Source organism: Pseudomonas sp. S30 (assembly GCF_016518545.1).
Lineage (GTDB): Bacteria > Pseudomonadota > Gammaproteobacteria > Pseudomonadales > Pseudomonadaceae > Aquipseudomonas.
The window spans coordinates 1-57,671 of sequence record NZ_JACVTO010000010.1 but is presented as its reverse complement, the minus strand read 5'-3'; the positions used below and the strand labels follow the sequence as shown (position 1 = coordinate 57,671).

General features: G+C 63.4%; 40 protein-coding genes and 1 pseudogene. 20 read left to right on the top strand and 21 right to left on the bottom strand.

Annotated features, from left to right (window positions below; genetic code table 11):
* The first annotated feature begins 140 nt into the window (after positions 1-140).
* The 13 genes from IAE34_RS13040 to IAE34_RS12980 all read left to right on the top strand — a co-directional run bounded on the left by IAE34_RS13040 (position 141) and on the right by IAE34_RS12980 (position 16,612).
* The gene (locus IAE34_RS13040) at positions 141-1,031 is read left to right on the top strand and encodes a LysR family transcriptional regulator (RefSeq protein ID WP_200139375.1); all 891 of its coding nucleotides are present in this window, start codon (positions 141-143) and stop codon (positions 1,029-1,031) included.
* Positions 1,032-1,200: 169 nt separating this feature from the next.
* Positions 1,201-2,334: an acyl-CoA dehydrogenase family protein gene (locus IAE34_RS13035; protein WP_200139374.1), complete on the top strand. Its 1,134-nt coding sequence runs from the start codon at positions 1,201-1,203 to the stop codon at positions 2,332-2,334.
* A complete protein-coding gene (locus IAE34_RS13030; RefSeq protein ID WP_200139373.1) occupies positions 2,331-3,275 on the top strand; it encodes a D-isomer specific 2-hydroxyacid dehydrogenase family protein in 945 nt (314 codons plus the stop codon). Before IAE34_RS13035 ends, IAE34_RS13030 begins: the two co-directional genes overlap by 4 nt.
* Positions 3,276-3,292: 17 nt before the next feature.
* Entirely contained in the window at positions 3,293-4,087 is a 795-nt protein-coding gene (locus IAE34_RS13025; RefSeq protein ID WP_200139372.1) for a class II aldolase/adducin family protein, read from the top strand.
* A 68-nt stretch (positions 4,088-4,155) separates the two neighbouring features.
* Complete coding sequence (locus IAE34_RS13020) at positions 4,156-5,775, top strand: ABC transporter substrate-binding protein (protein WP_200139371.1); 1,620 nt, start codon at positions 4,156-4,158, stop codon at positions 5,773-5,775.
* A complete protein-coding gene (locus tag IAE34_RS13015; protein ID WP_200139370.1) occupies positions 5,772-6,722 on the top strand; it encodes an ABC transporter permease in 951 nt (316 codons plus the stop codon). Before IAE34_RS13020 ends, IAE34_RS13015 begins: the two co-directional genes overlap by 4 nt.
* 1 nt (position 6,723) lies before the next feature.
* Positions 6,724-7,638 carry an ABC transporter permease gene (locus tag IAE34_RS13010; protein WP_200139369.1) on the top strand — a complete coding sequence of 305 codons (915 nt, stop codon included), beginning with the start codon at positions 6,724-6,726 and terminating at the stop codon, positions 7,636-7,638.
* Positions 7,635-9,254 carry a dipeptide ABC transporter ATP-binding protein gene (locus IAE34_RS13005; RefSeq protein WP_200139368.1) on the top strand — a complete coding sequence of 540 codons (1,620 nt, stop codon included), beginning with the start codon at positions 7,635-7,637 and terminating at the stop codon, positions 9,252-9,254. Before IAE34_RS13010 ends, IAE34_RS13005 begins: the two co-directional genes overlap by 4 nt.
* Positions 9,255-9,326: 72 nt before the next feature.
* Positions 9,327-10,661, top strand: a complete 1,335-nt coding sequence (locus tag IAE34_RS13000; RefSeq protein WP_200139367.1) for an LLM class flavin-dependent oxidoreductase — start codon at positions 9,327-9,329, stop codon at positions 10,659-10,661.
* Between the two features lie 30 nt (positions 10,662-10,691).
* Positions 10,692-11,792 (top strand): LLM class flavin-dependent oxidoreductase, encoded by a 1,101-nt coding sequence (locus tag IAE34_RS12995; protein WP_200139366.1) that lies wholly within the window; start codon positions 10,692-10,694, stop codon positions 11,790-11,792.
* A 296-nt stretch (positions 11,793-12,088) separates the two neighbouring features.
* Positions 12,089-13,651, top strand: a complete 1,563-nt coding sequence (locus tag IAE34_RS12990; RefSeq protein ID WP_200139365.1) for a flavin monoamine oxidase family protein — start codon at positions 12,089-12,091, stop codon at positions 13,649-13,651.
* An 18-nt stretch (positions 13,652-13,669) separates the two neighbouring features.
* Positions 13,670-14,164 (top strand): RidA family protein, encoded by a 495-nt coding sequence (locus IAE34_RS12985; protein WP_200139364.1) that lies wholly within the window; start codon positions 13,670-13,672, stop codon positions 14,162-14,164.
* Between the two features lie 36 nt (positions 14,165-14,200).
* The gene (locus IAE34_RS12980) at positions 14,201-16,612 is read left to right on the top strand and encodes a TonB-dependent receptor plug domain-containing protein (RefSeq protein WP_200139363.1); all 2,412 of its coding nucleotides are present in this window, start codon (positions 14,201-14,203) and stop codon (positions 16,610-16,612) included.
* 5 nt (positions 16,613-16,617) lie between these two features.
* Here IAE34_RS12980 and IAE34_RS12975 read toward each other — a convergent pair whose 3' ends face one another.
* Positions 16,618-17,964, bottom strand: coding sequence for an LLM class flavin-dependent oxidoreductase (locus tag IAE34_RS12975; protein ID WP_200139362.1), 1,347 nt, complete (start codon positions 17,962-17,964; stop codon positions 16,618-16,620).
* Positions 17,965-17,975: 11 nt separating this feature from the next.
* On the bottom strand, positions 17,976-18,929 hold the full coding sequence (locus IAE34_RS12970; protein WP_200139361.1) for an ABC transporter substrate-binding protein: 954 nt from the start codon (positions 18,927-18,929) through the stop codon (positions 17,976-17,978).
* Between the two features lie 296 nt (positions 18,930-19,225).
* Between IAE34_RS12970 and IAE34_RS12965 the strand changes: the two genes are divergently transcribed.
* Both IAE34_RS12965 and IAE34_RS12960 read left to right on the top strand, forming a co-directional pair.
* Positions 19,226-19,834, top strand: coding sequence for a cysteine dioxygenase (locus tag IAE34_RS12965; protein WP_200139360.1), 609 nt, complete (start codon positions 19,226-19,228; stop codon positions 19,832-19,834).
* Positions 19,831-21,420: a rhodanese-related sulfurtransferase gene (locus IAE34_RS12960; RefSeq protein WP_200139359.1), complete on the top strand. Its 1,590-nt coding sequence runs from the start codon at positions 19,831-19,833 to the stop codon at positions 21,418-21,420. Before IAE34_RS12965 ends, IAE34_RS12960 begins: the two co-directional genes overlap by 4 nt.
* A 280-nt stretch (positions 21,421-21,700) precedes the next feature.
* Here IAE34_RS12960 and IAE34_RS12955 read toward each other — a convergent pair whose 3' ends face one another.
* Entirely contained in the window at positions 21,701-22,198 is a 498-nt protein-coding gene (locus tag IAE34_RS12955; RefSeq protein WP_200139358.1) for a hypothetical protein, read from the bottom strand.
* A gap of 256 nt (positions 22,199-22,454) precedes the next feature.
* On the opposite strand from IAE34_RS12955, the gene IAE34_RS12950 reads away from it, so the two are divergent.
* On the top strand, positions 22,455-24,080 hold the full coding sequence (locus tag IAE34_RS12950; protein ID WP_200139357.1) for a methyl-accepting chemotaxis protein: 1,626 nt from the start codon (positions 22,455-22,457) through the stop codon (positions 24,078-24,080).
* 98 nt (positions 24,081-24,178) lie between these two features.
* Here IAE34_RS12950 and IAE34_RS12945 read toward each other — a convergent pair whose 3' ends face one another.
* From IAE34_RS12945 to IAE34_RS12920, 6 genes are all read right to left on the bottom strand, one after another.
* A complete protein-coding gene (locus IAE34_RS12945; RefSeq protein ID WP_200139356.1) occupies positions 24,179-25,567 on the bottom strand; it encodes an amino acid permease in 1,389 nt (462 codons plus the stop codon).
* 185 nt (positions 25,568-25,752) lie between these two features.
* Entirely contained in the window at positions 25,753-26,469 is a 717-nt protein-coding gene (locus IAE34_RS12940) for an ABC transporter ATP-binding protein (protein WP_200139355.1), read from the bottom strand.
* The gene (locus tag IAE34_RS12935; protein ID WP_200139354.1) at positions 26,466-27,239 is read right to left on the bottom strand and encodes an ABC transporter ATP-binding protein; all 774 of its coding nucleotides are present in this window, start codon (positions 27,237-27,239) and stop codon (positions 26,466-26,468) included. The genes IAE34_RS12940 and IAE34_RS12935 overlap by 4 nt, the downstream gene beginning before the upstream one ends.
* A complete protein-coding gene (locus IAE34_RS12930) occupies positions 27,236-28,483 on the bottom strand; it encodes an ABC transporter permease subunit (RefSeq protein ID WP_233631132.1) in 1,248 nt (415 codons plus the stop codon). The genes IAE34_RS12935 and IAE34_RS12930 overlap by 4 nt, the downstream gene beginning before the upstream one ends.
* 10 nt (positions 28,484-28,493) lie before the next feature.
* A complete protein-coding gene (locus IAE34_RS12925) occupies positions 28,494-29,432 on the bottom strand; it encodes a branched-chain amino acid ABC transporter permease (RefSeq protein ID WP_200139353.1) in 939 nt (312 codons plus the stop codon).
* A gap of 129 nt (positions 29,433-29,561) precedes the next feature.
* Positions 29,562-30,710: a branched-chain amino acid ABC transporter substrate-binding protein gene (locus tag IAE34_RS12920; RefSeq protein WP_233631130.1), complete on the bottom strand. Its 1,149-nt coding sequence runs from the start codon at positions 30,708-30,710 to the stop codon at positions 29,562-29,564.
* A 323-nt stretch (positions 30,711-31,033) separates the two neighbouring features.
* Between IAE34_RS12920 and IAE34_RS12915 the strand changes: the two genes are divergently transcribed.
* Positions 31,034-31,759 carry a FadR/GntR family transcriptional regulator gene (locus IAE34_RS12915; RefSeq protein ID WP_200139352.1) on the top strand — a complete coding sequence of 242 codons (726 nt, stop codon included), beginning with the start codon at positions 31,034-31,036 and terminating at the stop codon, positions 31,757-31,759.
* A 64-nt stretch (positions 31,760-31,823) separates the two neighbouring features.
* On the opposite strand, the gene IAE34_RS12910 is transcribed toward IAE34_RS12915, so the two are convergent.
* The 9 genes from IAE34_RS12910 to IAE34_RS12870 form a co-directional block, all read right to left on the bottom strand.
* The gene (locus IAE34_RS12910) at positions 31,824-33,272 is read right to left on the bottom strand and encodes an NAD-dependent succinate-semialdehyde dehydrogenase (protein ID WP_200139351.1); all 1,449 of its coding nucleotides are present in this window, start codon (positions 33,270-33,272) and stop codon (positions 31,824-31,826) included.
* 63 nt (positions 33,273-33,335) lie between these two features.
* Positions 33,336-35,021, bottom strand: a complete 1,686-nt coding sequence (locus IAE34_RS12905) for a thiamine pyrophosphate-binding protein (protein WP_200139350.1) — start codon at positions 35,019-35,021, stop codon at positions 33,336-33,338.
* A gap of 25 nt (positions 35,022-35,046) precedes the next feature.
* A complete protein-coding gene (locus IAE34_RS12900; RefSeq protein WP_200139349.1) occupies positions 35,047-36,243 on the bottom strand; it encodes an NAD(P)/FAD-dependent oxidoreductase in 1,197 nt (398 codons plus the stop codon).
* Between the two features lie 143 nt (positions 36,244-36,386).
* Positions 36,387-37,199: an NAD-dependent epimerase/dehydratase family protein gene (locus IAE34_RS12895; protein WP_200139348.1), complete on the bottom strand. Its 813-nt coding sequence runs from the start codon at positions 37,197-37,199 to the stop codon at positions 36,387-36,389.
* Positions 37,200-37,226: 27 nt separating this feature from the next.
* The gene (locus IAE34_RS12890) at positions 37,227-38,429 is read right to left on the bottom strand and encodes a pyridoxal phosphate-dependent aminotransferase (protein ID WP_200139347.1); all 1,203 of its coding nucleotides are present in this window, start codon (positions 38,427-38,429) and stop codon (positions 37,227-37,229) included.
* Positions 38,430-38,432: 3 nt separating this feature from the next.
* A complete protein-coding gene (locus IAE34_RS12885; RefSeq protein WP_200139346.1) occupies positions 38,433-40,097 on the bottom strand; it encodes a hydantoinase B/oxoprolinase family protein in 1,665 nt (554 codons plus the stop codon).
* 23 nt (positions 40,098-40,120) lie between these two features.
* Positions 40,121-42,196, bottom strand: coding sequence for a hydantoinase/oxoprolinase family protein (locus tag IAE34_RS12880; RefSeq protein ID WP_200139345.1), 2,076 nt, complete (start codon positions 42,194-42,196; stop codon positions 40,121-40,123).
* A gap of 172 nt (positions 42,197-42,368) precedes the next feature.
* Positions 42,369-43,124 carry an SDR family oxidoreductase gene (locus tag IAE34_RS12875; RefSeq protein ID WP_200139344.1) on the bottom strand — a complete coding sequence of 252 codons (756 nt, stop codon included), beginning with the start codon at positions 43,122-43,124 and terminating at the stop codon, positions 42,369-42,371.
* The gene (locus tag IAE34_RS12870) at positions 43,117-43,866 is read right to left on the bottom strand and encodes an SDR family NAD(P)-dependent oxidoreductase (RefSeq protein ID WP_200139343.1); all 750 of its coding nucleotides are present in this window, start codon (positions 43,864-43,866) and stop codon (positions 43,117-43,119) included. The genes IAE34_RS12875 and IAE34_RS12870 overlap by 8 nt, the downstream gene beginning before the upstream one ends.
* Positions 43,867-43,950: 84 nt before the next feature.
* On the opposite strand from IAE34_RS12870, the gene IAE34_RS12865 reads away from it, so the two are divergent.
* The 3 genes from IAE34_RS12865 to IAE34_RS12855 all read left to right on the top strand — a co-directional run bounded on the left by IAE34_RS12865 (position 43,951) and on the right by IAE34_RS12855 (position 51,863).
* Positions 43,951-44,544 (top strand): TetR/AcrR family transcriptional regulator, encoded by a 594-nt coding sequence (locus tag IAE34_RS12865; RefSeq protein ID WP_200139342.1) that lies wholly within the window; start codon positions 43,951-43,953, stop codon positions 44,542-44,544.
* Between the two features lie 349 nt (positions 44,545-44,893).
* Complete coding sequence (locus IAE34_RS12860) at positions 44,894-50,104, top strand: RecQ family ATP-dependent DNA helicase (RefSeq protein ID WP_200139341.1); 5,211 nt, start codon at positions 44,894-44,896, stop codon at positions 50,102-50,104.
* 448 nt (positions 50,105-50,552) lie between these two features.
* A complete protein-coding gene (locus IAE34_RS12855; protein WP_200139340.1) occupies positions 50,553-51,863 on the top strand; it encodes a tyrosine-type recombinase/integrase in 1,311 nt (436 codons plus the stop codon).
* Here IAE34_RS12855 and IAE34_RS12850 read toward each other — a convergent pair.
* The 3 genes and pseudogenes from IAE34_RS12850 to IAE34_RS12840 form a co-directional block, all read right to left on the bottom strand.
* Positions 51,860-52,717, bottom strand: a pseudogene (locus tag IAE34_RS12850) (IS5 family transposase). The gene IAE34_RS12855 and the pseudogene IAE34_RS12850 overlap by 4 nt on opposite strands.
* Positions 52,718-52,838: 121 nt before the next feature.
* Positions 52,839-57,260, bottom strand: coding sequence for an HAD-IIIC family phosphatase (locus IAE34_RS12845; protein ID WP_200139339.1), 4,422 nt, complete (start codon positions 57,258-57,260; stop codon positions 52,839-52,841).
* Positions 57,257-57,671: phosphopantetheine-binding protein (locus tag IAE34_RS12840; protein ID WP_200139338.1), on the bottom strand; the 415-nt coding region annotated here is incomplete at its 5' end. The genes IAE34_RS12840 and IAE34_RS12845, both read right to left, overlap by 4 nt.

Sequence of the window (57,671 nt, the reverse complement as noted above, 5' to 3'; positions counted from 1 at the left end):
GACTACTTCAAAATAAATTAAATTAGTTTTAGGAATAACCTAATATGCATTTTTATAAGATCATTCGGTACAGATGGCATTACTTGCCATTGCGATTATGCTGATACCTTATTTTTCGTTCGATCTCGTGAGCGCCGATTATGAAAATCGATGACATGGACGCCTTCGTCGCGGTCATTCGTTGCCAGTCCACCAACCTTGCCGCCGAGGCCCTGCAACTGACGCAGCCGGCCATTACCCGCCGTGTGCAGAACTTCGAGGAGGATCTGGGTGCCACCCTCCTCGACCGCAACACCAAGCCGCTGAAACCCACGCCGATGGGCCTGCGGGTCTACGAGCAGTGCAAGGCGATCCTGCGCGAGATCGACTCGCTGCGCGAACTGGTGGCCAACGATGGCGCCCCCTCGGGCACCCTGCGCCTCGGCATTCCCCAGACGCTGGGTGACGTGGTGCTGCTCGACGCGCTGGCGCAGATCCGCGAGGCCTACCCCCAGTTGCGCACCCAGGTCAGCAGTGGCTGGGGCAGCAGCTTGATCGCACGCATGGAAAACGGCGAACTGGACGCGGCCGCCGCCCTGTTCCCGCCCGGCAAGATCTTCCCCGAAGGGATCGCCAGCCAGTCCATCGCGCGCATGCCGCTCAAAGTGGTGGCGGCGAAGGGCAGCGCGAGCAAGCGCAACCTCAAGCTCAAGGACTGCTACACCCGGGGCTGGGTACTGAACCCGGACGGCTGCGGATTCCGTGCCGGGCTGCAACGTGCGCTGAGTGAGCAAGGGTTGAGCCTGTCGATCAATCTGGAGACCTTCGGCACCGAGCTGCAACTGGGGCTGGTCGCCAATGGGCAGGGCCTGGGCCTGGTGCTGGAGCCGCTGCTGCAAGCCAGCCGGCATCGCGATGCGCTGGACGTGCTCAATGTCAGCGACTTCAAGCCGCAGGTGGACCTGTGGCTGTTCCATCCGCGCTACCTGGGCAATTTGCAGGAGCCCGTGGAGCTCTTCGGCGAAGTGGCCGGGCGCAGGCTGCTGAGCTGAAACGGCTCCGAGCGACGTCGATCGGCGCCAATAAATGCAATTTTCGCATAACCATTAAAAGTATAAATTCTATAAACTGATAATTAGCATAGAACGAAAAAGACTTTTACAGCGCTCATCCATAAGAATACGGTCTTAGGCACTCACCGTCATTCAGGGATGAAACCCCATGAGTCACCCCTCCGACAGCGCCCTCGCCGAGCTGACGCAGGCCCTCGCCGCCAACGCCGAGCGCTATGATCGTAGTGGCCAGTTCCCCCGGGACAACTTCGACCTGCTGCACCGGCACGGCCTGCTCGCCTTCACCGTACCGCGCAGCCTCGGCGGCAGCGGCGCGGACCTGGCCAGCGCTCGCCGGGTGATTGGCGCGGTCGGCAAGGGCGACCCGGCCACGGCGCTGATCCTGGTGATGCAATACCTGCAGCATTTTCGCTTGCAGGACGAGGCGCGCTGGCCCGAGCACCTGCGTCATCGGGTCGCCCGCGATGCCGTGCGACAGGGCGCCCTGATCAACGCGCTGCGCGTCGAACCCGAACTGGGCACCCCCGCCCGCGGCGGCCTGCCCGCCACCCTCGCCCGGCGCACCGGCGAAGGCTGGCGCCTGAGCGGGCGCAAGATCTATTCCACCGGCAGCCACGGCCTGACCTGGTATCTGGTCTGGGGGCGCAGTGACGATGCCGACCCGCTGGTAGGCGGTTTCCTGGTGCACCGCGACACGCCCGGCATCACCATCGTCGACGACTGGGACCACTTGGGCATGCGTGCCACCTGCAGCCATGAAGTGCAATTCGACGACGTGCTGATCCCCCTCGACCACGCCGTCAGCGTCAGCCCCGCCAGTGCCCTGAAGGCTGAACTCGATGGCCAGGGCCTGCTGTGGATGGCCGTGCTGCTGCCGGCGGTCTATGACGGTGTGGCGCGTGCCGCCCGCGATTGGCTGGCAGGTTTCCTGACCCAGCGCACCCCCTCCAATCTGGGTGCCCCGCTGGCGACCCTGCCACGTTTCCAGGACGTGCTGGGCCGCATCGACACATTGCTGTTCGCCAACCAGAGCCTGCTCGACGGCGCTGTCGCCGGGCACACCGCGGCGCAGCATGCCGGCCAGCTCAAGCACCTGGTCAGCGCCAACGCCATCCAGGCCGTGGCGCTGGCCATCGAGGCCGCTGGCAATCCGGGGCTGTCGCGGCGCAACCCGCTGGAGCGGCACTATCGCGACGTGCTCTGCAGCCGTATTCATACGCCACAGGACGACGTGGTATTCGGCCAGGTCGGCCGCGCTGCGCTGGCAGAGGGTCGGCCATGAGCCATTCGATCATCGCCAGCCAGCTCGACGCCCAGGCCAACCAGCAATTGCGCGAGCGGTTGCCGGACCATGAAGTGATCGACATCGCCCACGGCCAGCTGGCCCTCGAGGCACCCGCCGACGTGTTCATCCTGCGTCCTGTGAACGTGCAAGGGCGACGCGTGGACAGCCCGCCTCCAGGTTGGCCCTGGGGTCTGAAATGGGTGCAGCTGGTCTCTTCGGGCATCGACTTCTACCCCGGGTGGGTCTTCGAGGGCGCGCCGGTGACCAGCGGCAAGGGCGCCAACGCCGAGCAGGTGGCCGAGTTCGCGCTGGCCCTGGTATTCGCCGCCGCCAAGCAACTGCCCACGCTGTGGGTCAAGGATGCCGACTGGCGTCTGACCCCCTTGGCCCCGCTGCGCGGCCGCACCCTCGGCATTCTGGGCTTCGGCAACATTGGCCAGAGCCTGGCCCGCAAGGCCGCGGCACTCGGCATGCGCGTGCTGGCGCTGAGCCGCCCCGGCCAGCCAATCGCCGAAATACCCGGCGTGAATCGTGTCGACGACCTGCGCCAGCTGTTCGCCAATAGCGACCATCTGGTGCTGGCCGCCCCGCTCACCCCCGCCACTCGCGGCCTGATCGACCGCCAGGTGCTGAGGGATGCCCGCCCTGGCTTGCACCTGATCAATATCGCCCGGGGAGGACTGCTCGACCAGCAGGCCCTGCTGGAGGCCCTGGACAGCGGAACGATCGGCCGTGCCAGCCTGGACGTCACCGACCCCGAGCCACTGCCGGCTGGCCATCCGCTGTATCGGCACCCCAGGGTGTTTCTGTCGCCACACACCTCGGCCATTTCCGAAGAGGGTTACCCCGCCTTCCTCGAAGCCTTCATCGCCAACTTCCACCGCTACCGCGAGCAGTTGCCCCTGGCCAATCTGGTCGACACCGCACGCGGCTACTGATTACCGGAGAGCACCCCATGAGTTCACTGTCTGCCGTCACCTCTCGTTCCGATACCGTGCGCGAGCGAGTCAGCGCCGAGGAGTGGGAGGTCCGCGTCAAGCTCGCTGCCGCCTACCGCCTGGCGGCCCTGTTCCGCTGGACCGACCATATCTATACGCACTTCTCCGCTCGCGTGCCGGGGCCGCAGGAGCACTTCCTGATCAACGCCTTCGGCTTGCTGTTCGATGAAATCAGCGCGTCCAACCTGGTCAAGGTGGACGTCGACGGCACGATCATCGACGACCCGCTGGGTCTGGGGATCAACCAGGCCGGCTATGTGATCCACAGCGCCATTCACCGCGCCAGGCCCGACCTCAAGGCCGTGCTGCACACCCACACCCGCGACGGTGCGGCGGTGTCGGCCCAGCGCGACGGCCTGTTGCCAATCTCCCAGCATGCGTTGGCCTACTACAGCCGGGTGGTTTACCACGACTACGAGGGCGTGGCCCTCGATCTTGACGAGCAGCAGCGCCTGGTGGCCAACCTGGGCGAGAGCAACATCCTCATCCTGCGCAACCACGGGCTGCTCACCGGCGGCATCAGCGTGGAACACGCGTTCCGCGAACTGCACGGGCTGGAGCGTGCCTGCAACATCCAGGTGGCGGCACAGGCCGGCGGCAATGACCAGCTGCTGCATGCGCCGCAAGCTGCGATTGCCAAGGTGCATGAGCAATCGAAGCGTTTTTCCGATGGCAAGGGCGAAGGCATCCAGCGCCATTGGGATGCCTTGATCCGACAACTGGACCGCGAGGGCCGCGATTACCAGGACTGACCGCCAGTCCCTGGCTGTGCCGGCCTCCTCGCGGGGCAGGCTGACCCACTCTCATGAAGGACCCCTCCATGCCCCCACTGCGCCGCCTGTTCGCCATCGGCTCCCTGGCACTGGCCCTGACCGCCTGCTCGCCGGCCGACGACCACGACACCCGCAACACCCTGAGCGTCGCCTTCTGGGGCGACAACACCACGCTGGTCAGCGTCGACCCCTTCCAGGTCTACTGGCTGGAACACCGCGTGCTGCTGCGCAACGTCGCCGAATCCCTCACCGACCAGGATCCGGACAGCGGGCGCATCATCCCGTGGCTGGCCCAGCGCTGGGAAATCAGTGCCGACGCCCTGACCTACACGTTCCACCTGCGCCAGGACGTCACCTTCAGCAATGGCGAGCGCTTCGATGCGCACGCCGTGAAAGCGGCCTTCGACAGCAACAAGGCCTTCGCCACCCAGCTGCCCGCCACCTTCGGCGCCACCTACCTGGCCGGCTACGACCATGCCGAGGTGATCGACGACTTCACCGTGCGCCTGGTGCTGTCACGGCCCAATGCAGGCTTCCTGCAGGCCACGTCCACCACCAATCTGGCGATCCTTGCGCCGGCCTCCTACCAGTTGAGCGCGCAAGAACGCTCGCTGGGCAAGATCATCGGCACCGGCCCGTTCATCCTCGACCACTACACACCCGAGGTAGGCGCGCGGCTGGTCAAGCGCGCCGACTACGCCTGGCCGTCGGCCAACATGCGCAACCAGGGGCCTGCCCATGTGGAAGCCGTGGACATCAGCTACATCCCCGAGGAAAGCGTGCGCAATGGGCTGTTCCTGCAGGGCAAGGCCGACATCCTGTGGCCACGCAACCCGTTCTCGGAAGTCGACCTCAAGCTGTTCCAGTCCAAGGGCGCGACCATCCAGAGCCGCTCGCTGCCAGGTCCGGCCCTGAACCTCTACCCCAACACCCGCAACGATCGCCTGCTGGCCGACCGCCAGGTGCGCCTGGCGCTGCAGAAGGCCATCGATCGCACCAGCTACGCCCATACCGTATACAACGCCGCCTTCCCGGTGGTGAGCAGCGTGTATGACGTCACCACGCCGTATTTCAAATCCCAGGCCGGCAAGCTGGCCTACGACCCGGCAGGTGCCGAGCGCCTGCTGGACGCTGCCGGCTGGCACAAGGGCGAAGACGGCTATCGGCACAGAAACGGCCAGCGCCTGACCCTGCGCTACAACATCACCCCGGCCGAAAGCGCCGGAGACGTGCTGGTCCAGGACCAACTGCGCAAGGTCGGCATCGATCTCAAGCTCAATGTGCTGACCCGTGCCGAATGGGTCGCAGGCAACGCCGCCGGCAGCTATGACCTGACGTCCACCTACATGACCCGCGCCGACCCGATCATCCTGCAGACCATCCTCGACCCCCGCTCGGCCAACAGCGCCACGCTGGCCACCAATACCTACGAGCCACAGACGCTGGCCAAGGCCCAGGCGTTGTTCGACGACGGCATCACCGCCACCGCCGAGCCACAACGGGCTCAAGCCTATGGCCAGCTACAGGACCTGCTGATCGACGAAGCCTCGGCGTTCCCGCTGTACGAGCGGGTCTGGCAGGCCGCCACCGCCCCGCGGGTCAAGGACTTCCGCTGGACCGCCGAAGGCATCGCGCTGTTCAGCGACATCCAGGTGAGCCAGCCATGAAGCGCTACCTGAGCGGCCGCATCGGCCAGGCGCTACTGGTGCTGTGGGGCGCCTACACCATCACCTACTTCATTCTCTACCTGCTACCCGGCGACACCCTGGCGATCATGCTAAGCGCCTCGGGCATGGAAGCCGACGGCCTGTCACCCGAGGACCTGGCCAAGGCCCGCGCCTACTACGGGCTGGACAAGGGACTGTTCGAACAGTACTTCGACCTGCTGTGGCGCGCGTTGCAGGGCGACCTGGGGCAGTCGCTGTCACTCGGGCGACCGGTCACCGCGCTGCTGGCCGAGCGCCTGCCGCAGACCCTGGCACTGGCTGGCAGCGCCATCGTGCTGTCGTTGCTGGCCGGCATCGGCCTGGCCTACCTGACGGCCTACCTGCAATGGCGACCGCTGAAAACGGCCCTCGCGCGCCTGCCCTCGCTGGGCTTTTCCGTGCCGGTGTTCTGGATGGGCCTGCTGCTGATCCAGGTGTTCGCCTTCGGCCTGGGCTGGTTCCCGGCGACCGGCAGCCAGGGCTTTGCCAGCCTGGTACTGCCGGCGATCACCTTGGCGATACCCAGCGCCGCCGTGTACGCCCAGGTACTGCAACGCGGTTTCCACGGCGTGTGGCAGGAACCCTACATCACCACCGCCTTCGCCAAGGGCCTGAGCAGGGCCCAGGTGCAGGCCCGTCACGGCCTGCGCAACGCCGCCCTGCCGCTGCTGACCCTGGTCGGCCTGCAGGTCGGCAACACGGTGTCCGGCGCCGTGCTGGTGGAGACCATCTTTTCGCGCAACGGCGTCGGTCGCCTGGCCCAGGAGGCCGTGTTGCGCCAGGACATTCCCGTGGTGCTGGCGATCGTCGCGGTCTCGGCCGCGGCGTTCGTGGTGGTCAACCTGATCGTCGACTTGCTCTACCCCTACCTCGACCCGCGTATCACCGATACGGCCAAGGTGAACTGAGATGACCCTCGATATCCCTCTGAACCGGAGCGACTCGGCCCAGGCCAGCGGCCAGGCGCGCCCGGCGGACGCCTGGAAGCGTCGCACCCGCTGGCAGCGCGCACAGCGAAGCCTGGCTCCCTTGCTGCGCCGGCCCGGCTTCAGCCTGGCGCTGCTGGTCGTGCTGTTCGCCTTGTTCGCCGCACTGGCACCCCAGCTGTTGACCAGCTACGACCCCTACGCCACCGCGCCCGCCGCAAAGCTCAGCGCCCCCGGCCTGGCGCACTGGTTCGGCACGGACGAGCTGGGCCGCGACCTGTATACCCGGGTGGTGTACGGCGCACGCCTGTCAGTGATGGCCGCCCTGCTGGCGGTGCTCATCGCCCTGTTCGGTGGCCTGGGCATAGGTGTGCTGGCGGGATTCGCCGGCGGTCGTGTCGACGCTGCGCTGATGCGCCTGATCGACGTGCTGCTGGCCCTGCCCGGCCTGCTGCTGGCGCTGGCCATCGTCACGGCCATCGGCTTCGGCACGGTGCCGGTGGCCGTCGCCGTGGGCGTCGGGATCATCCCGGGCTTCGCCCGCACCACCCGCGCCGAAGTGCTGCGGATCAAGACCCTGCCCTACGTCGAAGCCGCACGCCTGGGTGGCGCCAGTTGGGCACGCACGCTGCTGCGCCACGTGCTGCCCAATGCCTGGGGCCCGGTCGCGGTGCTCGCCACCCTCGACTTCGGCGCCGCCATCCTCGCCACGGCAGGGCTCAGCTTTCTGGGCTTCGGCGCGGCGCCGCCGGCGGCGGAATGGGGCACGCTGATCGCCAACGGCCGCCACTTCCTCATCACCGCGCCCTGGGTATCCCTGCTGCCGGGGCTGTTCGTGGTGGCCGTGGTGTTCAGCCTCAACCACCTGGCGCGCAGCGCCGAGGAGCATGCCCGATGAGCCAGTCGAACGTGCTCGAGGTCCGCGACCTGAGTGTCAGCTACGCCTTCGCCGGGACCCGCACCCAAGCCGTGAGCCAGCTCTCGTTCAGCCTGGCCCAGGGCGAAACCCTGGCCATCGTCGGCGAGTCCGGCTCGGGAAAATCGACCCTGGCCAACGCCTTGCTCGGGCTGCTGCCGAACAATGCCCGTATCGACCAGGGCCAACTGTGGGTCGACGGCATCGACGTGGCCCAGGCCGACGAACGTACCCAACGCCAATTGCGCGGGCGTACCGTCGGCCTAGTGCCGCAGGACCCGATAGTCAGCCTCAACCCGACCCTGCGCATCGGCCGGCAGATCGCCGAGGCTCTGGTGCTGGCGCGCGGCCGACGCTACCCCGAAGTGGACAGCGATGTCCTCGCTCTGTTGGCCCAGGTCGGGCTGGACGAGCCGCCGCTGCGGGCTCGCCAGTACCCCCATGAGTTGTCCGGGGGCATGCGCCAACGGGTGCTGATCGCCATTGCCCTGGCAGGCGAGCCGCGGTTGATCATCGCCGACGAGCCCACCAGCGCGCTGGATGTCACGGTACAGCGGCGCATCCTCGACCACCTGCAACAGCTGGTGGCCGAACGCGGCATTTCGCTGCTGATCATTACCCATGACCTGGGCATCGCCTGCGACCGCGCCGACCGCCTGCTGGTGATGAAGCAGGGCGAGCTCATCGAGCATGCTTCCCCCAGGCAGATACTCTGGGGCGCACAGCATCCCTACACGCGTGATCTGCTCAATGCGGCGCCAGCCTTCGTCGCGCGGCGCAGGCCCGGCCCAGTGACGGGCCAGGTGCCGCTGCTGCGCCTGAGCAACGTCGGCAAGCGCTTCGCGCTGCCAGGGCAGCACGCCCACTTCACGGCACTGCATGACCTGAGCCTGGACCTTTACGCCGGTCAGACCCTGGCCATCGTGGGCGAGTCCGGCTCGGGCAAGAGCACCGCGCTGCGGATCGCCCTGGGCCTGGAGAAGCCCAGCCAAGGGCATGTCGAGTTCGCAGGCCAGGAGGTCAGCGGGCTCACCTGGCGGCAGTTCCGCCCCCTGCGCCGGCGCCTCCAGCTGGTGCAACAGAACCCATTTGCCGCACTCGACCCACGGTTCACCGTGTTCGACAGCATCGTCGAGCCGCTGGTGTCGTTCGGCCTGTTCAAAGGCCAGGCTCTGGAGCGCAAGGCGCGGGAACTGATCGCCAGGGTGCACCTGCCGGTGCATTTCCTCGACCGCCTGCCGCGCGAGCTCTCCGGCGGCCAGCGCCAGCGGGTCGCCATTGCCCGGGCCCTGGCCCTGGAGCCGGACGTGCTGTTGCTCGACGAACCGGTCAGCGCACTGGACGTGTCGGTGCAGGCACAGATCCTCGCCCTGCTGGAGGAGCTGCAGCGTGACCTGGGCATGGCGTACGTACTGGTTTCCCACGACCTGGCGGTGGTCGCGAGCATGGCCGACCAGGTGCTGGTGCTGCGGCGCGGCGAGGTGGTGGAGCAAGGGCCGGCGGTGCAGGTCTTCGGCCAGCCCACCAGCGCGTATACCCGCGCGCTGATCGAGGCGATACCCGGACACTCGCGCAGCGTGCTGCCCGTAGCGGTTTGATCGTGGTGCCACGCGGCACGGGCGTGTCGCGCGGATCGGACAGTGAGGCCAATCCGGCCAGAGGTATTGAACGTGAGCAAACGACAGATTCATCTCGGCGCAATGATCCACGGTGTCGGCCATGGCTGGGGCGAATGGCGTCACCCCAAGGCGCTGGCCGACGCGAGCGTCAACTTCGGCTTTTACAAGCAGCAGGCGCAACTGGCGGAGTCCGCGAAGTTCGACTTCGCCTTCATCGCCGACAGCCTGCACATCCACGCCCGCTCCAGCCCTCATTACCTCAATCGCTTCGAGCCGCTGACCCTGCTCTCGGCGCTGGCCGCCGCCACGTCCCACATCGGCCTGGTGGCCACGGTCACGGTCAGCTACACCGAGCCCTTCCAGGTCGCCCGCCAGTTCGCCTCGCTGGACCTGATCAGCGGCGGTCGCGCCGGTTGGAACGTGGTCACCTCCTGGCTCTCGGGTACGGCGGACAACTTCGGCAAGGCTGAACACCCGCCCCATGCCGTGCGCTACCGCATCGCCCGGGAGCATGTCGAAGTGGTCAAGGGCCTCTGGGACTCGTGGGAAGACGATGCGTTCACCCGCGACAAGCAGACTGGCGAATTCTTCGATCCGGCCAAGCTGCACACCCTGGGCCATCGAGGCGAGTTCTTCCAGGTCAAGGGCCCGCTGAACATTCAGCGCTCGCCCCAGGGCCAACCGCTGATCTTCCAGGCCGGAGTGTCGGAGGACGGTCGCAACTTCGCCGCGCAGAACGCCGACGCGATCTTCGTCAACCCCGAGTCCATCATTGACGCCCGCGCCTATTACCAGGACCTGAAACAACGCGCCGCGGCCCATGGCCGCGATCCGGACCAGCTGTTCATCCTGCCGGGCATTCGCCCCATCGTCGGCCGCGACGAGGCCGAGGTCGAGCGTCGCTACCAGCAGGCCGTGGATCTGGTGAGCATCGAAGACGCGCTGGTCGCCCTGGGCCGGCCGTTCAACGACTACGACTTCAGCCACCACGACCTGGATGCGCCCTTCCCCGACCTGGGCGCTCTGGGCGACAACAGCCACAAAGGCACCGCCGACCAGTTGAAGCAACTGGCCCGCGACGAGGGCCTGAGCCTGCGCGAAATCGCCTTGCGTTTCTCGCGTCCGCGGCGGGACTTCACCGGCACTGCGCCGCAGGTGGCCGATGCCCTGCAAGCCTGGTTCGAAGGCGGCGCCGCCGATGGTTTCATCATCAACTCGTTACTGCCCGATGGCCTTGAGTATTTCACCGAACTGGTGGTGCCCCTGCTCCAGGCGCGCGGTTTGCTGCGCAGCGAGTACCCCGGCAGCACCTTGCGCGAAAGCTTCGGCCTGAGCGTACCGACCAACCGTAACAGCCAACGTCGCAGCCAGGCCGCCCTCGCCTGAGGGCCGCCCCATGAACAGGAGTTCCATCCCATGACGCTCGAATTCATTGGCCTGATCGGCCCCCAGGAAAGCAGCGAATCCCAGGCTCCGCGCGGCCCGCTCGTCGACCTGGACTTCATCAAGGCCTTCGCCCAGGCCCAGGAGTACGCCGGCTTCGACAAGGCCCTGCTGGCGGTCAACACCAGTGCACCGGACTCGATGATCCTGGCCAGCTACGTCGCTGCGCTGACCGAGCGCATCGGCCTGCTGGTGGCGCACCGTCCTGGCTTCCAGGCGCCGACCTTCGCCGCGCGCCAGTTCGCCACGCTCGACCAGCTGAGCCGTGGCCGCGCCTCGATCAACGTGATCACCGGTGGCGACAGCGGCGACCTGCAACGCGACGGCGACTTCCTCGACAAGGATGCCCGCTACGCCCGCACCGACGAGTACCTGCAGGTGCTGCACAACACCTGGACGCAGACCACGCCGTTCGACCATCACGGGACGCATTACCGGGTGCAGGACAACCTCACCCTGGTCAAACCGCAGGGCAAGCTGCCGGTCTACTTCTCGGGCGCCTCGGACGCGGCAGTGGAGGTCGCGGCCCGTCATGCCGACGTGTACATGATGTGGGGTGAGCCGCTCGAGCAGGTGCGCGAACGAATCGCCCAGGTGCGCAAGGCGGCTGCACGCTACGGGCGCGAGCACGCTATCCGCTTCAGCCTCTCGCTGCGGCCGATCCTCGGTGCCACGGAAGACGAAGCCTGGGCACGGGCAGAGCGCATCCTGGCCGACGCTCGGCAGCGCATCGGCATCCGCCAGGGCAACCGCCGCGAAAAGAATTTCGGCAAGAGCAACGTCGGCTCCGAACGCCTGGTGCAACTGGCCAGCCAGCGAAAGGTGCACGACACCCGACTGTGGACCGAAATCGCGGCGTTGGGCGGCGGTGCAGGCAACTCCACCTCGCTGGTGGGCACGCCCGACCAGGTGGCCGAGGCGGCGCTGGCCTATTACGAACTGGGTGTGAGCACCTTCCTGTTCCGCGGCTTCGAGCAGTTGCGCGACGCCGTGGAGTATGGGCAGGCGCTCATTCCGCGAATTCGCCAGCGGGTCGAGCAGTTCGAGACGCAGCGTACGTCACGGACGGCATAACTCCAGGGTGCCCTCGAGCCCCGCGCTGGCGAGCTCGCTGCTGCACGGTCAAACACTGCACACAATGAGCATAAATTCAGCTTTAAGCATTTTATGTTTAATTGATTATCATATTTATACATAATTAAGGTAGAACCAAAAAGACTTTCACAACCTTCTTAAAGTCCATTAAGTTCTGTAAACCGACCCCGACATGGCGGAGGCAAATGGATTTGCGCCAGCCGCCGTCGGGTCTTCACTCCCGCTCCGCCCGCTCGCTGCGCCTGTCCGAAACCAACCTTTTCGGAGCCTGCGACATGGGTGTGTCCCGTAGAGATCTGCTCATCCGCCTCGCTGCCATCGGCAGCTATTCAGCGGCACTCGGCGCGCTGGGGCAACCTGCCCTGGCCGCCACTTTCCAGCCCCTGCACCTGGCCGCGAACGGCGGCAACGGCAAGCGCGTGGTGATTGTCGGTGCCGGTATTTCTGGCCTGGTATCGGCCTACGAACTGCGCAAGGCGGGATTTTCGGTCACCGTGCTGGAGGCCCGTGAACGCGTCGGCGGCCGGGTCTGGACCTTGCGCCAGGGCGACCGCATCGAACACGACGATGGCAGCTCGCAGACCGTCGAGTTCGATTCGGGCCACTTCTTCAACGCCGGCGCCGCACGGCTGCCCAGCCATCACCTGACCATACTCGGCTACTGCCGCGAGCTGGGCGTGGAGCTGCAAGTGCTGGTCAACAGCAGCCGCAACGCCCTGGCCCAGCCAGACCTGACACGCCCGCCGCTGCTGCTGCGCCAGGCGGTCAACGACACGCGCGGGCACTTCAGCGAACTGCTGGCGCGCAGCGTCAGCCGCAACAGCCTGGATGCCGAACTCGACGGCAGCCAGCGCAAGGCATTGCTCGAGTTCCTCAAGGTATACGGCGACCTCGACAGCCAGCAGCAGTACCGAGGCTCGGTGCGCGCCGGCTACACCCGCTTCGCCGGCGCCGGCGACCAGACGCCGGTGCAGCGTCAGCCGCTGCCACTGGACCAGCTGCTCGACAGCAACCTGCTGCTGCCGCTGGTGTTCGACGAGATTCCCGAGTTCTCCTCCACCATGTTCCAGCCAGTCGGCGGCATGGACCAGATCCCCAAGGCGTTTTACCGAAGGGTTCAGGACAGCGTACGCCTGGGTGCCGAAGTGCTGGCGGTGCAGACCGGTGAAGCGGGCGCCCAGGTGAAGTGGCGCGACCGCAGGACAGGACGCCAGCACGTCGAGCACGCCGACTATGCCATCGTCACCCTGCCCCTGCCGCTGCTGGCCAAGCTGCCGAACAACTTCGACGGGGCCTTCAGGCAAGCCATCGCCAGTGCCGAAGGCGACAAGGCCAACAAGGTCGCCTGGCAGTCCCCGCGCTTCTGGGAAACCGACTTCCAGATCTACGGCGGGCTCAGCTACATCAACCACGAGGCACGCACCCTGTGGTACCCCAGCGACCAGCTCAACAGCGCCCACGGCGTGCTGGTCGCCACCTACAACACGGGCGCAGTGGCGCAGCAGTTCGCCGCCAAGTCGCTGCAGGCACAGATCGCCTCCTCGCGCCAGGCCGTGGAATCACTGCATCCCGGCCACAGCGCCAAGCTGGGCCGGCCGGTGGTGGTGAACTGGTCGAAGATCCCCTTCAGCGAAGCGCCCTGGATCGTCCACGACGAGGTCGCCCAACCCGGCTACGACCTGCTCAACCAGCCCCAGGGCCGCACCTGGCTGGCCAGCGATGCGCTGGCCCATGGCGGCGTGGGCATCTGGCAGAACAGTGCCGCCGAATCCGCACGCCGGGTGGTCGGCCTGATCGCCCGCCATGCCAGCCAGACCACCCGCGGCGCCGCCGCCTGACCCCAAGGACCCTCTGTCATGCCTCGTGTTCTCCTGCTTGCCGCAGCCTTCGTGTCGCTCACCTTCAACGCCCACGCCGAGGGCATCAAGCGTGTCGCCCCACCCGGCTCCAACTTTCCCATTTCGCAACTGATCACCGTGCCAGCTGGCAGTCAGCTGACCTTCGTCAGCGGCACCCTGCCAGACATCGCCGACCCCAATGCGGCCAAGGGCAGCATCGCCGCGCTGGGCAACACCGAAACCCAGACCCGCTCGGTGCTGAACAAGTTGCGCACGACCCTGCAGGGGCAGGGCCTGGACCTGGGCGATATCGTGCAGTTGCGGGTGTTTCTGGTAGGCGACCCGGCCCATGGCGGTGCCCTCGACTTCGCCGGGCTGCAAGCGGCCTACACCGAGTTCTTCGCCACTGCTACACAGCCGCGTACACCGACTCGCACGGCGATCCAGGTGGTGGCCCTGCCGCTGCCGGGTGCGCTGGTGGAGATCGACGCGATCGCAGCCAAGGCGCCGTGAACACGGACAGCCAATGTCAGACAAGGAATTGCGTGCATGAAGCAAGCTTTCAAGACTGTCCCCTTCTTCAGCGCGGCCCTGGCGGCCAGCCTGCACACGGCACCAGCCCGTGCCGAGGAGCCTGTCGCCCAGGCTCTGGGCACCGTGATCGTGACGGGCAACCGTGGCAGTGAAAAACGCACGGTCACCAGCAGCCCGGTGCCGATCGATGTGATCAGTGCCCGGCAATTGCAGGAAACCGGCAAGCCCGGCCTGATGGAGGCGCTCAGCGCCAGCGTGCCGTCGCTGACCCTGCCGGAAAAGACCGGCTGGGATGCCAGCGGCATGGCCCGCGCACCGAACCTGCGCGGCCTCAACGCCGCCCAGGTGCTGGTGCTGGTCAACGGCAAGCGTCGCCACACCAGCGCCACCCTGAACATCAGCGGCATCAACGCCGGCGCGGCCCCCAGCGACCTCGACCTGATCCCCATCAGTGCCATCGATCACGTCGAGGTGCTGCGTGACGGTGCAGCCGCCCAGTACGGCTCCGACGCCATCGCCGGGGTGATCAACGTGATCCTCAAGGCCGACACCCGCGGCACCGCCGTGAGCACGGTGGGCCAGGGCTACGATGGCAAGAAGCAGACCGTGCAGCAGAGCCTGAACAAGGGCATGGAAATCGGCCACGACGGCATCCTGCAACTGGCCCTCGACGCCCGCAGCCAGAACGACGACAACAAGGCCAGCGCCAACGGCTACAGCGCGGCCGAGGCCCTCGACCGCGCCGGAAAGGTCACCTATGGCGGCTATGGCACGCCGAAGATCAACCTGCTGACCCTCGGCTACAACGCCGAGCTGCCGCTACAGGACGACCTGACCCTGTACTCGTTCAGCACCTGGTCGTACCGCAAGGCCGAACAGGGTCAGAACTTCCGACTGCCGACCATCGTCAACACCATCACCACCGGGCCGAACGGTCGCCCGAGCGGCTACACACCCACCTGGTACATCGAGGAATACGACTACCAGGCGGCCTTCGGCGCCAAGGGCCTGGTCGGAGAATGGGACTGGGACCTGTCGAGCACCTATGGGCGCAACCAGGCCGAACAGGGTACCTGGAACAACCAGAACCCCTCCCTGGGCGAGGCCACGCCCGACCACTTCGAGTCAGGCACCTGGATCAGCTCGCAACTGACCAGCAACCTCGACCTGCGCCGCAGCTTCGAGGTGGGCCTGGCCAAGCCGCTGGACGTTTCCTGGGGCCTGGAGCAGCGCCGTGATACGTATCAGGTGCAGGCTGGCGATCGGGCCAGCTGGATCGATGGAGGCTATTGCGCAGCGCCGGGCAATTGCGCGGCCTCCGGCGCCCAGGTCACCAACGGCATCTCCCCCGCCGAAGCCAGCAGCGCCAGCCGCAACAGTTACGCCGGTTATCTGGACCTGGGCTTCAACCCCCTGGCGCAGTGGTACTGGGGCGCGGCCCTGCGCTACGAGCACTACGACCGCGGCATCGGCGCGACCCGCAGCGGCAAGCTCACCACCCGCTATGAGCTGACACCCGAACTGGCCGTGCGGGCCACGGTGAGCAACGGTTTCCGGGCGCCGTCGCTGGCCAACAGCCTGTTCAGCGCCCGCTCCACCACCTACGGGGTGGTCGAGGGGGTGTACCAGTCGATCAACTATGGCGTGCTGCCCGTAGACTCGGCCGCAGCCAAGGCCCTGGGCGCCGAAGCGCTGAAGCCGGAAAAGTCCACCAACTACAGCCTCGGTCTGACCTGGCAGCCCAGCGAGCGCCTGGCCTTCAGCGCCGACGCCTACCTGATCGACGTGCGCGACCGCATCACCCTGACCGGCACCCTGCTCGGCTCGCAAGTCACCCAGACCCTGTTGGCCAACGGCATCGACTCGACCTCGGGCGGCCAGTACTTCACCAACGGCGCCGACACCCGCACCAAGGGCCTGGACCTGGTGAGCAGCTACGACCAGAACCTGGGCGGCGCGGGCAGTGTGAAATGGACGGCAGCGTTCAACTGGAACGACACCGAGATCCTGGACTACCAGCAAAGCGTCGACATACTCGGCGCGTCCTATGAGTTGATGAACCGTCAGGCCCGCAACTTGATCACCAACGTGCAGCCCCACACCAAGCTGATTCTCGGTGGCAACTGGCGCCTGGACCGCTACCGCGTCAACCTGGGGCTGACCCGCTACGGCACCTGGCGCGAGGTGAACGCTGCCAATGACCGTTCGCTGGACCGCGAATACAAGGCGCGCTGGATCACCGACCTGGACATGGGTTATCAGCTGACCAAGGATCTGGAACTGGCGATCGGGGCGCGCAACCTGTTCGATGTCTACCCCGAGCGCCAGGCACCGAGCAGCAAGACCATGGTCAGGGGCTATGGAGCGTATTCACCTTATGGATTCACCGGAGGCTATTACTTCGGGCGGATGACCTACACCTTCTGACCGGTTCAGGGCTGCACGGCAGCCCTGACGCTCTGGCGGCCAAAGCGTGGAATCGGCAACCCCAGGCTCTCGCGCAAGGTGCTGCCCTCGTAGGCCGTGCGGTAAAGGCCCCGCTCCTGCAGCAACGGTATCACCTCCTCGGTGAACCGACGGAACTGCCCGGGATGGCCGATGTAGATATTGAACCCGTCCAGCGCCCGTGCCTCGAACCACTCGGCCATTTTCGCGGCCACGGTCTGCGCGGAACCGACGAAGGCGCCGGGGCGCAACTGGCGGCCGAACTCGATCGCCTGGCGCAGGCTGAAGCCCTTGTCCCGCGCCTGGTCGGCGATGCGCTTGGCGTTGGTGAAGAAACTGCTGCGGGCGAACTCCAGGCTCTGTTGCGGAAATGGCGCATCGAGGTCGTACTGGCTGAAATCATGCCAACCGAAATTGCGCCCGAATTCCTTCAGGGCCAGCTCGAAGCTGTGATCGGTGTGGTGATAGTGGCGCTCGATCTCTCGGGCATGCTCATCGTTGTCGCCCACATAAATTTCCGCCCCCGGCAGCACCAGCAACTGCTCCGGGTCACGCCCCAGGCGCTCGGCCCGGGCCTTGATGTCGCGGTAGAACGCCTGGCCCTGCTCGATGCTGGCGGCATGGGTGAACACCACATCGGCGGTAGCGGCGCCGAGCTCGCGCCCCTGCTCGGAATCGCCCGCCTGGAAGATCACCGGCTGGCCCTGGGCTGAGCGCTGGATGTTCAGCGGCCCGACCACCGAGAAGTGCTCGCCCTTGTGCTCGAGCGCATGCAGCTTGCTCGGGTCGAGGAAGCGTCCCGTGGCGCGTTCACGCGGGAAGGCATCGTCCTCGTAGGAGTTCCACAGGCCCTGCACCACCTGCACATGCTCCTGCGCCCTGGCATAGCGAGTGTCGTAGTCGTAGTGTTCGTCCAGACCGTAGTTGCCGGCGGTGCCGGCATCGCCGCTGGTGACCACGTTCCAGCCGGCACGGCCCTTGCTGATCAGGTCCAGCGAAGCCAGCCGGCGGGCGACGTTGAACGGTGCGTTGTAGGAGGTGGTCAGGGTCCCGACCAGGCCGAGGTGACGGGTGCTGACCGCCAGCGCCGACAGCAGGGTGAGCGGTTCCAGACGATTGAGGTAATGCGAAGGCGAACCAGGGGTGATGAACTGGCTGTCGACGATGAATATCAGGTCGAACAGCGCGGCTTCGGCCTGGCGGGCGATGTCGATGTACCAGTCGATGTTGACGCTGGCGTCGGCCGGCAGCTCGGGGTCGAGCCACAGGTTGTGACGACCTGGGCCACCGCAGCCCATGGTCAGGGCGCCGAGTTTGATCTGTCGTGTGCTCATGGGGAGTCCTCTCACCGGCTGCTGGCGACGGGGCCCTGGAAGGCTGCGCCAAACGAGGTGTCGAACAGGTTCGCCGCCGGGTAGGCCTTGATCAGCCCAATTCCGGCGAAGAAATCCACGGTCTTCTGCGCATCGGCGATCACCTGGGGGCTCAGCGGCGCCAGGTCGGTACGCGCACGGGCGAACCAGGCGCGGGCGATGTCGCGGTCGGCGCGGGTGCGCTGGGCCCAGGCGTCGGCGTAGGCCTCGGTATTGGCGGCATCGCCCAAGGTCCAGTCACGGGCTTTTTTCAGGCGCTGCAGGAAGTCGGCGATCTGCGCGCGCTTGAGCTCCACGGCCTTGGTATTGGCCACCACGAAACTCTGCGCCGGAATCACGCCCTCGGCGGTGGCCAGCACCCGGGCCCCCTGGCGTTCCTGCTGAGTCACGTAAGGTTCCCAGGTGGCGATCACGTCCACCGATCCGCCATCCAGAGCGTGAGAGGCATCCAGGGCGCTGAGATAGCGCAGCTCCAGGGCATCACGAGGCACGCCTGCCTTGTCCAGGGCGCTGAACAGCAGCTGCTGGCTCCATGAGCCCTTCCAGATCGCCGCGCGCTTGCCACGCAGGTCCTGCAGGCTGTGAATCGACGAATCCTTGCGCGCCAGGATGGCCACGCCTTGAAGGTTCTGCCGACTGACGGCGATCACCTTGATCGGGGCTCCCAGAGCACCGAGGAACAGCGGGGGCGCGTCACCGAGCAGGCCGATGTCGAGGCTGCCGACATTCAGTGCTTCGGCCACCGGCGAGCCAGCGGTGAACTGCTTCCATTCCAAGGTGTAGGGCAGGTCGTTGAGCACGCCCGCTGCCTCCATCACCGCGCGAGCGTTGTAGCTCTGGTCCCCGACCACCAAGGTCTGGGCAACTGCGGCAAGGCTGAAGGTGGTGGCCAGCAGCGTGGCGGCCAGATGTTTGATGTAGCGCACGTTCGTCTCCCTGTACCCGCTCTGGGGTGGTCGAGGCGATCCGCGCGTGCGGTCTCGTCAGGATTTTTTATAGCCTTACGGCATTGATTTGCAATTTCTTATAATCTAATACTTGGTATTCGCGCTGTGAAATGCACATTAGGCATAACCTCATGCGATTGGCTGAAATCATTTCAAAACAGAACGCGCCATCTGTAAATGCATATTTTGCATATTAGCTTATTATCAATTTGCATTTTGAGAATACAAAAAAGGTTTGCTAGGGTTGCTCGAAACCTGAAAGCCGAGCCTGATCCATGACCCAGAACCTGCGCCCGGAGCGCTTGCGCCACTTCATCGAGCGCCTAGCCACCCTGCTCGACCAGGAGCCTGAGGAAGCCGCCCTGCTCGACCGCGGCCAGCAGCTGTTGGCCGAGCTGGTCGCCCACGACGACTGGCTGCCCGACGACCTCGCCCAGCCCGATCCACAGCGTTATCAGCAATACCTGCTGCACTGCGACTCGCGCCAGCGCTTTTCCGTGGTGAGCTTCGTCTGGGGCCCAGGCCAGCAGACGCCGGTCCACGACCACCGCGTCTGGGGTCTGATCGGCATGCTGCGCGGCGCCGAGGTGGCGCAAGGCTTCCTGCGCGATGCCCAGGGTGCGCTCTCGCCCGATGGCCCGCCGGTGCGCCTGGCACCCGGCCAGGTCGAAGCGGTGTCGCCACGTATTGGCGATATCCATCAGGTCAGCAATGCCTTCGCCGACCAGGTATCGATCAGCATCCACGTCTACGGCGGCAACATCGGCGCGGTCAAACGCGCGGTGTACACCGCAGACGGCAGCGAGAAACCGTTCATTTCCGGCTATTCCAACACCCACCTGCCCAACCTCTGGGACCTGTCCAAAGAGAACCCTGTCAGATGAGCAACGTCACCACCCGCCGCTACCGCGATATCCGCCACGCCCTGCTGGTCGGGGAGGAACTGGCCCTGATCGACGTGCGCGAAGAAGATCCGTTCGCCCAGGAACACCCGTTGTTCGCCGCTAATATTCCCCTGTCCAAACTGGAGCTGGAAGTGCTCGCCCGGGTGCCCCGAGCAGGCACCGCTATCACCGTCTACGACAATGGCGAAGGCCTCGCCAGCGTCGCCGTGCAACGCCTGCAGGCACTGGGTTACCGCGACGTGGCGGTACTCGAGGGTGGCCTCGCCGGCTGGCGCGCCGCCGGTGGCGAGCTGTTTCGCGACGTCAACGTCCCCAGCAAAGCCTTCGGCGAACTGGTGGAGAGCGTGCGCCACACGCCGTCGCTGGCCGCCGAGCAGGTACAGGCGCTGCTGGATGAGAACGCCGACGTGGTGGTGCTCGATGCCCGCCGTTTCGACGAGTACCAGACGATGAGCATCCCGGGTGGCATCAGCGTGCCCGGCGCCGAACTGGTGCTGCGCGTGGCGGAACTGGCGCCGGACCCCAGCACCCAGGTGATCGTCAATTGCGCCGGGCGCACCCGCAGCATCATCGGCACCCAGTCACTGGTCAACGCCGGCATTCCCAATCCAGTGGCGGCCCTGCGCAACGGCACCATCGGCTGGACCCTGGCCGGCCAGCAACTGGCCCACGGTCAGCAACGCCGCTTCGCCGAAGTGGCCGCCGACACCCGCGCCAACGCCGGGCAGCAGGCCAGAGCCGTGGCCGACCGCGCCGGGGTCCTGCGCCTGGACCTTGCCGGGCTGTCTCGCTGGCAGGCCGAGATCGGTCGCACCACCTACCTGTTCGACGTGCGTACACCCGAGGAATACAGCACAGGGCACCTGCCGGGTGCCCGCTCGGTACCGGGTGGCCAGCTGGTCCAGGAGACCGATCATGTGGCCAGCGTGCGCGGCGCGCGCATCGTGCTGGTGGATGACGACGGCGTACGTGCCAACATGAGCGCGTCGTGGCTGGCACAGATGGGTTGGCAAGTGGCCGTGCTCGACGAGGTGTCCACCGAGGACTTCACCAGCACAGGCGAATGGCAGCCCCCCCTGCCCGAGCTGCCTGCGGCTGACGAGATCAGCGTCGAGCAGCTGTCCAGCTGGCTCCAGCAAGACGCCACCGTGCTGCTGGACTTCACCACCAGTGCCAACTACGTCAAACGCCACATCCCTGGCGCCTACTGGGCGATCCGCGCCCAGCTGGCGCAAGCCCTGGAAAGTCTGCCCGAGGCCAAGCGCTTCGTGCTGACCTGCGGCAGCAGCCTGCTGGCACGTTTCGCCGCCCGCGATTTGCAAGCCTTGACGCGGATCCCGGTTTACCTGCTCGAAGGCGGCACCGCACGCTGGATCGCTGCCGGGCAACCCCTGGAAACCGGCGAAACACGCCTTGCCGTGCCCCGCACCGACCGCTACCGACGTCCATACGAAGGCACGGACAATCCCCACGAGGCGATGCAAGGGTATCTGGACTGGGAGTTTGGTTTGGTCGCGCAACTCGAGCGCGATGGCACGCACGGGTTCGAGGTGCTGCGAGCCTGAAGGCTGAGTTCTGGATCGAGAGCGACTCGTTGGTGATGGATGCTGTCGATCCGAAGCAGTCTATGGTGCAAGGTCTTCGCTCTCGACCATGCGCAAGTTATCGATGCGTTACTTGGGGGCAAAGTCCGTCAGCAGTGGCTGTTTTGAGCCTGATGGCTTGCCTGAGCAGGTCCAAATCTACTCAGGACTAGACGTTCACACGTTGTGCATTGCCGGTTGCGTGACCAGACTCGCTCCACACATGGCACTGCGGGCTTTTCGTCGTCCGTGAAAGGACGGATCAGTTCACCGGCACCAACCGCTCTCGCTGAACAGCCGTAAGATCGTCGATGACGCCCACCTGAAGCGTTTTCGCGCCATTATCGGCCAGAGGCTTACCCAAGTCGGCAGAGGCGGAGTCAGGAAGCTTGTACATCGCTCCAGTCAGAGGGTCGACGATCAGCATGCCGACCAGGCCACCGATCAGGATGTTGCCCCAATACCAACCGCTCAGACTGGAATCGAGTTCGATGGTCTTATCTGGGTACCCGTCTTTTTTGAAATGCAGTGTGTAGGTCTGCCCGGTGAAATACCCTTTTCCAGACTTCAGCGTGACGGAGCTTGGGGTGCTGCCGGAATGAATCACGGTACCGTTCTTGTCGGTGATCTCGAAGGTTGCTCCCTGGGGGGCACTCGATACCGCCACCGGGTAGCGAGACTCACCTACAATACTTGCACACCCTTGGATGCCAACGAACGCGACCGCCGCAACTGCCCCAACCATCTTCCGAAACGTCATCGATACTGCTCCATCTTGCCTTCATTGGCATGGCCGGAAATCGGCCGGCGGCGATTGTATGCCAAGTAATATCATTTTGACATCCTCGTGATATGAGCATCTTCACCCGCACGCTTTCTGGCAACGCCCTCCAAGTTCGCCTCTGCGCCTCCTAGCCCTGTGCACGTATTTCCCTTGTCTACTCTCATGCCCCCGTTCAAGCAGTCGATAACTGGGTATGGCCTCGGTGTGCGAGGCCACTGCCGGGACCACGCTCATGAACCTCCGCTCATTGAACATTGCCCCTAGGGCTTCGCTGTGTTTTGGCTTGATCACCCTGCTGGTGATCGCCTTGGGCGGGTTCGCCTACCTGCAATTGGGCAAGCTGCGCGCCACCGAGCAGGATATCGAGACCAACTGGTTGGCAAGCACCCAAGTCGCCGACGATGTCCAGGTCGCTGTGCTCAGGGCGCGGCTGGAGAGCATCCGGCTGTTGGCCGCCACCGGGCCCGAAGACCGCATAGCCGCAATCAATCAGTTGAATAAAGCTCGTGACGTGCTCAACGAGCGCACGGACTATTATCGCAAGCACCTGGTTTCGGATGAGCAGGAACGCCAAGCCTTCGAGGCGGCCGCCACGCGCATGGCCACCTTCCTTGACGGCCTGGCGCATATCGTCTCGCTGGATGCCACCGATCACGCCCAGGCAGTGGCGTATGCCAACACCGAGCAAAAGGTACATGCCGAGGCCTACCAGGCAGAGCTCACACGCCTGCGCGAGCATAATGTGCAAGGCGCGGCCGCGGCCGGGGCCGAAGCGACCGACGTGTATGTCCATAGCGAGGGAGTGATTGCGGTGGTGGTCGGTGCGGCGTTGCTGCTGACCATTGTGCTCGCCGTGCTGCTCACGCGCAGCATCGTGGTGCCGCTTGCGGCATCGCTGTCCATGGCCAGGAACATCGCCGAGGGTGACCTGCGCGCCGCCGTGACGGTGGTCGGCGCCGATGAAGCCAGCCGGCTGATGACGGCGCTCAATGCCATGCAAGGCAACTTGCGCAGCACCATCGGCGAGATTTCCGATGCCTCGGCGCAATTGAGCGCTGCGGCCGTGGAGATGACGGCTATCACCGAAAGTGCAAACCGCACCCTGCAGCAGCAGAACAGCGAAATCGACCAGGCGGCGACGGCCGTGAACCAGATGACTACCGCCGTTGAGGAAGTGGCGCGCAATGCTACCTCCACCTCACAGGCGGCCAAGGACTCGACCGTCGCGGCGCAGGCCGGTAACCAGAAGGTCAGCCAGACCCTGGTCGCCATGCGCAGCCTCAAGGACCGCGTCGATCTCACCGCTGAGCAAGTGCAGCAGTTGGCCGGGCAGACTCAAGACATCAGCAAGGTGCTTGGCGTGATTGGGGCCATAGCCGAACAAACCAACCTGCTGGCCTTGAACGCGGCCATCGAGGCTGCCCGTGCAGGCGAGCAGGGCCGCGGTTTCGCGGTGGTCGCCGACGAGGTGCGCGCCCTGGCGCACCGCACGCAAACCTCCACCGGTGAGATCGAAAGCATGATCGCATCGATGCAGGCCCGTAGTACGGCCGTGGTCACTGCCATGGGCGACAGCCTGCGGGAAGTGAACACGACCCAGGGCACGGCAGACGATGCCGGCCAATCCCTGCACGTGATTACCCAGGCCGCGCAGATGATCGACGACCGCAATCAACAGATCGCGACCGCGTCCGAGGAGCAGGCCTATGTCGCCCGCGAGGTGGACCGAGCGTTGGTCAGCATCCGCGATCTGGCGCTGCAAAGCAGCGAAGGCACGCGGCAAACCCTGATCGCCAGCGGGGAGTTGTCCCAGTTGGCTATCAACCTTAACCAAATGGTGGCGCGGTTCCGCGTTTAACGCTTCAGTCATTGGGACAGCGTGACAGGCAGGGGCTGGAAACGTGTGCCATGAATGCAACAGGCCATCAGGCAACACCCTGCCCACTTGCCCCTCCCCTAGCGCTGCATCATGGCCTGCATCCACCGGCTTCGACGCTGACGGGTGAAACACACCAGCAGGATGAAAACCGTCACCCCTGCCGTCATGGACGCCTGGTAGCGGTAGGCCTCGCTGGCCAGCATGTAGCCAAGCACCAGCAGGATGGCGGCGATCACCAGCCACGTGAGCCAGGGGAACAGCCACATCTTGAACCCGAGCTCGACACCCTCGCGCTCGGCCCTGGCGCGCATCCGCAGTTGTGACACCGCGATGACCAGATACACCAGCAGCGCAATGGACCCCGTGGTGGACAGCAGGAAACTGAACACCTGGCCGGGAAACCAGTAGTTCACCACGCAGCCGGCGAACCCGGCCAAGGTGGAGAATACGACCGCCACGAACGGCACCCCCGTGCGCGAGACCTGGCGGGTGATCGGCAGCGCCTCGCCCCTGGCGCCCAGCGAGTAAAGCATCCGCGAGGCCGTGTAGAGCCCCGAGTTCATGCAACTGGTGACCGCGACCAGCACCACGATATCGACCACCAGTTTGGCCCCAGGTACGTTCAGCACCTCCAGCACCCGCTGGAACGAGCCCACGCTCTTGAGTGCCGGGTCATTCCAGGCCACCAGCGACACCACCAGGAAGATCGACGCCAGGTAGAAGATGGCGATACGGTAGACCACCAGGTTGGTCGCGCGGCGAATCTTGTGCTTGGGGTTGTCGGTCTCGCCCGCGGCGATGGTCACCACCTCGGCGCCGAAGAAACAGAAGATGGTGATCAGCACCCCACCCAGCACCGCCCCCCAGCCATTGGGCGCAAAGCCGCCATCAGCCCACAGGTGGCTGACGCCCGACACCTCGGCCAGTGGCCACACGCCCGCCACCGCCAGGCCGGCCACCACGATGAACGCTGCAATGGCCAGCACCTTGACCAGGGCGAACCAGAACTCGAACTCACCGAAGTTCTTGACGCTGACCAGGTTGCTGCCCGCCAGCAGCGCCATGATCAGGAAGGCGAACAGCCACGCGGGAACATCGGGAAACCAGGCATGCAGGATGTCGGCACCGGCGATGGCTTCCACCGGGATGATCAGGACCCAGAACCACCAGTACAGCCAGCCGATGGTGAAGCCCGCCCAGGGACCGATCGCCTGGCTGGCATAGGTCGAGAAAGAACCGCTGTCCGGATTGGCGACCGCCAGTTCGCCGAGCATGCGCATCACCAGCAGCACCAGCAAGCCAGTCAGGGCGTACGACACCAGAATGGCCGGTCCGGCTGCGGCGATGGCGTTGGATGAGCCGATGAACAGTCCGGCGCCGATGATGCCGGCGATGGAGATCATCGAGACCTGACGCGAGGTCAGGCCGTGTTGCAGAGTGCCTTGTTGTTGTGGAGTCGACGTCATCTGAAACCCTTGATCGACGTCGCCGCGCCTGAGCCAGCGACGAATGTGAGCAGGCACTGCGCCGCAGCGGGCGACAGTGATGAAGTCGGCCAGCCCTGCAGGGCCCGGCCGTCGGTAGTGCGCCGGTCGGCCCGCTACGCGCGCGGCGAAGCGTGCCCCGGCGAGATCAGCGCCGGTCTGCCGCGTCACTCACCCAGGTAAGCCTTCTGTACTTGCGGGTCGTGCAGCAGGTCCTGGCAGCGACCGCTGAGCGCGATGCGCCCCGAGTCGATCACATAGGCGCGGTCGCAGGTTTGCAGCGCCAGGCGAGCGTTCTGCTCCACCAGCAACAAGGTCACCCCGCCCTTGACCACTTCGCGGATGGTGCTGAAGATGGTCTGCACGATGATCGGCGCCAGTCCCATCGAGGGCTCGTCGAGCAGCAGCAGCTTGGGCCTGCCCATCAGCGCACGGGAAATCGCCAGCATCTGCTGCTCGCCGCCGGACAACGTCCCGGCCAGTTGCGAAGCCCGCTCCTTCAGACGCGGAAAGATGCCGTAGAACCGCTCGATGTCCAGGCCGATGGCCTGCTGGCCATCGCGCCGCGAATAGGCTCCCATCTCGAGATTTTCCTGCACCGTCAACTTGGGGAAGATCCCCCGCCCTTCCGGCACCAGGGCCAGGCCCTCGCGAACCAGATCGTGACTCTTGATCGCCGCGTGAGCCTGGCCATCGAAGGTGATCCGCCCGCCGCTGGGTTTAAGCAGGCCGGCGAGCGTCTTGAGCGTAGTGGTCTTGCCTGCACCGTTGGCGCCGATCAGCGCGACCATCTCGCCCTCGCCCACCTCCAGGTCGATGCCTTTGATCGCCTGGATGGCGCCATAGGCGACCTGCAATCGATCCACCTGCAATAACTGCTTCATGCCACCGCCTCCGTACCCAGGTAAGCCTCGATCACCCGCGGATCGCGGCGCACGTCCGCCGGCAGACCGTCGGCGATCTTGCGACCGAACTCCAATACGGTGATGTGATCGCACAGGCCCATCACCAACTTCACGTCGTGCTCGATCAACAGCACCGTCTTGCCACTTGCCTGCATCTTGCACATCAGTTCGCGCAAGCCTTCGGTTTCCGAGGCGTTCATGCCGGCTGCCGGTTCGTCGAGGGCGATCAACCGAGGCTCGGTGGCCAGGGCGCGGGCGATTTCCAGGCGCCGCTGATCGCCGTAGGACAGGTGCTTGGCCAGCTCACCGGCCAGATGGGCGATGCCCACGTAGTCCAGCCAGTAGCGCGCGGCCTGACGAATCTCACGCTCTTCGCGAACGCAGCCCGGGGTGCGCAGGATCGCGCCGAGCACGCCGCTGCGGGTACGCACATGCCGGCCGATCATCACGTTCTCCAGCGCAGTCATGTTGTGGAACAGACGAATGTTCTGGAACGTGCGCGAGATGCCCGCCTCCACCACCTTGTGCGGTTGCCGGATATCCAGCGGTTTGCCGTCGAAGAGCACGCGCCCTTGTTCGGCGCGGTACAGGCCGGTGAGCACGTTGAACAACGTGGTCTTGCCGGCGCCATTGGGGCCCAGCAACCCACGGATTTCACCCCGGCGGATGGTCAGGTCGATGGCATGCAGCGCCTGCAGCCCGCCGAAGAACTTGCTGACTTGATGCAACTCCAGAAGTGCGTCGTTCATGCTTTGTTCACCTCGTTGAGTGGCATGTCCACGGCGCGAGCACTGCCGGCGTCGGGCAGCGCGGCGTTCAGTGCAGCGGTCTGGACCGGTGGCTGCGGGTCGCCGTCATGCAGCTCGGCACGGCGTCGATCCGACGGCCACAGCCCCTCGGGGCGCCAGCGCATGACCACGATCAATGCCAGACCGAACACCAGCATGCGCAGGGTCGAGGCATCCAGCACATTGCGCAGGATGTCGCGGCTGATGAAGGTGACGTGATCCATCACCCACGGCTGTATCCAGCTCACCAGGTCGCGGAACAGCTCGGGCATCACCGACAGGATCAGCGCGCCGAGCACCACGCCGCGAATCGATCCCATGCCGCCGAGCACGACCATGGCCAGCACCATGATCGACTCGGTGAGGGTGAACGACTCAGGACTGACGAAGCCCTGGTAACTGGCGAACAGCACGCCGGAGACACCCCCGAAGGTGGCGCCCATGGCGAAGGCCAGCAGCTTGAGGTTGCGTTTGTTCAAGCCCATCGCCTGGGCCGCGACCTCGTCCTCGCGCAAGGCCATCCAGGCGCGGCCGATGCGCGACACCTCCAGCCGTTTGGACAGCACGATGCACAGCACCACGATCAGCAGGAAGAACAGGTAGTAGTTGATCACCGGCGATACCGGCAGGCCGAACAGGCTCCAGCTCTGCTGCAAGGACAGCAGCGGCGCCGGCCCCTCGCCCGGCGCATGCAACCAGGGCCCTGCGTCCACATGCAGGGGCGCGATGTCGCTGATGCCCTGGGGACCGTTGGTGAGGTTCACCGGCTGGTCCAGGTTGTTCATGAAGATCCGGATGATCTCGCCGAAACCCAGGGTCACGATCGCCAGGTAGTCGCCACGCAGCTTGAGCACCGGTGCGCCGATCAACACCCCGCAGACGGCTGCCGCCACGGCGGCCAGCGGGATGATCACCCATAGCGGCCAGTCCAGCACGCCGCTGACCAGACCCGCCAGGTTCAAGTGCGGCGAGGCCAGCAGCGCATACAGGTAGGCGCCGATGGCGTAGAAGCCGATGTAGCCCATGTCGAGCAGGCCGGCATAGCCGATCACGATATTGAGTCCCAGCGCCAGCAGAACGTAGAGCATCGCGAAACCGAGGATGCGCACCCAGGTGGGCCCCAGCATCGGGATGGCTTCGATCAGGAACGGCAAGGCGATGAATGCCAGCAACAGCACCAGGTAATGGCCCTTGAGGGTTTTCATGACAGCGCCCTCATGCTCGATCGGCCTGGCGTTCGCCAAGCAAGCCGTTGGGACGCAGCAGCAACACCAGGATCAGCACCGCGAAGGCGAAAATATCCTGATAGTTGGCCCCCAGGTAACCGCCGGTGAGCTGGCTCATGTACCCGGCCGCCAACGACTCGATCAGGCCCAGAAGCAGACCGCCGGCCATGGCTCCGAACAGGTTGCCGATCCCGCCCAGCACCGCCGCCGAGAACGCCTTGAGCCCTAGCAGCAATCCCATGTAGGCATCGGCCTGGCCATAGTTGATCGCTCGCATCACCCCGGCGATGGCCCCCAGGCCGGCGCCGATCAGAAAGGTGGCGCTGATCACCCGGTTGATGTTGATACCCATCAAGCCGGCCACCTCCTGGTTCTGCGCGGTGGCGCGCATGGCCTTGCCTAGGCGGGTCCTGTCCACCAGCAGCCAGAGGCCGACCATGATCACCACGGCGATCAGCATGATCGCCAGCTGGACATTGGTGATGGTCGCGCCGAACACATCGATGGACCGCGTTTGCACGACTTCGGGAAAGGTCTTGTAGCCGCGTCCCCAGATCATCATCGCCAGGTTCTGCAAGACGATGGAAATGCCGATGGCGAGGATCAGGGGCGTCAGCCGGGGCGCCTTGCGCAGCGGCCGGTAGGCGTATTTCTCCATGCCCTGGGCCAGTAGCATGCAGACCACCGCCGCCGCCATGATCGCCAGTAGCAAGGTGATGATGCCGGGGGCGAAGCCGGCTCCCGTCAACAGCGTCAGGACCGAGATGGTCACCATCGCTCCGACCATGACCACCTCGCCGTGAGCGAAATTGATCAGGCCGATGATGCCGTAGACCATGGTGTAGCCCAATGCTACCAGCGCATAGATGCTGCCCAGTACCAGCCCGTTGAGCACCTGTTGCAACAAGATATCGAATGTACCGTCCACGTGCTGAATCCTCGAAACTGCTTGGGTCGGCCGCATCGCGCACGCGCGAGGCGGCCAACTGGCCTGGCAGGTGGGAAAAGTCTTCTTGTTATGTGCCGGCGTGTGCCCGCTAGTTATGTGTGGTTCAGCTCAGTCGCGCTCGACCGAAAGCGTCTTCCAGCCGCCATCGATGAACTGGAACACGGTTGCCGCAGGGTTCTTCAGGTTGCCTTGCTCATCGAATGCGATGGTGCCGGTGACACCTTCGTAGCGCTGCTGCTTGAGCACCGGCAGGTACAGCTTGGGATCGTCCGATCCGGCCGTGACCATCGCCTGGATCGCTGCCCAGGTAGCGTCGTAGGCGGCAGGCGAAGACTGCACCACACCGACGCCGAACGTGTCCTTGAGCTTGCGTTCGAAGGCAGCGCCCTTGGGCATCTCCAGCAGCGGCGTGCCGTAGTTCCAGGCATAGGTGCCCTCGGCGGCGCTGCCAGCCATCTGCTTGAAGCTGTCGTTGGGCAGGTTGCCGATGTTCATGAACCGTGCCTTGAGGCCCAGGTTCTTCATCTGCTTGGCCATGGCGGCGGCCTGGTAGTCCAGGGCGGCGAAGAACACGGCGTCAGCCTGGCGAGCCTTGGCGGTGGTGAGGATGGCGTTGAAGTCGGTGGTCTTGTCGTTGCTGTACTCACGCACCACGACGTTGCCGTTGGCCGCCTTGACCGCCTTGGCGACCTCATCGGCCAGCCCCTGCCCGTAGGCGGTGCGGTCATCGAAGATGGCGATGCGCTGGGCCTGGAGCGTCTTGACCAGATAATTGCCTGCATAGCGCCCCAAGGTCGCATCGTCGTTGACGACCCGGAACACCGACGGGATGCCCTGGCGCGTCAGGGTGGGGTTGGTGGCCGAAGGCGAGATCTGCACGATGCCGGCAGCGGCGTAGATCTTCGACGCCGGGATGCTGGTGCCGGAATTGTAATGGCCGATCACCACGGCCACCTTCGCATCCACCAGCCGCTGTGCGACGGCCGTGCCGGTGCGTGGGTCGGCCACGTCATCTTCGGACACCAGCTTGAACTCGACCGGCTTGTCGCCGATTTTCAGGTGCTGCTGATTGGCCTCCTGCACCGCGATCTGGATGCCATGCTCCACATCCTGCCCCTGATGGGCCGAGGGGCCGGTCAACGGCCCGGCGAATCCGATCCTGACCACCTGGGTATCCGCCGCCTGCGCCACCCCCATGGTCATCAGCACGGTCAACGCGGTCGCGAGGGCTGAACGCCCTCCGTTGTTCTTGTACATGCTCAGCTCCCACTTGTGTTTGGATGAACCTCGACATCACTTACCGCATGCGAACTGGCAGGACTGCCGTTGCACTTGTAAGATAACAGTCAGCAGGCAACTGTCAATGGGTGTATGATAGCGGTGTCGCAAAACCATCAGCCAGACGAATGAGGCGCGCGACCCGAGACCACTCGTCATACAAGCCGTGTCAGTTGTTTGATAACCTAGCCCCACCTTCCCCGCAGGTGCGCTATGGTTCCCGCCATGAAAACGAGCGCGCCAGGCGCCACTTGCCGGAGATACCCCGTGATGAGCCCACCCGTTCCAGGAGCACCTTGCTTATGAATGCGTCGTTAGGTACGCGCCGCGCCAACCTCGCCGAAACCGTGATCCAGGAGCTGTCGAGCCGGATCGATAACGGCACCTATGGTCCCGGCGACAAGCTGCCGTCCGAGCAGGCGCTGTGCAAGGAGTTCAACGTCAGTCGGCCGGTAGTGCGCGAAGCCGTCGCCTCGCTGCGCCTGGGCGGGCGACTGATTGCGCGCCAGGGTGTCGGCGTGTTCGTGGTCGAGCAGGACGTCAAGCGCATCGGCTTCGCCATCGACAGCATCGTCGATGACGTGCGCGCCGCCGCGCAGATCCTCGAGCTACGCCTGGGCATCGAAACCGAGTCGGTGGCACGCGCGGCCGAGCGTCGCAGCCCGGCGAGCATGGCCGCCATCACCGAAGCGTTCGATCGCTTCAATACCCTCGACGGCGCCAGCCAGGAGGAAGAGGCCAAGGCTGATTTCGAGTTTCACCTGGCCATCGCCCGCGCCACCCAGAACCCCCACTTCACCCAGTTGCTCGAGGCGTTGGGCCCGGACATCATCCTCGACCTCAACCTCAAGCACGGCCAGGTGACCGGCAAGAACCGCCAGGCGCACATCAAGAAGATCGGTCGTGAACACGGCGCCATCCTTTCGGCGATCAGCATGGGCGATGTGAGCGGTGCGCGTACGGCCTTGCGCAAGCATCTGGAAGAAAGCCTGTCGCGTTACCAGCGCCTGCTCGACAGCAAGCCCTGAGCCGATCGCCGTCCAGCGCAGAATGCCCCGTAGAGTTGCCCCCAAGGGGCGGCGATCGCTGGCTTCAGAGGCCCAGGCAGACGTACTTGATCTCCAGGTAATCCTCGATGCCGTAGCGCGCCCCCTCGCGCCCCAGGCCCGAGGACTTGACACCGCCAAAAGGCGCCACCTCGGTGGCCACCACCCCAACGTTCACGCCGACCATGCCGTATTCCAGGGCCTCGCTCACCCGCCACACCCGTCCGACATCCTGGGTATAGACATACGCTGCCAGGCCGAACTCGGTGGCATTGGCCTGGGTGACCACGTCCTGTTCGGTCTCGAAGCGGAAAATCGGCGCCACCGGCCCGAAGATTTCCTCTCGCGCCACACGCATCTCGGCGCTCACGTCCGCCAGCAGCGTCGGCTCGAAGAAAGCCTCGCCCAGCGCATGCCGACACCCGCCGCTGACCACTCGCGCGCCGGCCTGTACGGCGTCGTCCACCAATTGCTGGACGCCTTGCACTGCCCGCCCGTCGATCAGCGGGCCGACCTGGGTAGTGGGCTCATCGCCCGGCCCTATGACCAGCTCGCCCACGCGCTCGGCGAAACGCGCCACGAAGCGTTCGTAGAGGCCGCCCTGCACGTAGAAGCGGTTGGCGCAGACACAGGTCTGCCCGCTGTTGCGAAACTTGGCGATCAGGGCCCCTTCCACGGCCTTCTCCAGGTCTGCATCGTCGAACACGATGAACGGCGCATTGCCCCCCAGCTCCAGGGTCACCTTCTTCACCGTCGCCGCGCACTGCTGCAGCAACTGGATGCCGATGGGCGTGGAACCGGTGAATGACAGCTTGCGCACCACCGGGCTGGCGGTGAGCTCGGCGCCGATGGCTGCCGAATCGCCAGTGACCACATTCAGCACACCGGCCGGGATACCCGCGCGCTCGGCCAGCACGCACAGCGCCAGGGCGCTGAACGGCGTCTGCGAGGCGGGCTTGAGCACCAGCGTGCAACCGGCCGCCAGGGCCGGCGCGGCCTTGCGGGTGATCATCGCCGCCGGGAAATTCCACGGCGTGATTGCCGCACAGACACCAATCGGCTCCTTGGTGACCATCAGCCGACGATCGGCCGCAGGCGAGGGAATCACATCGCCATAGATCCGCTTGCCCTCCTCGGCATAGAACTCCACATAAGCGGCGGCGAAGGCGATTTCACCAGCAGACTCGGCCAGCGGCTTGCCTTGCTCGGCCGTCATGATCCGCGCCAGGTCCTGCTGATGGGTCATGATTTCCCGAAACCAGGCTTGCAGCTTTTCGGCACGCGCCTTGGCGGTGAGCGCGCGCCAGGCTGGCAGGGCGTTCTGGGCCGCGGCGATGGCGCGCCGGGTGTGGGCAGCGCCCATCCTCGGCACGTGCCCCAGCACGTGGCCGGTAGCGGGGTTGATGACGGCAATGCGTTGACCGTCTTCGGCGCTTTGCCAGGTTCCGTCGATGTAGCAGTTTTCACGCAGCAGGTCGTGATCGGCAAGGTTCATGTCGATTGGCTCGCTCGATGAGATGAAAAAGTGGGGCCATGCTGCGCCCCACCCGAGGTGAAATCAGCGCTGGGCCTGCAAGGCCTTGTCGCGGATCTGGCTGAGGGTCATGCGCGGGGTCAGCGCTTCGGGATCGACCTGGATCTCGATCAGCGCCGGCTTGCCACTGGCCTGGCAGCGCTCGAAGGACGCCACGAAATCCTCGGTGCGGGTGACGGTCTCCCCATGCAGCCCGTAGGCACGGGCCAAGGCAGCGAAATCCGGATTGTGCAACTCGGTGCCAGAAACGCGACCGGGGTAATTGCGCTCCTGGTGCATGCGAATGGTCCCGTACATGCCGTTGTTGATCACCAGGGTGATCAGGCGCGCGTCATAGTGCGCTGCCGTCGCCAGCTCCTGGCCGTTCATCAGGAAGCAGCCGTCACCGGCGAATGCCACAACGGTGCGCTCCGGATAGGTCAGCTTGGCTGCCACAGCCGCCGGCACCCCGTAGCCCATCGAGCCGTTCGTCGGTCCCAGCAAGGTGCGGAACCGGCGGTGCTGGTAGCCCCGGTGCACCCAACCGGTGTAGTTGCCGGCGCCGCAGGTCAGGATGCTGTCGGCTGGCAGGTGCGCGTTCAGCCAGGCGATCACCTCGCTCATCTGCACCTCGCCTGGCGAGCGTGGCGTGTCGAAGTTGCCCAGATAGCCGCTGTTGAGGCTGCGGGTCCAGTCGTCGAACGCCTGGGGGCGCACCGCCGGGAGTCGGTTGACCTCGCGCAGGAAACTGCCGGGGCCGGCATTGATGCCCACCGTCGGCTGGTAAACCCGCCCGATTTCCTCGGCACTGGCGTGTACGTGCACCAGCGCCTGTTTCGGCACGGGAATGTCCACCAGGGCATAGCCGCCCGTGGTCATCTCGCCCAGCCGCGCGCCGACCACGATCAGCAGGTCGGCCTGCCTGACGGCCTCCACCAGCACGGGACCTGCGGCCAGACCCAGGTCGCCGGCATAGTGCGAATCGGTGTTATCGAACAGGTCCTGGCAGCGGAACGATGCTGCCAGCGGTATGTTCTGGGTATGCACGAAGGTCTTCAGGTCGGCCACCGCCTCGGCTGTCCAGCCGCCGCCTCCGGCGATCAGCAGTGGACGCTCGGCCTTGGCCAGCAACTGCTGCAGGGCCTCCAGCGCCTGGGGCGCCGGTGCAGCCTCGACGCGCTGAGCAGGTCGCGCATCCTGCACCTGCACCCGATCGGTCAGCATGTCCTCGGGCAGCGCCACCACCACCGGCCCGGGCCGACCATTGATGGCGCGTTGAAAAGCCTGGTTGACCAGCTCTGGAATGCGCGCGGCATCGTCGATCTGCACCACCCATTTGGCCATCTGACCGAACATGCGGCGGTAGTCGACTTCCTGGAAAGCCTCGCGCTCGATCTGGTCACGGGCGACCTGGCCGATGAACAGGATCATCGGCGTGGAGTCCTGGTAGGCGGTATGAACCCCTACCGACGCATTGGTGGCGCCAGGACCGCGGGTCACCATGCAGATGCCCGGCTTGCCGGTGAGCTTGCCGTAGGCCTCGGCCATGTAGGCCGCGCCACCCTCCTGGCGACACACCACCAGGTCGATCTGGTCCTGCACGTCGTGCAGGGCATCGAGCACCGCCAGGTAGCTTTCACCCGGCACGCAGAAGGCACGCTCGACACCGTTGATGCGCAGTGCGTCGACCAGGACCTGGCCACCGCTGCGGTAGTTTTCGCAGTTGCTCATTGTTGTTCTCCCACAGGCTGCGTGATCAGATGACCGAATCTTCCAGGAACGGCTTGTTGTCGATGACGCGCTGATAGGACAGCGCCCCCAGGTCCAGCGAGCGGTAGCCGCCGTAGGTGATGAGCTCGGACAGCCCGCGGCCGATCGCCGGCGCCTGCTGCAAGCCGTGACCGCTGAAGCCGTTGCAGAACAGGAAATTTCGGACCTGGTTGTGCGGCCCGACAATGGCGTTGTGATCGAGCACGCAGAAGTCGTAGTGCCCGGCCCAGAAGTTGACGACCTTGATGCCTTCGAACGCCGGCACGCGCTCGGCGAGGATCGGCCAGACCTCTTCGTCGAATTCCTCGTGCATCACGTCGAAGTCGTCGAAGTCCACCTGCGGGTCGACCTTCGGATAGGTGCCGCCCAGGTAGAACTGGCCTTCCGGACGGAAGAACACACCGGTCGGATCGATGGTCAGGGGTACCGTGCCCTGCAGCGGCGTGCGGCAATCGAACACGAACAACGAGCGGCGCCGCGGCTCTACCGGGATGTCCAGGCCCGCCATGCGCGCGACCTGGGTACCGCGAGTGCCGGCACAGTTGACCAGCACGCCACAGCCTATGCGCTCGCCGCTGGCCAGTTGCACGGCGATGATGCGGTCACCCTCGCGCAGGATGTCGACCACCTCGTTTTCGATGTACTCCACGCCCATCGCGCGCGCCTTGCGCCGAAAACCATTGAGCATGCCGAGGCTGTCGAACCAGCCCTCGCCTGTCTGGCCGTAGCTGGCGCCTGCCAGGGTGTCGATGTTCACCCAGGGAAACTTGCGCTGGAGCTGCTCGGGGTCCAGCAGGTGCACGTCGGCGCCGTGGGACACCTGGGTATCGTGAAGACGGCGTAACACCTCGAAACCCTTGTCGTCGCCGAGAAACAGGTAGCCATTTTCGTGGAATGCAAGATCCGGACGATCACCGTCGACCTGCATCACCTCCGGGAACTGGCGTACGAACTCGGCACCGAATTTGGAAATCTCGATGTTGATCGGGTTGGAGAACTGCTGGCGAATCGAGCTGCTCGACAGCGCGGTGGCCGACTTGTTGTACGTCCAGTCGCGCTCGATGACCAGCACCGAGCCCTGGAAATCGGGATTGTTCGCCAGGAAGTAGCCGGTGGCGCTGCCGTTCACCGCGCCGCCGACGATCACCACATCGTAGTTCTGTTGTTTAGCGGTGCTAGCCATGGAATGAGCTCTCTTGAGAAAACGGGGCCCCCGGCAGCAGCGGGGTCGCCCGCCAGGGACGTCTACGGGTGCATGGCAACGGCCTGGACAGTACTTTCGGGCACGCCCGTGGCCCTGTCCGCCGTGCCGGACCATCAGATCGGCTACTTGGGGTCTTCGAAATGCCCGGCCCCGGCGAAGTTGCCGCCGTGGTAACGTGCCGCCGGCTCGTCCGGGCGCAGAGGCGCATGCTCGGCCAGGATCTTGTCGCGGTAGTGGTCGGCGCTGTCCTTGGGCACATAGCCAATCGAGGAGGCCAGGCGGTTGTCCCACAGGCTCTCGCGGTTGGCCGACATGCCGTAGACGATCATGTGTCCGACGCGGGGCGCCAGCAGCGCACGCTCGGTGAGTTGCGCGAAGTCATCGAACGACAGCCAGGTGGCGAGCATGCGGCGGTCCAGCGGCTCGGGGAACGACGAGCCGATGCGCAGGTTCACCGACTCGATGGCGAACTTGTCCCAGTAGTAGCGACCCAGGTCTTCGGCGAAACACTTGCTCACCCCGTACAGGCTGTCTGGCCGGTGCGCAGCGGTGGCATCGAGGGTCTCGGTGCGGTCATGAAAGCCGATGGCATGGTTGGAACTGGTGTACACCACCCGCTTCACGCCGTTGCGCCGCGCCGCCTCGTAGATGTTGTAGGTGCCGACGATGTTGCCGTTGAGGATCTTGGCGAACGTGTCCTCGAGCGGCACGCCACCGGCGTGTACGATGGCATCGACACCTTCGGTCAACGGCAGCACGTCCTCGAAATTGCCCAAGTCGCAGCGAACCAGCTCCTCGTGGGGTGCGGCCGTGCCCAGGTCGGCGATGTCGGTCAGGCGCAGTTCATCGGCGAACTGCGCCAGGTGACGGCGCAGCACGCTGCCCAGACGGCCGGCAGCACCGGTGATCAACAGACGTTTGAATGGCTTGCTCATGATGTCCCTCGATTCGAATTCGGTTGCTCAGCTCAGCGCCGCGAAGGCTTCGCTCAGTTGTTCCAGTGCCTGCTGCAGTTGCTCACGAGAGGTGGCGAAGGACAGTCGTACATAGGGCTCCACGCCGAATGCCGACCCCGGCACCGTGGCCACCTTGCCAACCCGCAGCAGGTAGGCCGACAGGTCGGTGTCGTTGGCGATCAGCTGTCCGTCCGGGGTGCGCTTGCCCATGAAAGCGCCGACCTCGGGAAAGGCATAGAACGCCCCCTGCGGCATCTGCAACTTGAGGCCCGGGATACTGGCCAGTCCTTCCATCACCAGCGCCCCGCGCGCCTGATACTCGCGATTGGCTTCGCGCACGAAATCCTGGGGCCCCTCCAGCGCCGCCGCCGCCGCCAGCTGCGAAATGCTCGAGGGGCAGGTGGTGGTCTGCGACTGGGTCTTGTTCATGGCCACGATCAGCGCCTTCGGGCCTGCTGCGTAGCCCAGGCGGTAGCCAGTCATGGCATAGGCCTTGGACACGCCGTTGATCAGCAGCGTACGTTCCCGCAGCTGCGGACACGCGGTGACGAACGACACGAAGGGCTGGTCGCCCAGCACGATGTGCTCATAGATCTCGTCCGAGATCACCCACACATGGGGATGGCGCTCCAGCACCTCACCCAGCGCCGCCAGCTCTTCACGGGTGAAGATCGCACCGCTGGGGTTGTTCGGCGAATTGAGCATGACCCAGCGGGTACGCGGCGTGATCGCAGCGTCCAATTGCTCGGCCGTGACCTTGAAGCCCTGCTCTGCGCCGCACGGGATGACCACCGGCACACCACCGTTGAGAATCGCCATGTCGGTGTACGACACCCAGTAAGGCGCTGGCGTGATGACTTCGTCGCCCGGCTCCAGGGTTGCCAGGAAGGCGTTGAACAGCAATTGCTTGGCGCCGTTACCCACGCAGATCTCGTCAAGGCCGTAGATCAGGTCGTTTTCCCGGGCGAACTTGTCCACCACCGCCTGGCGCAGACGTTCCAGCCCATTGGGCGCCGTGTAGTGATTGTTGCCGGCCAGCATCGCCTGATATGCGGCCTGGATGACATGCGCCGGCGCGTTGTAGTCCGGCTCGCCGAGCGCCAGGTTGATCACCGGTTCGCCTGCGGCCAGCATCTGCTTGGCCAGTACCGACACCGCCATGCTCGGTGAACTCTTCACCGCACGCACCCGACTGCTTTGAATGTCCATCGCTCAGCCCTCCTTGGCGGCGTCGAAACCGTAGTCGTCACGCGCCTGTTCGGCGCTGATGTAGCCGTAGCGCAGATCGCGTTCCACCAACTGGCGGTCGCGCTGACGCGGGTCGCCGTAGCCGCCGCCACCGGGCAGGCGCAGGATCAGGCGGCGCTCGGCCGGGACCCACTGCTGGCCCTTGCCGCGCAACAGGCTGGCGTCGTCCAGGCCGACGAAGCCTTCGGCGCCTGAGCGTCCGCCTTCCAGGCCGCGAGCCGGATACTGGATGCGGTCGAACATGGCGCTGAAGCGGAAGCTGTAGCCCTCGGCCGCCGACACCTCGATCTCCTGGCCCAGGCCGCCGCGCAGCCGGCCAGCACCGCCAGAGCCCTCACGCAGCTCCTTGCGCCAGACCACTACCGGTCCTGCGTGCTCGGTGGCCTCCACCGGCATGGTATGAACGCCACTGGGGAACGCGGTGGCGCTCAGACCATCGGCCGCCGAGCGAGCGCCCATGCCGCCGCTGTTGAACATCAGCATTTCGGCGTGGCGACCCTCGGCGTTACTCGGCAACGGCCGCACGCTCAGGTGCAGGTTCCACAAGGCGCTGGCCCCTTCGGCCGGCACCTCGCCCGGCAGGCACTTGTGCAGCGCGCCGAGCACCAGGTCCGGTACGAAGTGGCCCAGGACATGGCGCACCGACACGGGCGCCGGGTGCTTGGCATTGAGGATGCAAACTTCAGGCGCCGTCACCTCGAAGGGCGCCAGCGAAGCCGTGTTGTTGGGAATCTGCGGCGCGACGATGCACTTCAGGCCATAGCAGGCATAGGCCTTGGCGTATCCCAGAGGCACGTTGATACCGAACTGGCTCATGCCCGAAGTGCCGGTGAAGTCGCTCTTGATCCCGTCAGGGCCGACCGTCAGCGTCACCGCCAGCGTCACGGGTACATCGTAGCCATCCAGGGTCATGCTGTTGCTGTAGGTGCCGTGCGGCAGCGACTTGAAGCACTCCAGAGTAGCGCGCCGGCTGTGTTCCAGGATGAAGCCGCCGATATGCTCCAGATCGTCCAGGGCGAACTCCTCGAGCATGTCCAGCAGGCGACGGTGACCCGTTTCATTGCAGGCCGACAACGCGTAGAAGTCGCCGACCACCCGATCGTTCTCGCGCACGTTGTTGCGCAGGATGTTGATCAGGTCGCGGTTGACCTTGCCGCGCTCGAACAGCTTCATGATCGGGATGAACAGGCCCTCCTCGTACACTTCACGCGCATCAGGCCCGAAGCCGCGACCGCCGATGTCCACCACGTGAGCCGTGCTGGCGAAGTACCCGATCAGCTTGCCCTTGTAGAACGAGGGCGAAACGATGGTGATGTCGTGCAGGTGGCCAGTGCCCTTCCACGGGTCATTGGTCACATACACATCGCCTTCGAAGATGTTGTCCTCACCAATGTCCTTGATGAAATGCACCACGGCCTCGGCCATGGTGTTGACGTGCCCCGGCGTGCCGGTGACCGCCTGGGCGAGCATGTTGCCGGCGCGGTCGAACACGCCGGCCGACAAGTCGCCGGCCTCGCGCACGCTGGTGGAGAACGCGGTACGGATCAGCGTCAGCGCCTGCTCTTCGACCACCGAGACCAGGCGATTCCACATCACCTGCATTTGAATGTCGATCAACATGTCACTCATGGTTCTGTCTTCCGAGTCAGGCGTTAGCGGCGCACAACCAGCAGGCAGCCATCAGGCTGGACTGTGGCCGTGAAGTTGGACGTTACGAAGGTCGAAGTCTCGCGCTCTACGATGATCGCCGGGCCGTCGACGCGCGCGCCTACCTGCAGCGCTTCACGGGGATGGATACCGGCGTCGACGAAACCGCCTGCAGCGACGTCGAACACCTGACGTCGAGCGATCTCCTGGGCGCGATAGGCGGCGCTCACCATGTCGATATGATCGACCGGTGGCAGCGGCGAACTGACCCGCACCGACCAGCTCACGATCTCGACATCCGGCCCTTCGATGGGACGACCGAAGAAGCGGGTATAGGCCTCTTCGAACACAGCCTTGAAATGCGCCGTATCGGCTGCCGTGAAGCGCTTGAACGGCAGGGCCACCGGAATCTCCCAGCCCTGGCCGACGTAACGCATGAAGGCGGTGCACTCCATCTGCGGCTCGCCTTCGGGCATGCCCTGGCGCAGGAACCCGAGCGCCTCCACCCTCATCTCTTCGATCACGGCATTGACCGCCTGCGCATCGAACTCGGACAGGCGCACGAAGGCGCTGCGAACGGCTTCGTAGCCGAACGGCGCGCGCAGAAAGCCGATGGCCGAGCCCACACCGGCACCGGCCGGCACGATGAACCTGGACACCCCCATCTTTTCGCACAGCCGCGCAGCATGCAGCGGACCGCCGCCCCCGAAGGTGATCATGGTGTAGTCGGCGATGTCCTTGCCGCTCTCGACCGCATGCACGCGACCGGCGTTGGCCATGTTCTCGTCGACCACCTCGCAGACCCCGAAGGCTGCGGTTTCAGGAGCCATGCCCAATGGCTGGCCGATCACCCGGGCCATGGCATCGGCGCCGCTGGATACGGACAAGCGCAAGGCGCCGCCTGCGAAGTTGTCGGCATCCAACCGGCCGAGCAGCAGGTTGGCGTCGGTGATGGTCGGCTCCAGCCCACCCCGCCCATAGCAGGCCGGGCCAGGTTCGGAAGCCGCGCTGTGCGGGCCGACACGGATCTGACGCATGCTGTCGATACTGGCGATGGACCCTCCGCCAGCGCCGATTTCGACCATCTCCACCACCGGGATGGAGATCTGCATGCCACTGCCTTTCTTGAAACGGTAGGTGCGCGCCACCTCGAAGGTCTTGGCGGTTTTCGGCACCTGGTCTTCGATCAGGCAGATTTTCGCCGTGGTGCCGCCCATGTCGAACGACAGCACATTGTCCAGGCGGTAGCGGCGGGCGATGTCGGCGGCGAAGATCGCCCCACCGGCAGGACCGGATTCCACCAGCCGCACCGGAAATTCGGCGGCGCTCTGGACCGAGATGATCCCGCCGCCGGAGTGGATCATGAACACCGGACACTCGGCGCCCTCCTGGCGCAAGGTGACCACCAGGCGATCCAGGTACGACTTGATCAGCGGTTTGACGTAGGCGTTTGCACACACGGTATTGAAACGTTCGAACTCGCGCATCTGCGGCGAGACTTCGCTGGAGATCGACACCGAAAGCCCTGGAAGGCGCGTCTGCAACGCGTCGCGCAGTTGCCGCTCATGGGCACCGTTGACATAGCTGTGGATGAAGCCGATGGCCACGCTTTCATAGTCGCCTTCGGCGATCCGCTCGACCAGCGCATCGATCTCGGCGCGCTGGGGCGCGATCAGTACGCGGCCCTTGACGTCCAGACGTTCACGCAGAGTGAAGCGGTGGTCGCGCTCGATCAACGGCGGCGGCAGGACGATGTTGATGTCGTACTGCTCGAAACGGTTTTCGGTACGCATCTCGAGGGTATCGCGAAATCCCTCGGTAGTGATGAAGGCCGTGCGTGCGCCACGGCGCTCGATCAGGGCGTTGGTGGCCAGGGTCGTGCCGTGGATCAGCTGGTCGATGTCCGCAAGCCTCAGGCCCGCCTGCTCGACGACCTGGCGCACGCCCGAAAGAATGGCCCGCTCAGGCAATGCGTAGTCGGTCAGGATCTTGGTCGAATACAGCACGCCGTCCACGTCCAGCGCGATATCGGTGAAGGTGCCGCCTATGTCCACGCCGACCCGGCATGATGTCGCAGTCATCGTCATATCCCCTGATAAAGCCTTGTAGTTGTATCGAGCTCATCGCCTGAAGCTGCACAGGCGACACGTCGTAAGTTATATGTTGTCTTACAGGTGGTCAAGCAGTGATTCTCATGCCGCGCGATCCGCGAACCGCCTGCAGAACACTCAGGCGATCCCGTCACCCCGCCTCTCAGCCCAAGGTCTTGACCATTCGCCCGCCCCCTACCGCCTGAGCGGTGGGAAAGACCTCGAGGCGCGAGACGTCTACCTGGCGAGGCATCTTCAGTGCCGCCAGCAGCAGCTCGGCGATGTCCTGCGGCTGTATCGATTCGTAACCGTCGTACAGCTCGCTCCCCGCTGCCTGCATACCCATTGCCGTGCGATACAGCTGCGTCTGCACCCGTCCCGGCGCAATTTCGGTCACCCGTATGCCGGTGCCCAGCAGGTCGCAGCGAAGCGCGTCGCAGAACAGACTCACACCCGCCTTGGAAGCGCCATACACCGCAGCCCCAGGATGGGCCGCCCGCCCCGCGCTCGAACCGATGAAAAACAGGTGCCCCCTGCCCCGCTCGAGCATACCTGGAAGCGTCTGCCGGGCAAGGTGCAGCGGCGCCTTGAGGTTGATGTCGAGCATGGCATCGATCTGCTCCGGCTCGATGTCCTGGAACGCCGCGCGTGACGACAGGATCCCGGCATTGTTGACCAGCACGTCGATAGCCAGACCTGCCAGCGCCTGACTCAGCGCCTCGCCATCGCGAACGTCGGCCTGCAGGGTGCGCACCCCAGGCTCGCGAGCCAGTTCCGCCAACGCCTGCTCGCTACGGCCGAGCGCGATCACTTCCATTCCGGCATCGCGCAGCGCCAGCACGATGGCCTGGCCAATGCCACTGGTGGCTCCGGTCACCAGCGCATGGCGATATCCCTCTGGAAAGGCTGCTTCAGGCATAGATGTAGCCTCCACTGACGATGACGTTTTCGCCCGTGGCGTAGGAGTTGCGGCTGCTACCCATCATCACGATCCACTCGGCGATTTCCGCAGGCTCCGCGGCGCGCCCCAGCGGGTTGGCCGCGGCCAGCTCCCCCAGAAAGCCCAGTTGCCTGGCTCGCTCGGTGGCAAAGCCGGCCGGCGCCACCGAGTTGACCAGGATCTGGTCCTTGGCACAGGCCTGGGCGAACGACTTGGTCAGGCTCACCACCGCTGCCTTGGTTGCCGCATAGTGCGCGTTCTGCGGGTGGGCCTTGAAGGCATCCACGGACGTGACATTGACGATCCGGCCGGTCACCGCCGGGGCCGCCACGTAGGCTTGCATGTGCCGCGCGGCGGCCACCATCATGTGGTAGGTGCCCTTGATGTTCACCGCATTCTCCAGATCCCACTCTTCATCGGTGATCTCGAAAATGTCCTTGCGTGGATAGATGGCCGCGCTATTGACCAGACAGTGCACCCTCCCCAGAGACGAGACGATCCGATCGAACGCGCCATGGGCAGTCTCGCGCCGAGCGATGTCGCCGACCGCTACGGCAACCTGCGCACCCAACTCGCGCAACGCCTGGGAGGCGTGCTCCAGCAACTGTTCATTGCGGTCGATGAGACCGATCTTTTCGGCCCCGCGCTTGACCATCAATCGCGCCGTCTCCAACCCCAGGCCCGACGCACCGCCCACGATCACCACCGTCTGCTTGTCCACGCAACACCTCCATGATTGAGTCTTTACGTAAGATGCCTGTTGTCTTACATTTGGTCAAACATCAAAACGCCTACAGGTTCCTCGATGCCCGCCGCCAGCCGCTTGCCCGTCGACTCAGCGCACGCCCGTGATCGAGTACTGACGGCGGCCACTCGACTATTCGCGCAGCATGGTTACCAGGCCATCGGCCTGCGCGACCTCGCAGGCCACCTGGGCGTCAGGGCCGGCTCGCTGTATCACCACATCGAAAGCAAGCAGGCCCTGCTGTTCGAACTGATTGAGTCGAGCCTCACCGACCTGCTCTACGAAACCCGCCAACGCCTCAAGGGCCTGCACACACCGGAGGATCGATTGGAAGGGTTCGTACTGGCCTTCATCACCTATCGCCAATCCCGACCGGACCAGTTGACGCTGCTCACGCGCGAAGCGATCAACCTCGACCCGGACCAGTGGGCCCAAGTGGAGCGGCTCAAGGAGCGCTACGCCAACTTGCTGGTGGACATCGTGGCCGAGGAATGCCGACTGAGCGGCCCAACCTCCCTCGCCCACGCCATTGCCCACGCCGTGCTGAGCCTGCTCAGCGGCCAATCGCACTGGAACGCCAGCGTGGACGTGCGCGAGCAGGTGATCGGCTTCGTTCAAGGCATCGTCGGTACGGGAAAGATGCGGTCGTGCTGAGCGCGCAAGAGTCTGGCCTGCTCATCTGGACAGGGTATGGACCCTGGCGACTCGATCCGTCGCCAACGCCGCCGTGGGCGTAGTGTCAGCCATCGGCGGGAACCCGATGCGCATCCGGAGATTGGTGGCATATGGATTCAAGGCCTGGAGCTGGATTGAACCGGTTTAGCCAGACGTTCACAGTCAGGGTGTGCTGCTCAGCGGCAGGCGAAGGGAGAAGAGTCAAGGTCAACCCGCTGATCAAGGCCATAGCACTATCGGCAAAGTGATATGCATTGGAGTTTTGCGTTCGTGTCTTTGCCTGTAATCTGCGAGGTTTGTAGGACTCGAAGCAAGGATTGCGTAAGGTATGTCTCCGTTCGCCCAGGATAAAAGTCTCGTCATCGACCTCGAGGTCAATCCCGCCAAGGCAGATGAAATTTTCAAAGTCGCAGCCCTGCGCGAGGACAGGGACGTCGCGCTGGAGTTCGACGTCAACAAGGATCTGCCACAAGTACTGGCTCAGGTAGACGACCTGGCCAATGGGGCGGACTACCTGCTCGGGCACAATGTGATCAACCACGATCTGCGGATCCTGCGCCAGCAGGCTTCCAACATGCTGCTGCACGAATTGCCTGCCGTGGACACCTTGCGTCTCTCGCCTCTGGCATTTCCACGTAATCCCTATCACCGGCTGGTGAAGGACTACAAGCTGGTTCGCGATACGCTGAACTCGCCACTGGCAGACTGCCGGCTTACCCTGACCTTGTTCAACGACCAGCGCCAGGCATTCGCCGAGCTGCATCGGGCTGAGCCTGACGAACTGCTGTGCTATCAGGCACTGTTGGCACCTACGCCGGAGCGGGACGCCGGTGGGCTGTTTGCCTCACTGACGGGGCGTACCGCGGTGGCGGTCGAGGAGATTGCCCCCCTTATCGAGCGCCAACTGGTGGAAAAGGATCCTCATACCCACCGTGATCTCAAGGTGTGCCGTACCCGCCTGGATACTCTTCTGGCCGAAGATCTGCACGATGAAAAAGCGCACTTGCCCCTGGCCTACGTGCTGGCCTGGCTGCGCGTGTCAGGCGGCAACTCGGTGCTGGCGCCCTGGGTACGTCATCAGTTCCCCAAGGTCGGCGCACTGATCCGCGAGCTGCGCGACCGCCCCTGTGGCCGTGACGACTGCCGCTACTGCCAGACCACCCACAACCCCCGTCACGAGCTCCAACGCTATTTCAACTACGCGGATTTTCGCCAGGAGCCCTCTGGTAAGTCCTTGCAGCACGACATCACCTTGGCAGGCATGCAGGGCAAACATGTCCTGGCCGTACTCGCTACCGGCGGCGGCAAGTCGATCACCTATCAACTGCCCGCGCTCAATCGCTTCCATCGCAACGCCAGCCTCACCGTAGTCATCTCGCCGCTGCAATCGCTGATGAAGGATCAGGTCGACGGCCTGCTGAAAAAAGGCGTTAATTGCGCCGCAGCCTTCAACGGTTTGCTAACCATGCCCGAACGCGCCGATGTTCTGGACAAGATCCGCCTGGGCGATATCGGTATTGTGCTGGTCTCTCCCGAACAATTTCGCAGCCGCGCGTTCTGCAGCGCCATCGAACAACGCGAAGTCGGCGGATGGGTCTTCGACGAGGCGCACTGTCTGTCGAAGTGGGGGAACGACTTCCGGCCCGACTACCACTACGTTTCCCGCTACATCGCCAAGTACCACGCCGGCCGCAAACCCGCACCGATCGGCTGTTTCACGGCCACCGCCAAACCCCAGGTACTCGCCGATATTCGCGCCCATTTCAAGGATGCCCTGAACGTCAGGTTTCAGGAGTTCCTCGGCAGCCACGAGCGAAGCAATCTCAGGCTGGAAGTGATGCCCTGCACCCGAGCTGAAAAATGGCCTCGGGTACATCGGCTTCTCGAGGAGGTGTTGTCGCAACAGCCGGGCGCAGCCGTGGTGTTCGTGTCCAGTCGCAAAGCGGCCGAACAACTGGCGGGATTCCTCCAGCAACAGGGCCTGGCCTGCCGACACTTCCATGCCGGAATGAAACCTGCCGAAAAGCTGGAAGTCCAGGCGAAGTTCAAGACCGGAGCGATTCCGATCATGGTCGCCACCAATGCCTTCGGCATGGGCGTGGACAAGGAAGACGTGCGCCTGGTGGTGCATGCCGACGTACCGGGATCGCTCGAGAACTACTTGCAGGAGGCCGGACGTGCCGGTCGCGACCAGCAGCCGGCACTGGCTGTACTGCTCTATGATCCTCAGGACATCGAGACTCAGTTCGGACTGTGCGAACGCGCCTGTCTGAGCCACCGCGACATCCAGCAGATCCAGAAGAAGCTGAACAGCGAATTCAGGCGACGAGGCCAGAAAGAGCTGGTGATCACTGCCGGCGAAATCATCATGGATGATGCTATCCAGACATCCTTCGAAAGCGATGCACACGACGCCGATGCCAAGGTGATCACCGCGGTGGCCTGGCTGGAGCGCGGCGGCTACCTGACACGCGAGGAAAATCACACGCAGATCTTCCCGTCGCGCCCGACCGTTACCCGCGAAGAGGCCGAGCGCCGTCTGCGCGCATCGACCCTGCCCGAGCGTCGTCTTGCAGAATACCTGGCCATCTACGGCTATCTATGCCGGGCCAGTGGCGATGACAGGATCAATACCGACAACCTGGTGACGCTGACCAGCCTCGAACCTCAGGAAGTCGCCCACATCCTGAAGGACCTCGAGGCACGGGAACTGCTGGTCAGCGATACGCAGTTCACCGCAGTGCTGAGCAACGGCCGCACGGAAAACTCAATGCATCGGCTGCAGGAATTGCTGACGTTGGAAAAGGCCTTGCTGGACGTCATGGCCGAACAGTCACCCGAGGCCACCGACGGTTCCTGGCAGGACATCAATGTCTCGACCCTCACCTCGGGACTCAAGGTTCGGCTGGCACGCAACGATATCTTGCCCCTGCACGTGCTGCGCTTGTTGCGAGGCCTTTCACCCGATCGTGATGGCAACCAACAGCCGCGGCTGAATAGCTTCGACCTACGCCAGCTCAGCCATGACTACATCCGTCTGAGCGTGCGCCACCCACACGGCTGGAACGGGCTCGCCGCCGTCAGCACAATCCGTGGCGTGGTAGCCAGCAAGCTACTCCAACATCTGCTGGACAAGCTCACGGCGCGGCGCAAGAACCAGCTGGTCAGCGCCACGTTCGGCGAGCTGGTCGCGCTGCTCGACCAGGACCTGGAATTGCAACAGCTTGTGCCTGGTAAACGCGAAAAGTACGTCGAACGCATCCTGCTGTTCCTGCACCGCCAGGAGGTGCTCTGCCTCAACCATGGCGTTACCGTGATGCGTCGGGCGATGACATTGAAAGTCGACCTTCAACGTCCGCGATTCCTCAAGGACGACTACGAGCGCCTCGACCAGCACTACCGGGAGAAGCGTATCCAGGTACACGTGATGCGTGAGTACGCCGAGCGTGCCCAACAAGACCCGAACGCGGCGCGGGGTTTGCTGGCCGACTATTTCGGCAGCGATCAGGCAAGCTTTCTCAGACGCTATTTCGCCGGTCGTGAAGCCGTGCTCAAGTACGCCACGAGCGAAGCGTCCTGGGACAGTATCGTACTGGCGCTGAGCGATACCCAGCGCACCATCGTCACCGATGACCTGGACAGCAATCGCCTGGTGCTCGCCGGACCAGGCTCTGGCAAGACACGGGTGATCGTGCACCGTATCGCCTACCTGCTGCGGGTCCGTCGGGTGCCCGCAAGCGCCATCGTCGCGCTCACGTTCAATCGCCACGCCGCCAATCAGATCCGCAAACGCCTGGTCACCCTGGTAGGCGCCGATGCCTACGGTGTCAGCGTGATGACCTATCACAGCCTGGCCCTGCGCCTGACCGGCACCCGCTTCGAACGAGGCGAAGAAACGGACGAGAACACGCTGCAACACTTGATGAAAGAAGCCGTCGACCTGCTCGAGGGCTCGTTGCTGATGCCGGTGGAGGACGAAGGCGACCCACCTAGCGAGGACGATCTCGACGATGCTCGCGCCAACTTGCGCGCGTCCTTGCTGCGCGGCTATCGATTCATTCTGGTCGACGAGTATCAGGACATCGACGAGCTGCAGTATCGCTTGGTCAGCGCTCTGGCCGATCGCGGCGCCTCGGACGAAGGCAAGCCCTGTATCGTCGCGGTGGGTGACGACGACCAGAACATCTATGGCTGGCGAGACACCAACAACCGTTATATCGAAGAGTTCCGCACCAGCTACTCGGCCAGCGATACCTTTCTGGTAGAGAACTATCGCTCCAGCGGCTGCATCATCGCTGCGGCCAACCACGTGATCGGGCTCAATGGCCAACGCCTCAAAAGCGAGGCGCCTGTCCGCATCGACGCGCGCCGCCGTGCAGATCCGCCGGGCGGAAACTGGCAGACGCTGGATCCGCATCGCCGTGGCCAGGTGCTCCGACTGCTGATCGATCGCACCGACGAAGCGAAAGGCAATTGTCAGGCACAAGCGGCCTTGGGCGAACTGCAGCGGCTGCTGGCTCTCGAGAACGGTGTCTGGGACGGCTGTGCGGTGCTGGCCAGGACTCACCACTATCTGGCGACGGTCCAGGCCTGGTGCGAGCACCATGGCGTCCCGTATCACCTGGCAGCGGACAAGGACAACGGACTGCCCATGATCCGCCAGCGTACGTTCGTGGCGGCCATCGACTGCCTGGACCGACAGACCCAGGCCCTTACGGCCGAACAGGCACTACAGTGCATTCAGGGTGTGCTGGACGAACACTCAGCGGCGTTCTTCGAAATCGCTTTCGATGAACTGGCAGGCGAACTGGGCGAGTGCCAACTACAGAGTGCGTCGATCGTGGCCTGGCTGTACGACTATGCCCGAGAGATCCGCCGACAGCCCACCAGCGGCCTGTACCTGGGAACCGTACATTCGGCCAAGGGTCTCGAATTCCGCCATGTCGCACTCCTGGACGGCGGCTGGAAATCCAAGGGAACCGAGCTGGATGACGAACGACGGCTCTATTATGTCGGAATGACCCGCGCGGAGCAGACACTGACGCTCTGCGAATTCAGCGCCGACAACGCCTTCAGCGGTTCCCTGCCTGTCGAGATCGCATGCGAATCGTTCAACGGCCCACCCTTGCCCGAACTCGACAAACGCTATCTGCAACTGAGCCTGAAAGACATCGACCTGGGGTATGCGGGCCGCCAGGACGCCACCCGAGACATTCACTCGGCCCTCGCTCGACTGCGCCGCGGTGATCCATTGAGTATGCACAAGGAGCAGAACAGCGCTCGCTACCTGATGCTCGACTCGACCGGAACCGTGGTCGGGCGCACCGCGAACGCGTTCAAGCCCGAATTCGACATGCAGGTCTGTGAGGTGGCCGACATCTTGGTGCGTTACGCCGAAGACAGTGACGAGGCATTCCGCGGATACTGCAAGTGCGACCAGTGGGCGGTCGTCGTGCCGAGGGTGTGTGGGGTACCGGGAAAAAAGGCTAGGGAAACGCAGCCGACGACCGACACTGACCAAGAACTGGTTTCTGGCTAAAGGACGTGCGGTGCGCGCTCGCCGCTAGCTGCTCGAGGTGTGATTGCTTGAAACACTGTAAAGTCACGAGAGCCGCCCTCGTGGCTGCGTTTCATACGCCTCTGAGCTACAAGTGATCATCCTGACCGGCTGATCTGGAGGCGATAGCGGAGCATGTGGGTAGTGGTCCGAAAGACCAGCGCCCCAATCCTGGGCCGGGGTATGGGCTAAACCGATCAGACACAAAAAAGCCCTGATGAATCAGGGCTTTCATGAAGAAATGATGGCGGAAGCGTAGTCCGCTATATAGTCCTCCACCGACTTCCACCGCTGTACGTTCCCCCGACGAGCAGCACCTCTAAATCAAGCATCAGGCGTTACCATTGTCCACTGAGGCCGATTGAGGGCCAACCCAAGCCAGCATCCAAAGTATGGGCTGGAATATGGGCTGAGGGTGAGGAGAAGGACGATGAAATCGAATCTGTTAACGGTCAAGTCAGTGGAGCGCCTACTGCGCTCGGGCGAAAAAGCCATGCACGTCGATGGCCAGGGCTTGTATCTGAAGGTGTCGGCTATGGGCAGAGGAAGCTGGATTTACCGGTTCAAATTAAATGGGAGATCCAGGGATATGGGGTTGGGTACCGTGGACGACATCACGCTCGCCCAAGCCCGGGACTCAGCCAGCCAGGCAAGAAAGATCGTCAAAGGCGGATCAGATCCCGTCCTGCTGAGACAACAACTTTCCAAGCCTCAACATGAAGAAGAAGCGCCCCCCACCAGGGCCTTCAAAGAAGTGGCCGAGGACTACATCGAAGCCCACAGAGCCGGCTGGAAAAACGCCAAGCATGCCCAGCAGTGGACCAATACACTCACCACCTACGCTTTTCCCATCATCGGGAACAAGCCGGTGGACGAGGTTGAGACTGATCACATCCTCCAAATATTGAATCCGATATGGACTCAAAAGCCTGAAACAGCTGCGAGGGTGAGAAATCGGTTAGAGCTTGTTTTAGATGCGGCGAAAGCTCGCCGATTGCGCTCGGGTGAAAACCCCGCATTATGGCGAGGCCACCTTGACAAGCTCTTACCCCGAAGACGAATGGCAGACCGTGGGAACCACGCAGCTTTACCATGGCAGGAACTTCCCTCCTTCATGACAGCCCTCAGAAGCTCCGCGGACCTCAGCTCAATTGCAGTTGAATTGACTGTACTGTGCGCCCTGCGAACCAGCGAGGTTATAGGAAGTAGCTGGGACGAAATCGACCTTGAAGAGGAAATCTGGACCATTCCAGCAGCACGCATGAAAGCCAGCCGCCAACATAGGGTCCCCCTATCAAAGGCTGCCTTGGAAACACTGCGCCGGCTCAAGGTTGGAAACGACAGCGAGTTGCTGTTCCCCGGTCGTACTGCTGGCCGGCCCCTCTCTAACATGGCCATGCTGCAGAAAATTCGAGGCATGGATGAGATATCGCTGAGAAACGGCGGGCCAGGTTGGCGTAACGAAGCTGGTGAAGTCATCACCATGCATGGTTTTCGGTCAAGCTTCAGAGACTGGGCCGCCGAGACAACCCATTTCTCCAATATCGTTCCTGAAATGGCGCTAGCGCATAAAGTCAGTAACGCGACAGAAGCAGCTTATCGGCGTGGCGACCTGTTGGAAAAACGGAAACAGCTTATGGAGGAATGGGCTTGCTATGCATTGTCGGGTTGTGAATCACCCCCTACTGTAAATAGTTCAGACTCAAGCAAATTTGAGACTGGAAAAGAGACAAAGCACTAGGTTCTGTCTGAAAAAAGGTGTCGCAGACATCGCATGACGCAAGCCAGTGAGACCATCGCGCCATAACTTTTTGCGAGCTTGTCGAAGCGTGTCACGAGTCGGCGGTTCTCTTTCAGCCAACCGAACATTCGCTCGATCACATTACGTTGGCGATACTTTGGGCGATCAAACAGGCGGGGCAATCCGGGCTTGGGTTTGCGCTTCATCGAACGCAAAGGAATAACCGGCTGCATGCGGTATCGGTCACAGAAACGCCGCAGCGCATCAGCGTCGTAGCCCTTGTCGGCCAAAAGCCAGCGGCAGCGCTTGCGAGGTCGGCCACGCTTGCTCGTCGGGATGCAGACATCGTTCAGCAGTGGCTGTGCATAGCTGATATCGCTGGCGTGACCGCCAGAAAGGAGAAAACGCAATGGCACGCCGTTGCCATCGCAGAGCATATGGATCTTGGTAGTGAGGCCACCTCGACTGCAACCTAGGGCGTGATCGGCAGGTTCATCAGGCCCCCTTTTTTACCTGCACCTGATGAGGCGCAGGTAGCACGAACAGCTGTTGAATCGATCATCCAGGTCTGCAGGTCAATGAGCCCTTGATCATTGAGCTTGAGATGCAATCGCTTGAGCATCTGATCAAACACTCCCCGGTTTCGCCAAACTCGGAAGCGGTGATAAACCGTCCGCCAAGGCCCGAAACACTCGGGCACGTCCCGCCAAGCAGCACCTGAGCGCAATAACCACAGCACGCCATCGAGCATCAGGCGATCACTTGCTCGCGGTCTACCTCTGGTGTGGGTTGGGGTTAAAAAGATCCGCGACCACATCCCATGCTTCATCCGAAATTTCATAGCGCTTAGCCATCGCTGGATTCCTTTCCATAGATGGCTGAAAACCTTACAAATCTCAACGCTCGCGGCACGAGAGTTGGATTTCTCCGAATTTCAGACAGAGCCTAATATTTATTAAATGAATGCCGAGCCAATCAGGTCCATGACCGTATTATCGAATCAATATTCTCTGGTTTAGTTATGACGTTGGAATGCGTGCCGGGAAGACTAATTTGTGTACTGGCCGACTTGTTTTTTGTCCAGGATAACCAGTCGATAGGCTTCGACTGGTTGAGTTGCAACGAATCCAACGCCCACGTCACATGTAATGGGGCATTAATTGCATGTGGCTTGAACTGCGGATCCAAGGCGGCATGAGAGCACTGGATCAAGTACTGCTGATGCAGAAAGTCTAGGTGATGTTCAGCGACACCATGTTCTTGTAGCCACTCGGGGTTTTTACGAATGACGCATTCGAAGTCCCCCTCTACCGCCCGCGCAAGCGCCTGAACCCGCTCCAGCACCGTACGCAGATCCGGGTCAAGCATCAGATCGCCCGCATTCAGGTGCAGGAAAACGGAGGCCAGGAAAGCCTCATAGCTGTTATGAAAGTCGGTGTCGAAGCCAGAATCTAAAAGCCCTACCCATTCCACTTCGCGGCCAAGGAGCTCGAACAACATCGCCATCTGAAACGCAATCTTGCCTCCCAGGGACCATCCCGCCAGTCGAAGTTTTCCAATGGGGTGAAACTCGTTGATTACCCTAACATAGCACTCACAAAGGCTTTCCAGAGTGTAGCCGGCCAGATCATACCCGGCGACCTCCGGAGACTGTATGGCAAAAGCGCACATCGACTGCGAAAGCCCCTGCGCCAGTGCTCTGTAGGCAAACACTGTACCACCAGCCGGATGAATGAAAAATATGCGCTGCTCACCATCGCTGCTGCCAAGAGGTGTCAGCAATGACTGTTTGACGGCTGGCGCTTCGATCAGGCTGGAAAATGCCTTGAGGGTCGAAGACGTAAAGATATTGGACATGGGAAGGGTGACACCAAACTGGTCACGGACCAGTTGGTAAAGCCTGATAACCAGAAGGGAGTGGCCGCCGATCTCAAAAAAATCATCCTCTCGCCCCACCTGGTCGAGACCTAACACCCGACACCATATCTTTTCCATTTTGAGCTCAGTTGGGGTACAGGCCCGGGTGAACGGCTGGCGCAAGCGAGTGGTACAAGCGTCTTTGTACTTCTCTATGTAAGCCAAGGCGCTTTCAGGCTGGCTGAACACTTCGGAAATCTTGCGCAGGCTATCGACACGCCTTCTGGAGTCCTGGTGGCCGGTATGGCTCGCAAAGGCCAATGAAGGTGAATCGTCAACATCTTCCTGGGTTGAGCCGGGCTCATAACGAGCCGTCAGCGCCTCGTGTACCTCGATAATGAAATAGTGAGTAACCTCGTCGCGGCCGATGCAGGTTATTGCTCCCAGGGACTTCAGGAAATTATGAACCGGTTCATTCTTTGCTGTGGCCAGGTACGGCGCAACGATATACCCACAGCCCTGTTCGAGGGCGATATCAGCCAATTTGTTCAGGATAATATATTCGACGCCCTTGCCCAGCACCCGGCAACTCAGGATAAAAGTATCCAATTCCAATAGCGGGGCAGACGCACGATAGAACACCGCACCGGTCAGGCCGTAGTCGCCAAAGCGATCCTCGACTTGAACAGCCAAGAAATATAGCGCCTGCACATTCTGCAAGCTGACAATTTCCGCCACGCTGCGGCGCCGGGTAGAAAGGTTGAACTGGTTGGTTCGCTGCGTCAGCTCGGCAATGCGCAGTTGTTGCTCTACGCGCATCTGGCAGAGGTCGACCCTCATCTCGAGCCCCGCCAGAAACTCCATGAAATTCGACGCGCTCTTTCGCAGGGCATCGCGCTTTCTATTGAGCGCATACTGCGCCGAACGCCCCTTGGCGTCATCTGTCACACAGATTTTGTCAAAGGCCCAGGTTCCCTGCAGAAAGGCAGCTGTCTGCATGCGATCGGCAGGCAGGTTCAGGGTCAGGACGTCGGGGAGACTGGCCAGAACCTCAGCACACTCCACCGGGTTGTCATCAATGAAGATGAAACTGTCCAACCCCAGGTTCAGCTCTTTTGCCAAGCTCAGGATATTCTCGCTCTTAGGCTGCCAATTTATGCGAGCGCCGACCAGGTGTTCCCGCTGCAAAGGGAACTCCTTGCGTTTGGAGAAGACGTCCCATACATCCTCTTCGGTATTCTTGCTGCACAAGCACAACAGCATGCCTTGCTCCAATTGCTCGCGCATGAACCACTGCAGCTTTTCGCTTTGCTCGTCAAGCAGTACGCCCTCGGCCCCCACCTCACCACACACACCACTCCACAGTGTATTGTCGCAATCTAGGACGATCACCTTGTACGGAGGGTAACTGAGCGCGTGATGGTGCCGAATGATTGCCTCTCCCAGAACGGCGAATCCGGCACTGGTGTACGGTATATGCCCCAGCGCTTCGGCATAACTGTCACTCCATTCAAGTCCCGGATGCCGGGCAAGCAGGCTTTCCGAGAGCATGCAGCGCACATGGCTGATCGATGAGAGCTGATCGCTCAGATGCTGCTCCGCCGATTCCAGGGCTTCATGAAGTTGCGGGACCTTTATGACAGCATCCGAGCAGGGACATGAAATCAACAGCAATGGACGGGTGTTCTGCCCAGAGTATGCTTTGACCGCATCAACAAACTCCATCAGGCGATCTTGCAGTTGCTCGTTGACCTTTGTCCATGGCAGTTCCGTCGCACGTTCGAAGTCTGCCGGGCTCAGCCAATCCTCCAAACGCAACAGGCAGACATTCAGTTCGCCCTGACCATTGGAGAACAGGCCGGCAGGGTTGAGCAATGTCTGGATGACCTGGTTATAGGGTGACAGGCCGACGATAGCCGTCGAGCCGAGGGCATCACTCCAGAACTTGAGTGTAGGGAGAACGTAGTCGGCAGTGAATGTGGATGCGATGTTGAGATGCAGCTTGCGCTCTCTTTTCTTCGAAACCCTGGTCTGCTCGGTCAACGGTGAGCCGAGTTTAAAACTGGACAGCGGCGCCGCCGGTGACATGACCAGTCGGGAGAAGAACTGCTGGTATTCGTCCAGCAGATATTTGATGCTCTTTTCCTCGAACAACTGGGTGTTGTACTCGCAGCTGAGTTGCAGCCCTTCGCCCACCTCGGTCGCCACAAACCGTAGATCCAGAAGCGAAGATGCCGTCGGCAAATCGACGACTTCTGCAACCAGCGCGGGCGCAACAGTTTCGCCCGAACGGCTCCTGCCTTGGGAAAAATCGACCGCCCCCCTATAGTTCTGAAGCAGAAAGCCAACGTTGAACAGAGGGTTGTAAGCCACATTCCTGACCGGGTTGAGAGCCTCGACGATTTTCTCGAAAGGGCATTCCTGGTGACTGAACGCCGCAACCACCTGACCATGCGTCTGCGCCAGGAACGCTTCCACGCTGAGTTCATGATCCACATGACCCCTCAAGGGCAGGAAGTTCATGAAGCAACCGACTAGAGATTCGATTTCAGAGCGGCTCCGCCCAGCGGTCACGGTTCCCAAGACAATATCGTTCTGACCAGACCAACGTGCCAGCAGCAGTTGCAGCGTGGCCAACATGATCATGAACATGGTCCAACCTCTCTCCTTGCCCAACTGCCTGGCGCTCTCCAACTCGGATGCTGGCAGGAACACGGAGTGGGTGCTGCCGGTAAACGACTGGATCGCCGGTCGAGGGAAGTCCACGGGCAGTTCCAGTGTTGCGGGAGCGCCACTCAGGCAAGCCTTCCAATAATCGAGTTGACTGTCCAGCAACGCGCCGGAGAGCGCCGATCTTTGCCAGACCGCATAATCGCCGTACTGTATGGCCAACGGTGCAAGGGGATTGCCAGCGCCTTGCGAATACGAGCTGTACAAGGTCGCCAGCTCATTCATGAGAAGGTTGACGGACCAACCGTCCGCAATGATGTGATGCATCGTTATCGTGAGCAGATGCTGCTCATCGGCCAGACGGACCAGTTGGCAACGGATCAAGGGCCCCTGCCCAAGGCTGTATCGCCGCTGGGACAACCTGTGCACGAGTTCAAGGGCCTTGAGCTCTGCCCCTTCCAGTCCCTGTTCGCTCAGATCGACATATTCGATCTGAAGCCCCCCCGGTGAGTGCGTCAGCTGTGCAGGGCGTTCCTCCCTGATGACAAATGTGGTGCGCAACGACTCATGCCGCTCCACCAGGGTATCGAGTGCCGCTTGCAGAGTATCCTGCGCCAATACTCCCTTGAGCCGGGAGACACAGGTCATGTGATAGGCCTCGGCTGCCCCCTCCATCTGGCTCAGGAACCAGATACGCTCCTGGGCCCACGTCAAGTCGCAGCCCTGGGTTCTGTCCGCCCGCGGTATCATCGTGGAAGCAGCGCTATGTACGCGAAGAGCCGGTTTCTGCTTGAGCTTTCGCATCAGCAGCTCACGCTTGATCAACTCCAGGCTAAATGACTGGGTATCCGTACCTTGCAAATCACTCACTGAATATCTCCTTGTGGCACCGGGTCTTGAAGGTTATCGAAACCCTGATCGCTTTCAGCCAACATCCGTTGAAGTTCCTCTTCGCTCAAGCTATCAAGCTCGGCAGACATACGTTCCAGCTCCGCCGTATCGAACTGCTGGATATACATCTGGTAGATCGCGTCGGACAGTGCAGACAGAACCGGAAATTTGAAAAGTTCGGCGATCGGCAGTTCCACTTCAAAGGTCTTCCTGATCTGGGAAATCAACTGGACTGCCAGCAACGAGTGCCCCCCCAGATCAAAGAAGTTGTCATGGCGCCCCACGTGCGGAACCTGCAGCATCTGCACCCACAACACGGCCAACTGCTCCTCCACTTCTCCGACCGGTGCCTCGTACAGCCTGTCCGTGACTTCCCCGTGCGCCACCACC

Excerpts from the sequence above, each read along its gene's own strand:
- IAE34_RS12940 (WP_200139355.1), bottom strand. The coding sequence starts at position 26,469 with ATGAAGCAGTTATTGCAGGTGGATCGATTGCAGGTCGCCTATGGCGCC.
- IAE34_RS12895 (WP_200139348.1), bottom strand. The coding sequence starts at position 37,199 with ATGAGCAAGCCATTCAAACGTCTGTTGATCACCGGTGCTGCCGGCCGT.
- IAE34_RS13020 (WP_200139371.1), top strand. The coding sequence starts at position 4,156 with ATGCCCCCACTGCGCCGCCTGTTCGCCATCGGCTCCCTGGCACTGGCC.
- IAE34_RS12905 (WP_200139350.1), bottom strand. The coding sequence starts at position 35,021 with ATGAGCAACTGCGAAAACTACCGCAGCGGTGGCCAGGTCCTGGTCGAC.
- IAE34_RS13030 (WP_200139373.1), top strand. The coding sequence starts at position 2,331 with ATGAGCCATTCGATCATCGCCAGCCAGCTCGACGCCCAGGCCAACCAG.
- IAE34_RS12860 (WP_200139341.1), top strand. The coding sequence starts at position 44,894 with ATGTCTCCGTTCGCCCAGGATAAAAGTCTCGTCATCGACCTCGAGGTC.
- IAE34_RS12945 (WP_200139356.1), bottom strand. The coding sequence starts at position 25,567 with ATGACGTCGACTCCACAACAACAAGGCACTCTGCAACACGGCCTGACC.
- IAE34_RS12885 (WP_200139346.1), bottom strand. The coding sequence starts at position 40,097 with ATGAGTGACATGTTGATCGACATTCAAATGCAGGTGATGTGGAATCGC.
- IAE34_RS12880 (WP_200139345.1), bottom strand. The coding sequence starts at position 42,196 with ATGACTGCGACATCATGCCGGGTCGGCGTGGACATAGGCGGCACCTTC.
- IAE34_RS13040 (WP_200139375.1), top strand. The coding sequence starts at position 141 with ATGAAAATCGATGACATGGACGCCTTCGTCGCGGTCATTCGTTGCCAG.
- IAE34_RS12900 (WP_200139349.1), bottom strand. The coding sequence starts at position 36,243 with ATGGCTAGCACCGCTAAACAACAGAACTACGATGTGGTGATCGTCGGC.
- IAE34_RS13035 (WP_200139374.1), top strand. The coding sequence starts at position 1,201 with ATGAGTCACCCCTCCGACAGCGCCCTCGCCGAGCTGACGCAGGCCCTC.
- IAE34_RS13005 (WP_200139368.1), top strand. The coding sequence starts at position 7,635 with ATGAGCCAGTCGAACGTGCTCGAGGTCCGCGACCTGAGTGTCAGCTAC.
- IAE34_RS12985 (WP_200139364.1), top strand. The coding sequence starts at position 13,670 with ATGCCTCGTGTTCTCCTGCTTGCCGCAGCCTTCGTGTCGCTCACCTTC.
- IAE34_RS12915 (WP_200139352.1), top strand. The coding sequence starts at position 31,034 with ATGAATGCGTCGTTAGGTACGCGCCGCGCCAACCTCGCCGAAACCGTG.
- IAE34_RS12920 (WP_233631130.1), bottom strand. The coding sequence starts at position 30,710 with ATGTACAAGAACAACGGAGGGCGTTCAGCCCTCGCGACCGCGTTGACC.
- IAE34_RS12960 (WP_200139359.1), top strand. The coding sequence starts at position 19,831 with ATGAGCAACGTCACCACCCGCCGCTACCGCGATATCCGCCACGCCCTG.
- IAE34_RS12950 (WP_200139357.1), top strand. The coding sequence starts at position 22,455 with ATGAACCTCCGCTCATTGAACATTGCCCCTAGGGCTTCGCTGTGTTTT.
- IAE34_RS12890 (WP_200139347.1), bottom strand. The coding sequence starts at position 38,429 with ATGGACATTCAAAGCAGTCGGGTGCGTGCGGTGAAGAGTTCACCGAGC.
- IAE34_RS12995 (WP_200139366.1), top strand. The coding sequence starts at position 10,692 with ATGACGCTCGAATTCATTGGCCTGATCGGCCCCCAGGAAAGCAGCGAA.
- IAE34_RS12865 (WP_200139342.1), top strand. The coding sequence starts at position 43,951 with ATGCCCGCCGCCAGCCGCTTGCCCGTCGACTCAGCGCACGCCCGTGAT.
- IAE34_RS12965 (WP_200139360.1), top strand. The coding sequence starts at position 19,226 with ATGACCCAGAACCTGCGCCCGGAGCGCTTGCGCCACTTCATCGAGCGC.
- IAE34_RS13015 (WP_200139370.1), top strand. The coding sequence starts at position 5,772 with ATGAAGCGCTACCTGAGCGGCCGCATCGGCCAGGCGCTACTGGTGCTG.
- IAE34_RS12910 (WP_200139351.1), bottom strand. The coding sequence starts at position 33,272 with ATGAACCTTGCCGATCACGACCTGCTGCGTGAAAACTGCTACATCGAC.
- IAE34_RS12930 (WP_233631132.1), bottom strand. The coding sequence starts at position 28,483 with ATGAAAACCCTCAAGGGCCATTACCTGGTGCTGTTGCTGGCATTCATC.
- IAE34_RS12935 (WP_200139354.1), bottom strand. The coding sequence starts at position 27,239 with ATGAACGACGCACTTCTGGAGTTGCATCAAGTCAGCAAGTTCTTCGGC.
- IAE34_RS12855 (WP_200139340.1), top strand. The coding sequence starts at position 50,553 with ATGAAATCGAATCTGTTAACGGTCAAGTCAGTGGAGCGCCTACTGCGC.
- IAE34_RS12990 (WP_200139365.1), top strand. The coding sequence starts at position 12,089 with ATGGGTGTGTCCCGTAGAGATCTGCTCATCCGCCTCGCTGCCATCGGC.
- IAE34_RS12980 (WP_200139363.1), top strand. The coding sequence starts at position 14,201 with ATGAAGCAAGCTTTCAAGACTGTCCCCTTCTTCAGCGCGGCCCTGGCG.
- IAE34_RS12875 (WP_200139344.1), bottom strand. The coding sequence starts at position 43,124 with ATGCCTGAAGCAGCCTTTCCAGAGGGATATCGCCATGCGCTGGTGACC.
- IAE34_RS12975 (WP_200139362.1), bottom strand. The coding sequence starts at position 17,964 with ATGAGCACACGACAGATCAAACTCGGCGCCCTGACCATGGGCTGCGGT.
- IAE34_RS12955 (WP_200139358.1), bottom strand. The coding sequence starts at position 22,198 with ATGACGTTTCGGAAGATGGTTGGGGCAGTTGCGGCGGTCGCGTTCGTT.
- IAE34_RS13025 (WP_200139372.1), top strand. The coding sequence starts at position 3,293 with ATGAGTTCACTGTCTGCCGTCACCTCTCGTTCCGATACCGTGCGCGAG.
- IAE34_RS13010 (WP_200139369.1), top strand. The coding sequence starts at position 6,724 with ATGACCCTCGATATCCCTCTGAACCGGAGCGACTCGGCCCAGGCCAGC.